Annotated in this window: 45 protein-coding genes, 1 tRNA gene and 2 pseudogenes; 14 read left to right on the forward strand and 34 right to left on the reverse strand. The window is 71.2% G+C overall.

Annotation, left to right across the window (positions count from 1 at the left end; all coding sequences use genetic code 11):
* The 15 genes and pseudogenes from ABZ923_RS25295 to ABZ923_RS25365 form a co-directional block, all read right to left on the reverse strand.
* Window positions 1–252: pseudogene (locus ABZ923_RS25295) on the reverse strand (hypothetical protein); the annotation flags it as partial.
* Entirely contained in the window at window positions 249–797 is a 549-nt protein-coding gene (locus tag ABZ923_RS25300; RefSeq protein ID WP_358640123.1) for a F0F1 ATP synthase subunit B, read from the reverse strand. The gene ABZ923_RS25300 and the pseudogene ABZ923_RS25295, both read right to left, overlap by 4 nt.
* A gap of 39 nt (window positions 798–836) precedes the next feature.
* Window positions 837–1,082 carry an ATP synthase F0 subunit C gene (gene atpE / locus ABZ923_RS25305; protein ID WP_014675009.1) on the reverse strand — a complete coding sequence of 82 codons (246 nt, stop codon included), beginning with the start codon at window positions 1,080–1,082 and terminating at the stop codon, window positions 837–839.
* Window positions 1,083–1,160: 78 nt separating this feature from the next.
* Window positions 1,161–1,931: a F0F1 ATP synthase subunit A gene (atpB, locus tag ABZ923_RS25310; RefSeq protein ID WP_361475702.1), complete on the reverse strand. Its 771-nt coding sequence runs from the start codon at window positions 1,929–1,931 to the stop codon at window positions 1,161–1,163.
* Window positions 1,932–2,204: 273 nt separating this feature from the next.
* The gene (locus tag ABZ923_RS25315) at window positions 2,205–2,642 is read right to left on the reverse strand and encodes a hypothetical protein (RefSeq protein WP_361475704.1); all 438 of its coding nucleotides are present in this window, start codon (window positions 2,640–2,642) and stop codon (window positions 2,205–2,207) included.
* A 300-nt stretch (window positions 2,643–2,942) separates the two neighbouring features.
* Window positions 2,943–4,250 carry an MraY family glycosyltransferase gene (locus tag ABZ923_RS25320; protein WP_361475706.1) on the reverse strand — a complete coding sequence of 436 codons (1,308 nt, stop codon included), beginning with the start codon at window positions 4,248–4,250 and terminating at the stop codon, window positions 2,943–2,945.
* A gap of 128 nt (window positions 4,251–4,378) precedes the next feature.
* Window positions 4,379–5,617: a serine hydroxymethyltransferase gene (glyA, locus tag ABZ923_RS25325; protein ID WP_361475708.1), complete on the reverse strand. Its 1,239-nt coding sequence runs from the start codon at window positions 5,615–5,617 to the stop codon at window positions 4,379–4,381.
* 101 nt (window positions 5,618–5,718) lie between these two features.
* On the reverse strand, window positions 5,719–6,396 hold the full coding sequence (locus ABZ923_RS25330) for a protein-tyrosine-phosphatase (RefSeq protein ID WP_361475710.1): 678 nt from the start codon (window positions 6,394–6,396) through the stop codon (window positions 5,719–5,721).
* Window positions 6,393–7,040: an L-threonylcarbamoyladenylate synthase gene (locus tag ABZ923_RS25335; RefSeq protein WP_361475712.1), complete on the reverse strand. Its 648-nt coding sequence runs from the start codon at window positions 7,038–7,040 to the stop codon at window positions 6,393–6,395. The genes ABZ923_RS25330 and ABZ923_RS25335 overlap by 4 nt, the downstream gene beginning before the upstream one ends.
* Before the next feature lie 52 nt (window positions 7,041–7,092).
* Entirely contained in the window at window positions 7,093–7,938 is an 846-nt protein-coding gene (prmC, locus tag ABZ923_RS25340) for a peptide chain release factor N(5)-glutamine methyltransferase (RefSeq protein ID WP_031029449.1), read from the reverse strand.
* Window positions 7,939–7,973: 35 nt separating this feature from the next.
* Entirely contained in the window at window positions 7,974–9,041 is a 1,068-nt protein-coding gene (prfA, locus tag ABZ923_RS25345) for a peptide chain release factor 1 (RefSeq protein ID WP_361475714.1), read from the reverse strand.
* Window positions 9,042–9,146: 105 nt separating this feature from the next.
* The gene (gene rpmE / locus ABZ923_RS25350; protein WP_015657814.1) at window positions 9,147–9,368 is read right to left on the reverse strand and encodes a 50S ribosomal protein L31; all 222 of its coding nucleotides are present in this window, start codon (window positions 9,366–9,368) and stop codon (window positions 9,147–9,149) included.
* 161 nt (window positions 9,369–9,529) lie between these two features.
* Window positions 9,530–10,660, reverse strand: a complete 1,131-nt coding sequence (locus ABZ923_RS25355; RefSeq protein ID WP_361475716.1) for an LCP family protein — start codon at window positions 10,658–10,660, stop codon at window positions 9,530–9,532.
* 285 nt (window positions 10,661–10,945) lie between these two features.
* Window positions 10,946–13,762: a S8 family serine peptidase gene (locus ABZ923_RS25360; RefSeq protein ID WP_361475718.1), complete on the reverse strand. Its 2,817-nt coding sequence runs from the start codon at window positions 13,760–13,762 to the stop codon at window positions 10,946–10,948.
* A gap of 148 nt (window positions 13,763–13,910) precedes the next feature.
* The gene (locus ABZ923_RS25365) at window positions 13,911–15,524 is read right to left on the reverse strand and encodes a phospholipase A2 (protein ID WP_361475720.1); all 1,614 of its coding nucleotides are present in this window, start codon (window positions 15,522–15,524) and stop codon (window positions 13,911–13,913) included.
* 277 nt (window positions 15,525–15,801) lie between these two features.
* Between ABZ923_RS25365 and ABZ923_RS25370 the strand changes: the two genes are divergently transcribed.
* The gene (locus tag ABZ923_RS25370; protein WP_361475722.1) at window positions 15,802–16,305 is read left to right on the forward strand and encodes a hypothetical protein; all 504 of its coding nucleotides are present in this window, start codon (window positions 15,802–15,804) and stop codon (window positions 16,303–16,305) included.
* 152 nt (window positions 16,306–16,457) lie between these two features.
* Here ABZ923_RS25370 and rho read toward each other — a convergent pair whose 3' ends face one another.
* The 7 genes from rho to ABZ923_RS25405 form a co-directional block, all read right to left on the reverse strand.
* Window positions 16,458–18,464, reverse strand: a complete 2,007-nt coding sequence (rho, locus tag ABZ923_RS25375) for a transcription termination factor Rho (protein ID WP_361475724.1) — start codon at window positions 18,462–18,464, stop codon at window positions 16,458–16,460.
* Window positions 18,465–18,867: 403 nt separating this feature from the next.
* Window positions 18,868–19,785, reverse strand: coding sequence for a homoserine kinase (gene thrB / locus ABZ923_RS25380; protein ID WP_361475726.1), 918 nt, complete (start codon window positions 19,783–19,785; stop codon window positions 18,868–18,870).
* 280 nt (window positions 19,786–20,065) lie between these two features.
* Complete coding sequence (gene thrC, locus ABZ923_RS25385; protein ID WP_361475728.1) at window positions 20,066–21,124, reverse strand: threonine synthase; 1,059 nt, start codon at window positions 21,122–21,124, stop codon at window positions 20,066–20,068.
* 6 nt (window positions 21,125–21,130) lie between these two features.
* Window positions 21,131–22,420 (reverse strand): homoserine dehydrogenase, encoded by a 1,290-nt coding sequence (locus ABZ923_RS25390; protein ID WP_361475769.1) that lies wholly within the window; start codon window positions 22,418–22,420, stop codon window positions 21,131–21,133.
* Between the two features lie 157 nt (window positions 22,421–22,577).
* Window positions 22,578–23,969, reverse strand: a complete 1,392-nt coding sequence (lysA, locus tag ABZ923_RS25395; RefSeq protein WP_361475730.1) for a diaminopimelate decarboxylase — start codon at window positions 23,967–23,969, stop codon at window positions 22,578–22,580.
* A 51-nt stretch (window positions 23,970–24,020) separates the two neighbouring features.
* On the reverse strand, window positions 24,021–25,319 hold the full coding sequence (gene nrtL / locus ABZ923_RS25400) for an ArgS-related anticodon-binding protein NrtL (protein WP_361475732.1): 1,299 nt from the start codon (window positions 25,317–25,319) through the stop codon (window positions 24,021–24,023).
* Window positions 25,320–25,758: 439 nt separating this feature from the next.
* On the reverse strand, window positions 25,759–26,364 hold the full coding sequence (locus ABZ923_RS25405) for a response regulator (RefSeq protein ID WP_361475771.1): 606 nt from the start codon (window positions 26,362–26,364) through the stop codon (window positions 25,759–25,761).
* 118 nt (window positions 26,365–26,482) lie between these two features.
* On the opposite strand from ABZ923_RS25405, the gene ABZ923_RS25410 reads away from it, so the two are divergent.
* Window positions 26,483–26,554, forward strand: a tRNA-Arg gene (locus ABZ923_RS25410).
* Window positions 26,555–27,403: 849 nt separating this feature from the next.
* The gene (locus tag ABZ923_RS25415) at window positions 27,404–27,874 is read left to right on the forward strand and encodes a GNAT family N-acetyltransferase (protein WP_361475734.1); all 471 of its coding nucleotides are present in this window, start codon (window positions 27,404–27,406) and stop codon (window positions 27,872–27,874) included.
* Between the two features lie 90 nt (window positions 27,875–27,964).
* Here the strand turns inward: ABZ923_RS25415 and ABZ923_RS25420 are convergent, their stop codons facing one another.
* Window positions 27,965–28,069 carry a hypothetical protein gene (locus tag ABZ923_RS25420; protein WP_361475773.1) on the reverse strand — a complete coding sequence of 35 codons (105 nt, stop codon included), beginning with the start codon at window positions 28,067–28,069 and terminating at the stop codon, window positions 27,965–27,967.
* A 44-nt stretch (window positions 28,070–28,113) separates the two neighbouring features.
* On the opposite strand from ABZ923_RS25420, the pseudogene ABZ923_RS25425 reads away from it, so the two are divergent.
* Together ABZ923_RS25425 and ABZ923_RS25430 are read left to right on the forward strand one after the other, a co-directional pair.
* A pseudogene (locus tag ABZ923_RS25425) lies at window positions 28,114–28,203 on the forward strand (3'-phosphoesterase); the annotation flags it as partial.
* Between the two features lie 138 nt (window positions 28,204–28,341).
* On the forward strand, window positions 28,342–28,776 hold the full coding sequence (locus tag ABZ923_RS25430; RefSeq protein WP_353601131.1) for a cupin domain-containing protein: 435 nt from the start codon (window positions 28,342–28,344) through the stop codon (window positions 28,774–28,776).
* Window positions 28,777–29,137: 361 nt separating this feature from the next.
* Here the strand turns inward: ABZ923_RS25430 and ABZ923_RS25435 are convergent, their stop codons facing one another.
* The 4 genes from ABZ923_RS25435 to ABZ923_RS25450 all read right to left on the reverse strand — a co-directional run bounded on the left by ABZ923_RS25435 (window position 29,138) and on the right by ABZ923_RS25450 (window position 33,809).
* Complete coding sequence (locus ABZ923_RS25435; RefSeq protein ID WP_361475736.1) at window positions 29,138–29,560, reverse strand: hypothetical protein; 423 nt, start codon at window positions 29,558–29,560, stop codon at window positions 29,138–29,140.
* A gap of 149 nt (window positions 29,561–29,709) precedes the next feature.
* Window positions 29,710–30,564: a nuclease-related domain-containing protein gene (locus ABZ923_RS25440; protein WP_361475738.1), complete on the reverse strand. Its 855-nt coding sequence runs from the start codon at window positions 30,562–30,564 to the stop codon at window positions 29,710–29,712.
* 803 nt (window positions 30,565–31,367) lie between these two features.
* Complete coding sequence (locus ABZ923_RS25445; protein WP_361475740.1) at window positions 31,368–33,149, reverse strand: protein kinase; 1,782 nt, start codon at window positions 33,147–33,149, stop codon at window positions 31,368–31,370.
* A gap of 291 nt (window positions 33,150–33,440) precedes the next feature.
* The gene (locus tag ABZ923_RS25450) at window positions 33,441–33,809 is read right to left on the reverse strand and encodes a hypothetical protein (RefSeq protein WP_361475742.1); all 369 of its coding nucleotides are present in this window, start codon (window positions 33,807–33,809) and stop codon (window positions 33,441–33,443) included.
* Window positions 33,810–34,350: 541 nt separating this feature from the next.
* On the opposite strand from ABZ923_RS25450, the gene ABZ923_RS25455 reads away from it, so the two are divergent.
* On the forward strand, window positions 34,351–34,779 hold the full coding sequence (locus ABZ923_RS25455; protein ID WP_361475744.1) for a hypothetical protein: 429 nt from the start codon (window positions 34,351–34,353) through the stop codon (window positions 34,777–34,779).
* Window positions 34,780–35,026: 247 nt separating this feature from the next.
* Here ABZ923_RS25455 and ABZ923_RS25460 read toward each other — a convergent pair whose 3' ends face one another.
* From ABZ923_RS25460 to ABZ923_RS25470, 3 genes are all read right to left on the reverse strand, one after another.
* Window positions 35,027–35,518 carry an SPW repeat protein gene (locus tag ABZ923_RS25460; protein ID WP_361475746.1) on the reverse strand — a complete coding sequence of 164 codons (492 nt, stop codon included), beginning with the start codon at window positions 35,516–35,518 and terminating at the stop codon, window positions 35,027–35,029.
* 133 nt (window positions 35,519–35,651) lie between these two features.
* Window positions 35,652–36,197, reverse strand: a complete 546-nt coding sequence (locus tag ABZ923_RS25465; protein WP_361475748.1) for a hypothetical protein — start codon at window positions 36,195–36,197, stop codon at window positions 35,652–35,654.
* 63 nt (window positions 36,198–36,260) lie between these two features.
* Complete coding sequence (locus ABZ923_RS25470) at window positions 36,261–36,638, reverse strand: ArsR family transcriptional regulator (RefSeq protein ID WP_361475775.1); 378 nt, start codon at window positions 36,636–36,638, stop codon at window positions 36,261–36,263.
* 183 nt (window positions 36,639–36,821) lie between these two features.
* On the opposite strand from ABZ923_RS25470, the gene ABZ923_RS25475 reads away from it, so the two are divergent.
* A complete protein-coding gene (locus ABZ923_RS25475) occupies window positions 36,822–38,039 on the forward strand; it encodes an MFS transporter (RefSeq protein WP_361475750.1) in 1,218 nt (405 codons plus the stop codon).
* A gap of 303 nt (window positions 38,040–38,342) precedes the next feature.
* Here ABZ923_RS25475 and ABZ923_RS25480 read toward each other — a convergent pair whose 3' ends face one another.
* Entirely contained in the window at window positions 38,343–39,392 is a 1,050-nt protein-coding gene (locus tag ABZ923_RS25480) for a Ku protein (protein ID WP_361475752.1), read from the reverse strand.
* Between the two features lie 44 nt (window positions 39,393–39,436).
* On the opposite strand from ABZ923_RS25480, the gene ligD reads away from it, so the two are divergent.
* Window positions 39,437–40,324 carry a non-homologous end-joining DNA ligase gene (gene ligD, locus ABZ923_RS25485; protein WP_361475754.1) on the forward strand — a complete coding sequence of 296 codons (888 nt, stop codon included), beginning with the start codon at window positions 39,437–39,439 and terminating at the stop codon, window positions 40,322–40,324.
* 7 nt (window positions 40,325–40,331) lie between these two features.
* Here the strand turns inward: ligD and ABZ923_RS25490 are convergent, their stop codons facing one another.
* Window positions 40,332–41,135 carry a nuclease-related domain-containing protein gene (locus ABZ923_RS25490; RefSeq protein ID WP_361475756.1) on the reverse strand — a complete coding sequence of 268 codons (804 nt, stop codon included), beginning with the start codon at window positions 41,133–41,135 and terminating at the stop codon, window positions 40,332–40,334.
* 100 nt (window positions 41,136–41,235) lie between these two features.
* On the opposite strand from ABZ923_RS25490, the gene ABZ923_RS25495 reads away from it, so the two are divergent.
* The 5 genes from ABZ923_RS25495 to ABZ923_RS25515 all read left to right on the forward strand — a co-directional run bounded on the left by ABZ923_RS25495 (window position 41,236) and on the right by ABZ923_RS25515 (window position 47,207).
* The gene (locus tag ABZ923_RS25495; RefSeq protein WP_361475758.1) at window positions 41,236–41,742 is read left to right on the forward strand and encodes a protein phosphatase; all 507 of its coding nucleotides are present in this window, start codon (window positions 41,236–41,238) and stop codon (window positions 41,740–41,742) included.
* A gap of 574 nt (window positions 41,743–42,316) precedes the next feature.
* On the forward strand, window positions 42,317–43,051 hold the full coding sequence (locus ABZ923_RS25500) for a hypothetical protein (RefSeq protein ID WP_361475760.1): 735 nt from the start codon (window positions 42,317–42,319) through the stop codon (window positions 43,049–43,051).
* Complete coding sequence (locus ABZ923_RS25505; RefSeq protein WP_361475762.1) at window positions 43,048–44,304, forward strand: HAMP domain-containing sensor histidine kinase; 1,257 nt, start codon at window positions 43,048–43,050, stop codon at window positions 44,302–44,304. The genes ABZ923_RS25500 and ABZ923_RS25505 overlap by 4 nt, the downstream gene beginning before the upstream one ends.
* A gap of 48 nt (window positions 44,305–44,352) precedes the next feature.
* The gene (locus ABZ923_RS25510) at window positions 44,353–45,714 is read left to right on the forward strand and encodes an FtsW/RodA/SpoVE family cell cycle protein (protein WP_361475764.1); all 1,362 of its coding nucleotides are present in this window, start codon (window positions 44,353–44,355) and stop codon (window positions 45,712–45,714) included.
* Between the two features lie 35 nt (window positions 45,715–45,749).
* Entirely contained in the window at window positions 45,750–47,207 is a 1,458-nt protein-coding gene (locus ABZ923_RS25515; RefSeq protein WP_361475777.1) for a penicillin-binding transpeptidase domain-containing protein, read from the forward strand.
* 3 nt (window positions 47,208–47,210) lie between these two features.
* Here the strand turns inward: ABZ923_RS25515 and ABZ923_RS25520 are convergent, their stop codons facing one another.
* Window positions 47,211–48,050 carry a hypothetical protein gene (locus tag ABZ923_RS25520; protein WP_361475779.1) on the reverse strand — a complete coding sequence of 280 codons (840 nt, stop codon included), beginning with the start codon at window positions 48,048–48,050 and terminating at the stop codon, window positions 47,211–47,213.
* A 59-nt stretch (window positions 48,051–48,109) separates the two neighbouring features.
* The gene (locus ABZ923_RS25525; RefSeq protein ID WP_361475766.1) at window positions 48,110–49,219 is read right to left on the reverse strand and encodes a ferritin-like domain-containing protein; all 1,110 of its coding nucleotides are present in this window, start codon (window positions 49,217–49,219) and stop codon (window positions 48,110–48,112) included.
* A 123-nt stretch (window positions 49,220–49,342) separates the two neighbouring features.
* Between ABZ923_RS25525 and ABZ923_RS25530 the strand changes: the two genes are divergently transcribed.
* Window positions 49,343–50,281, forward strand: coding sequence for a diiron oxygenase (locus ABZ923_RS25530; RefSeq protein WP_361475767.1), 939 nt, complete (start codon window positions 49,343–49,345; stop codon window positions 50,279–50,281).
* Window positions 50,282–50,440 lie beyond the last annotated feature (159 nt).

Consider the following 50,440-nt stretch of genomic DNA (forward strand, 5'->3'; position numbering starts at 1 on the left):
TTCCCCCAACCCCTCTCCCCCTCCCCGCCGCTCTCCCGATCGGCCTTTCGGGCGCGGGACCTGGGGGGCGTGGGCCCCCCGGGGCGGGGCCGGGTCGGTGAGGACCCGGCGCAGGCCGGCCTCGCGGTCGAGCAGCGCGGTGACGGCCGCCAGCTCGTCGGCGAGCTGCACGGCGTCCACGGACGTGGAGTCCGTCAGCGCGTCGAGACGCTCACGTGCGGCTGCCAGGGCCTCGCGGCTCGCTCCGTTCATCGCGTGGCCTCGGCCTTCTCCTCGAGCTCGTCGAGGAAGCGGTCGATCACACGGCTCTGGCGGGCGTGGTCCTCGAGGGACTCGCCGACGAGCTTGCCGGCCAGGTCGGTGGCGAGCTTGCCGACGTCCTGACGCAGCGCGGACGCGGCGGCCTTGCGGTCGGCCTCGATCTGGGCGTGACCGGCGGCGACGATCTCCTCGCGCTGCCGCTGGCCCTCGGCCCGCATCTCGGCGATGAGCGCGGCACCCTGCTCCTGCGCCTCCTGGCGCAGGCGCGCGGCCTCGTGCCGGGCCTCGGCGAGCTGGGCCTTGTACTGCTCAAGGACGCTCTGGGCCTCGACCTTCATGGCGTCGGCCTCTTCGATGCCGCCTTCGATCGCCGCGCGACGCTCCTCCAGAACCTTGTTGATGTTCGGAAGCAGCTTCTTCCAGAAGAAGAAGAACACGATGGCGAAGGCGATGGTGCCGATGAGCAGCTCGGGACCCGGAGGAACGAGCGGGTTCTGCTCCTCCTCGGCCGCGAGTGCAACCAGGTTGGCGATCACATCAGTGCCTTTCGTCGATTCGTGTCAGGTAAGTGCTGATTACTTACCGAACACGAACGGCATAACGATGCCGATGAGGGCGAGCGCCTCACAGAAGGCGAAGCCCAGGATCTGGTTGGCACGGATCAGACCGGCGGCCTCGGGCTGACGGGCAAGGGCCTGGGTGCCGTTACCGAAGATGATGCCGACGCCGATGCCGGGGCCGATCGCGGCGAGGCCGTAACCGATGGAGCCGACGGAGCCGTGGACGCCGGTTTCAGCAGCAAGGGTCTGGAGAGCGGACATGCCGGTTCTTCCTTCTCTTTCATGGACCGGTGGGGGTTGGCCACCGGACGACTGGAGGTTTGGGGGCGGTGGTACGACTCAGTGGTGCTCGGCGAGAGCGCCCTGAATGTAGGAACAGGCGAGGAGCACGAAGACGTACGCCTGGACGGCCTGGACGAAAAGCTCGAAGAGGATCATGGCCATCGTCATCACGAAGGAGACGCCGGCGGCCGGGACCATCCAGCTGTTCAGCAGGTACCAGGAGGCCACGGTGAACATGGCCAGCATCAGGTGACCGGCGAACATGTTGGCGAACAGTCGCACGGCGTGCGTGAACGGGCGGACCAGCAGGTTCGAGAAGAACTCGATGACCATGACGAGCGGCAGCACCGGGCCGAGCGACTTGTCGTAGCCGGTGACGTTCTTGAAGAAGCCGACGAAGCCGTGGCGCTTGAAGGTCAGCGCGACCCAGGTGATGTAGACGATCGCGGCCAGCACCGCCGGGTAGGCGATGATCGAGGAGACCGGGAACTGCGCGAGCGGGACCACGGACCAGACGTTCATGATCCAGATGAAGAAGAAGAGGGAGACCATGAGCGGCACCCACTTCTCACCCTCGCGCTTGCCCAGCGTCTCGTACACGATGCCGCGGCGCACGAAGTCGTAGCCGGCCTCGCCGATCATCTGGAGCTTGCCCGGGACGACCTTGGCCTTGCCGAAGGCGGCCCAGAAGAACGCGATGACGAGCACGGTGGTGATGAGCGCGAGCAGCATCACCTTGTTGAACTCGAAACCCCCGACCGTGCCGATCGGCTTGAACAGGAACGAGTGCAGGCCCGGAGCCGGGAAGCCACACCCGTTGTCGGACATGATCCGACAACTCCAGTCAAAGGCGAGCTGGGTCTGGTCAGCACTCACCGCGGGCTCCTTCGGCGTGACGCATAGGTACGGCAACCTCGTTGTGTCGGCGCGGCGCACGGCCGCGGATCGGCACCGGACTGGTGTTACGGATGTGGGGGCGGCTGGGGGGCATAGAGCCTCGCGATCGAGCAGGCGTCAGCTCGGATGCCCGCGCCCGCGATGCCGCAGTTGGCACCGGACGATAGCAGGAGATCTCACAGGCCTTTATCCCGCCCCTACGCCTCACGGCTTCGGCCCTGTCTTCTCGGCCTTCTCACTCTTCGCGGAGTCCGGGTCGACGTAGAAGATCTTGGCCTTCATGTGCGCGCGCGCCTGCGCGGCCATCCACACGACGGTCGCGACGACGAGCGACAGCGCGAACGTCTTCGCGTTGAAGAGGGAAGTGTCCTTGAAAACGGCGACGAAGATCAGGAGGAGCAGCAGCTGCGCCATGTAGAGCATCAGCCCCATGGCCTGGAACAGCTGCGGGAGCGTTTTTGCCGTCCACTGCAGCACGAGGAGGCCGACTCCCATGAACAGGATGGCCAGCACCGTGCCGACAGCCGCGCCGAGCGCGCCCTTGCCCCCCGCGACCGCGGCGCTCACGGCGACGGCGATCGCGCCTGCGGCCGCTGTGGGCACAGCGATCCGCAGTAGGTTCCGGGCGTCATTGGACGGCATGGCGGCAACTCCGCTTTCACAGGGGGCAGGGTGTCGTCATGGACGAGCGTAGTCCCGGGCTGAGTGATCGAGACCTCACACCTTTGGACCGTCGCACTCAGGTCCTTCGGTTCTATCCGGGGTTCTCGTGAACCGTATCACAAACTATTTGATGAGGTCTTTACCTGCTGGGTGTGCTTGCTGTCACACATGAGAGTGACAACGCCCGTCTGTGCAAAAACCGAGCCGACTTGTCTGGTATTGGGGGTGTTCGCTCCCCCACGACTTGGCAATGCTCTAGTCAGATTCTTACCTTGGCCGTCAACGGCGATCGAGGAATCGTGACCTGGCGCCGATCGCGGTCGCCCCGTTGACGCCCGAGACACCGGCCGCGACCGGGGACCGTTCCTCGCCGCCCGGAGCCTCCGCTTCCGTGGCGGCGACGGCCTCCGGAGCCCGGCGCCGCCGGCGGTACCGCGGCGGCACGAACCGCTGGGCCCACACCGGCACCCGCGGGGTGAAGCGCGGGAGCAGCAGCAGGACCAGGCCGATCGCGCTCAGGAAGACCACACCCAGGACGATCCACATGGACGCCGAGTTGACGGAGTACGCCAGCGCCCCGAACCCGATCAGCGCCGACCAGAAGTACATGATCAGCACGGCCCGGCTGTGCGAGTGGCCGATCTCCAGCAGGCGGTGGTGCAGGTGCCCGCGGTCGGCGGCGAACGGCGACTGGCCGCGCCAGGTGCGGCGGACGATCGCCAGGACCAGGTCGGCGGCCGGCACCGCGATGATCGTCAGCGGCAGCAGCAGCGGGATGTAGACGGGGACCGTCTGGTGGACCGCCGCCTTCTCCGAACCGGTGAACAGTGCGAGGGCGTCCGGGTCCACCTGGCCGGTGATCGAGATCGCGCCGGCCGACAGCACCAGGCCGATCAGCATCGAGCCGGAGTCGCCCATGAAGATCCGCGCGGGGTGCATGTTGTGCGGCAGGAAGCCCAGGCACATGCCCATCAGGATGGCCGCGAACAGCGTGCCGGGGGCGGCGGCCTCGATGCCGTACGAGTACCAGATCCGGTAGGCGTACAGGAAGAACGCGCCCGCCGCGATGCACACCATGCCGGCCGCGAGACCGTCCAGGCCGTCCACGAAGTTCACCGCGTTGATCGTGATGACCACCAGGGCGACCGTCAGCAGGGTGCCCTGCCACTGGGTCAGGGCGACGTTGCCGACGCCCGGGATGGGCAGCCACAGGATCGTCAGACCCTGCATGACCATCACGCCCGCGGCGATCATCTGGCCGCCCAGTTTGATCAGCGCGTCGATCTCGAACTTGTCGTCCAGGACGCCGATCAGCCAGATCAGCGCGGCCCCGGAGAGCAGCGCCCGCGGCTCGTTCGACTTCGCGAAGACCTCGTTGAGGTTGGTCAGGTGGTCCGCGACCAGCAGGCCCGCGCACAGCCCGAAGAACATGGCGATACCGCCGAGGCGCGGGGTGGGTTCCCGGTGCACGTCCCGGGCCCTGATCTCCGGCATCGCCCCGGCCACGATCGCGAACTTGCGTACCGGCCCTGTCAGCAGATACGTCACCGCGGCCGTGATGCAGAGCGTCAGCAGGTATTCACGCACGGGCTTCCCCACAGGTCTCGCTGGCCATCACAGCCCCACACCCTAGCGACGGACGCATATGGATGAGGACTTCCGGGTAGCGACGATGGTTGCACGCCTGGCTGTGCACCCCGGTCGGCTACCCCGGCTCAGCCGGGATACGGCGGGAACCGGCCGGTGAGCGCGCGCACCTCCTCCCGGGCCGCGGCCGGCTCCGTCCCACCCCGCAGCACGTCCGCCAGCAGCGCCGCGATCCGCACCATCTCCGGCTCGCCCATGCCCTGGGTGGTCACCGCCGCCGTCCCCAGGCGCAGGCCGCGGCCGTCGCCGTGCGGCAGCGCACAGCAGTCCAGCACCAGGCCGGCCGCGAGGAGCCGGCCGCGGGCACTGCGGCCGTCCACGCCGAGCGGGGCCGGGTCCGCGGTGATCAGGTGGGTGTCGGTGCCGCCGGTGGTCACGGCCAGCCCCTCCGCGGCCAGGTGACCGGCGAGCACCCGGGCGTTGGCGACCACCTGATGGGCGTACACGCTGAACGCCGGTGTCGCCGCCTCGCCGAAGGCGACGGCCTTGGCGGCGATGGTGTGCATCTGGGCGCCGCCCTGGGTGAAGGGGAACACCGCCCGGTCGACGCGCTCGGCCAGCTCGGCCCCGCACAGGATCATCCCGCCGCGCGGGCCGCGCAGCACCTTGTGGGTGGTCGCGCACACGATGTCCGCGTACGGCACCGGGTTGGGCGCCGCGCCGCCGGCGACCAGCCCGATCGGGTGCGCCGCGTCCGCGATCAGATAGGCCCCGACCTCGTCGGCGACCTCGCGGAAGAAGGCGTAGTCGAGGTGGCGGGGATAGGCGATGGAGCCGCACACGATCGCCTTGGGCCGGTGGTTGCGCGCCAGGTGGCGCACCTGGTCGTGGTCGATCAGCCCGCTCTCGGCATCGACGCCGTAGCCGACGAAGTCGAACCAGCGGCCGGAGAAGTTCGCCGGCGAGCCGTGCGTGAGGTGGCCGCCGTGGGGCAGGCCGAGGGCGAGGACGGTGTCACCGGGGCGCAGCAGGGCCGCGTAGGCGGCCAGCACGGCCGAGGAGCCGGAGTGGGCCTGCACGTTGGCGTGCTGGGCGCCGAACAGCGCCTTGGCCCGGTCGACGGCGGCGCGTTCGGCGACGTCGACGAACTCGCAGCCGCCGTGGTGGCGGGCGCCGGGATAGCCCTCGGCGTACTTGTTGGCGAACGCCGAGCCGAGGGCGGCGAGCACGGCCGGCGAGCAGAAGTTCTCGGCGGCGATCAGCTGCAGGGTGGTCGACTGCCTCTCCAGCTCGGCCAGCAGGAGTTCGGCCATCGCCGGGTCCTGGTGCCGCAGGACGTCGGTCTCGAGGGTGTGGGTGACCGACATGGCGGGCTCCCGGGCGGTCGACGGTGACGTATCCCCAATGTAGGCCCGGGCCGCGGCGCACGCGCGGCCGTCACGCCCGCCGGAGTCCGCCCGCGTCCGCGTTACGCGCGCGCCGGCACGCCCGTCAGCGCCGTCACCACCGGATCCAGCGCGTCCCTTATCTCGTCGCCGATGGAGCGGAAGAAGGTCAGCGGGGCGCCGTACGGGTCGTAGACCTCGTCCGCCTCGGCGGTCGGGGCGAGCAGCCAGCCGCGCAGGGCCGCCGCCGCGCGCACCAGCGCCCGGGCGCGCAGGACCACGCCGTCCTCCAGCGGCGGCAGGGTGGCCGGGTCTATCGCCCGGACCAGCCGGGTGAACTCCTTCAGCGTGAAGGTGCGCAGGCCCGCCGAATGGCCCATGGAGATGACCTGGGCACGGTGGTCGCGGGTGGCGGTCAGCACCAGGTCGGCCTTGATCACGTGCTCGTCCAGCAGCTCCCGGCCGACGAAGCCGGAGGCGTCCGCGCCGAACTCCGCCAGCACGGTCTCCGCATGGGACTCCATGGGCGCGCCCTCGTGACCCCAGGTGCCGGCGCTCTCCACGACCAGCCCGCCGCCGAGTACGCCGAGCCGCTCCGCGACGAAGTGGCGGGTCAGCCGCTCGGTGATGGGTGAGCGGCACACGTTGCCGGTGCTGACGTGGAGGATGCGGAAGGTGTCGCGGGGGAACCCGAACGTCGTCGTCTCCTCCGCGCTGTAGCCCCCGCCGCCTATGCCACGCCCCGCTTCCGGGGCCGTCAATTCGCCACCTCGAGGTCGGGTACGACCTTGCGCAGCTCCTCCGCGGAGAGCGCGCCGGCGCGCAGCAGCACCGGCACCTCGCGCGAGACGTCCACGATGGACGACGGCACGTTGGCCGGGGTGGGGCCGCCGTCGAGGTAGACGGAGACGGAGTCGCCGAGCATCTCCTGGGCGGCGTCGCAGTCCTCCGGCGCGGGGTGGCCGGTGAGGTTCGCCGAGGAGACGGCCATCGGGCCGACCTCGGTGAGCAGCTCGATGGCGACCGGGTGCAGCGGCATGCGCACGGCGACCGTGCCCCGGGTGTCGCCGAGGTCCCACTGCAGGGACGGCTGGTGCTTGGCGACGATCGTCAGGGCGCCCGGCCAGAACGCGTCGACCAGCTCCCAGGCCAGCTCGGAGAAGTCCGTGACCAGGCCGTGCAGGGTGTTCGGGGAGCCGATGAGGACGGGCGTGGGCATGTTGCGGCCCCGGCCCTTGGCCTCCAGCAGGTCGGCGACGGCCTCGGAGGAGAACGCGTCGGCGCCGATGCCGTACACCGTGTCGGTCGGCAGCACCACCAGCTCGCCACGGCGGACGGCGGACGCGGCCTCGCGCAGACCCGTCACGCGGTCGGTCGCGTCGTTGGTGTCGTATCGCCGTGCCATGTCTAGCTGGCCTCCTCGTACACGTACTGCGGGGTCGAAGTCTGCGGGGTGCTCACGGCAGCGCCTTGCGCGCGGTGGCGAACCGGGGGCGGTTGTTGAGGTCGGGGTGGTCCGCCGCGTCGGCCCAGCCACGCTCCTCGGTGAAGATCCACGGCACCTGGCCGCCCTGGGTGTCGGCGTGCTCGATCACCACGACCCCGCCGGGGCGCAGCAGCCGGTGCGCGGTGCGCTCGATCCCGCGGATCAGGTCGAGGCCGTCCTCGCCGGAGAAGAGCGCCATCTCCGGGTCGTAGTCGCGGGCCTCGGGGGCGACGTACTCCCACTCGGTGAGCGGGATGTACGGCGGGTTCGAGATGACCAGGTCGACCTGGCCGTCCAGGTCGGGGAAGGCGGACAGCGCATCGCCCTGCCGCAGGTCGACACGGGAGCCGGCCACGTTCTTCCGGGTCCACACCAGGGCGTCCTCGGACAGCTCCACGGCGTGCACGCGCGAGCGCGGGACCTCCTGGGCGAGGGCGAGCGCGATGGCGCCGGAGCCGGTGCACAGGTCGACGATGCACGGCTCGACCACGTCCATGGCGCGCACGGCGTCTATGGCCCAGCCGACCACCGACTCGGTCTCCGGGCGGGGCACGAACACCCCCGGACCGACCTGGAGTTCCAGGTACCGGAAGTAGGCCCGCCCGGTGATGTGCTGCAGCGGCTCGCGCTGCTCGCGCCGGGCGATGACCTCCCAGTACCGGGCGTCGAAGTCGGCGTCCTTCACGGAGTGCAGTTCGCCGCGCTTCACGCCGTGCACGAACGCGGCCAGCTCCTCCGCGTCGGTGCGCGGCGAGGGCACGCCGGCGTCGGCCAGCCGCTGGGTGGCCTGGGCCACCTCCGCGAGCAGCAGGTTCACGCGAGTCCTCCGTGTCGTACTCGTGCGTACGGGTGTTACGCGGCGGCGAGCTTCGCCGCCGAGTCGGCGTCGACGCAGGCCTGGATGACCGCGTCGAGGTCGCCGTCCAGGACCTGGTCCAGGTTGTACGCCTTGAAGCCGACGCGGTGGTCGGAGATGCGGTTCTCCGGGAAGTTGTAGGTGCGGATCTTCTCGGAGCGGTCCACGGTGCGGACCTGGCTGCGGCGGGCGTCCGCGGCCTCCCGCTCCGCCTCCTCCTGCGCCATGGCGAGCAGCCTGGAGCGCAGGATACGCAGCGCCTGCTCCTTGTTCTGGAGCTGGCTCTTCTCGTTCTGGCAGGAGGCGACGACCCCGGTCGGGAGGTGCGTGATGCGCACCGCGGAGTCGGTGGTGTTGACGGACTGGCCGCCCGGGCCGGAGGACCGGTAGACGTCGATGCGCAGGTCGTTCGGGTTGATCTCGACGTCGACCTCCTCCGCCTCCGGCGTGACCAGCACGCCGGCCGCGGAGGTGTGGATGCGGCCCTGGGACTCGGTGGCCGGGACGCGCTGCACCCGGTGCACCCCGCCCTCGTACTTCAGCCGGGCCCACACGCCCTGGCCGGGCTCGATCTGCCCGCGGGCCTTCACCGCGACCTGGACGTCCTTGTAGCCGCCCAGCTCGGACTCGGTGGAGTCGATGATCTCGGTCTTCCAGCCGACGCGCTCGGCGTAGCGCAGGTACATGCGCAGCAGGTCGCCGGCGAACAGTGCCGACTCGTCGCCGCCCGCGCCCGCCTTGATCTCCAGGATGACGTCCTTGTCGTCGCTGGGGTCGCGCGGGACGAGCAGCAGGCGCAGCTTCTCGGTCAGCTCCTCGCGCTGCTTCTCCAGGTCCTTGACCTCGGCGGCGAAGTCGGGGTCGTCGGCCGCGAACTCGCGCGCGGTCTCGATGTCGTCGCCGGTCTGCTTCCAGGAGCGGTACGTGGCGACGATCGGGGTCAGCTCGGCGTAGCGCTTGTTCAGCTTGCGCGCGTTCGCCTGGTCGGCGTGGACCGACGGATCGGCGAGCTTCTTCTCCAGATCGGCGTGCTCGGCGACGAGTTCCTCGACGGCCTCGAACATCTTGGGCTCCTGTACTGCGGTGAAGGGAAGGGCGGGCGACCAAAAACGCCGGTCCCGGGCACACCCCCGTGAGGGCGTGACCGTGGACCGGCGAAATGGGGCTCGCTACTTCTTGGAGCCGGCAGCCTTGCCGAAGCGGGCCTCGAAGCGGGCCACACGGCCACCGGTGTCGAGGATCTTCTGCTTGCCCGTGTAGAACGGGTGGCACTCGGAGCAGACCTCGGCCCGGATGGTGCCGGACTCGATGGTGCTACGGGTGGTGAACGACGCACCGCAGGTGCAGCTGACCTGCGTCTCGACGTACTCGGGGTGGATGTCGCGCTTCAAGGTGTCTCCTAGGTTCCGGGAGGGCGCCGGGTCGCCGCCGCGGGGTGCGGGAGCGTGAACCGGAGCCGACGTACCAGTCTGCCAGGACTGGTGCCATCCTCCCAAACCGGGGGTGCGGCTGTTCTATTCCGGCCGGGTGAGCGGGGGCCGTCCACGCACCCCTAACCGGCGCTGACCACGCCCTTGGCTTCCCCGGTGGCCGTGCCCTTCGTGGCCGAGGCCGGGATCGGCTCGTCGTTCCTCAGGGCGTTCCAGACCAGCTGGGCCTTGGACTTGGCCAGCAGGACGCGGTTGGGGTTGGCCGGGTCGTACTGGACGGGCATCGTGACCATCTTCATGTGGGAGGAGCTGATGCCCTTGAGGCCGTCGGCGAAGTCGATCAGGGAGTTGACCGAGCCGAGGTCGGAGTCGGTGGTGACGGCCTTGGTCGCGGTGTCGGCGAGGTCGTACAGCTTCTTCGGGTTCGTGAAGACGCCGACGTGCTTGACCTGGTCGATCAGGGCCTTGATGAAGGCCTGCTGGAGCTGGATGCGGCCCAGGTCGGAGCCGTCGCCCACGCCGTGCCGGGTGCGGACCAGGCCGAGGGCCTGCTCGCCGCTGAGGGTGTGGGTGCCGGCCTCGAGGTCCAGGTGGCTCTGCGGGTCCCGGATGTTCTTGGTGGTGGTGACCTCGACGCCGCCGAGGTCGTCGATGAGCTTCTGGAAGCCCTCGAAGTCGACCTCCAGGTAGTGGTCCATGCGGATGCCGGTGATCGACTCCACCGTCTTCACGGCGCAGGCCGCGCCGCCGGTGGAGTAGGCCTCGTTGAACATCACGCCGGACGCGGCGGGGTGGTCGGTGCCCTTGGTGTCGGTGCACCGGGGGCGGTCGACGAGGGTGTCCCGGGGGATGGAGACCACGCTGGCCTTCTTGTGGCCCTCGTAGACGTGGACGATCATCGCCGTGTCCGAGCGGGCGCTGCCGTCGTCCGTGCCGCCGCCCAGCTTCCTGTTCTTGCCGGAGCGGGTGTCCGAGCCCAGGACCAGGATGTTCTCCGAGCCGTTGTCGATCTTCGTGGGCCGGTCGCTGCCGAGCGCCTGGTTGATGTCGACGCTGTGGAGGTTGCCGTTGAGCTTGAAGTAGACGTACCCGGCACCGGCACCGCCCAGGAGGACCACGCCCGCGGCCGTCCACACCATGGCGCGCACCGCCTTGCGGCCGGTGCTGGGTGCCTTGCGGCGGCGCCCCTTGCTCCGGCGGCGCGGGGTCTCGCCCGGCTCGGTTATGGCGGGCTGAGTGCTCTCGGCGGCCACGTCGCTCCTAGGTCTCGGCGGTCGGTTACCCCCTGCGGTCAGGGTCACGCGCGGTCGTCACCGCTCCATCGTCGCTCCGCCAGGTCAGACGGAGAAACTCGGAAAAGGGTTGCACAACGCACAGTGCCCCTCGCGTACAGCGACGGGCACTGTGGGTAGTCACTCGGTCCGCTCGGACCGCGCTCACCTGCGCAGACGGCCCCCGGGGCGGTGCGCCCGGGAACCGGCGGCCGCCGAGATCCCTGTGGCAAAGATCTCGGGGCCGTCCTCTCCGCGGTGCCTCCGTCAGCGGGCCGACATGCCGAACCGCAGTCCGGCGGCCGGGAGGCCGCCCGTTCCGGGCGCGTAGGTGGTGACCGGCTGCACGGCGCCCCCGGTCACGTTCGCCCACGGCATCGAGTACAGGGAGCCGTAGGCCCCCGGCCCGTAGGGCATGCCGATGTAGAGGTTGTACTGCGTGCCGTACAGGCTGGCGCCCACGTTGTGCCCGGCGGTCGGGGTGCCCGGCATGCCGAGACCGTTGCCGGCCTCGACCCATCGGTCGGTGGCCCCCGGAGTGGTGCTGCGCAGGCCGAAGACCTGCACGGCGCCCGCGTCGGCGACCGAGCCGATGTCCTCGCCCGGCACGCCGACGGCCATCACCAGGCTGGTGTCGGTCGCGGACGCCGCCGGGTCGCGGTTGGCGACGGCCACCTGGGCACCCATGCGGTCACCGGCCTCGGGGGCTCCGGAGACGTCGTCCGGCGCCTGCTCGTAGCTGCCGTTGATCTCCGTGATCGGGGGCGAGACCAACCGGTCCACCCTGAGCACGACGGCCCGGCCGGCGTCGGCCTTGGCCTGTCCCGAGTAGGTGATGTCCTCCCCCGGGATGCCGACGGCGATGTACGTGCCCCTCCTGAGCCAGGGGAAGCCCTGCGTGAACATGGCCTGGGTGGCCGAGACCGACGCGCCGAACTGGTCCCCCGCCTCGGCCTCACCGCTGATGTTCGGGGTGGCCTGGTCGACGGATCCCAGATGGGTCGGGACACCGCTGGAGTTCAACTCGTGCGCCATCACGTCGATCTGGCCCGACACCACCTCGGAGCCGTTCGGGGTCGCGGAGGGCACCACGCCCTCGCCCGGGATGCCGACCACCACGCACTCGGGGCTGGCGGCCACCGAGGACCCGTACTTGTCGCCGGCCTCCAGCGTGCCCGCCACACCCGAACTGCCCTGGAGCAGGGTCCGGTTGACGGAACCGCGCAGATAGAAGACGGCGCCGGTGTCCGTCTTGCCGTCGATGTCCTCACCGGGGACCCCGATGACCAGGTACGGCTCCTGGTCGAGGGTGAGGCCGGCGGCGACGGCGGCGCCCATGCGGTCCCCGGCTTCCGAGGACGAGGCGAGGATGGCCTCCGCGCCCGTGCCCTGTTCGAGGTGGAGTGCCGCCTTGCCGGAGCCGAGGCCGCCGGAGGCTCCGTAGAGCACGTCCACGGTGCCGGCGTCCGTCGCGCTGCCGACGTCCTCGCGGGAGGTGCCGACGACCAGGTCGGTGCAGCCGTCCTTGTTGTAGTCGACGGTGGCGAGGGAGTCGCCGAAGTAGTCGTTCGGCTCGGCGTCGCCGGGCACCGCGGCGAGGTCCTGGTTCAGCTCGGCCGTGCCCTTGCCGCCGCCGTAGACGACGCGGACGAGGCCGGCCTTGGCGTCGCCGCCGACGGTCGCCTCGGGGTCGGCGACGGCGATGTCCTCCTTCTTGTCGCAGTTGAAGTCGTTGCCGGCGGCGAGCGGTTGGGCGGTGTCGCCGCCGAGCGCCTGGGCGACGTTGATGCGGGGCGTGTCGGCGCCCGTGTAACTGATGGTCTTCCCGCTGTTCTTCAGCCGCGACTCCAGGTTCGCGATGCTGTCGTTGGGGAACGCCTGCCGCAGGATGGCCAGGGAGCCGGCGATGTGCGGCGCGGCCATGGAGGTGCCGTTCTTCGAGGCGTACCCGCCGCCGGGCACCGAGGAGACGATGCTGGTGCCGGGGGCGAGGAGGTCCAGCAGCGGGCCGCGGTTGGTGAACGCGGAGAGCTGGTCGTCGTCGGTGGTGGCGCCGACCCCGATCGCGGAGGGCACGCAGGCGGGGGCGCTCACCGCGTCGGTGTAGCCGTTGTTGCCGGCCGCGACCACGGTGGCGACGCCGGCGGCGAACAGGTTGTCGATGGCCGCCTTGCGCGGGTCGGTGTCGCAGGCGGTGGCGTACCGGCCGGCGCCCAGGCTGAGGTTCGCGGCCACCAACGGTGTCCCGGACTGGCGCAGTTGGAGCACCTTTTCCAGCCCGGCGAGCTGGGCGCTGGTGAAGCTGAGCACGCAGGGCGCGGCGCCGGGGCCGCAGACGTCCTCGGAGTCGAACTTGCTGAACACCTGGATGGCGACGAGGTTCGCGCCGGGGGCGACACCGCGCTTGGGGGCTCCGGTCAGGCCCGCGCCGTTGCCGGCGACGATGCCGGCCACATGGGTGCCGTGGTCGCACTCGGCGATGGCCGCGCAGGGCCCGGTAGCGGAGTCGGCCGTGCCCGGGCCCTCCTGGTGGTCGGTCCCGTCGGGGCACAGGCTGGTGGCGCCGTAGTCGGGGTCGACCGGTGAGAAGCACGCCTCGCTGATGACCCGGTCCTTCAGGAACGGGTGGCCGGTCGCGACTCCGGTGTCCAGGACGGCCACCACGCTGCCCGCACCGGTCATGCCCTGGGCGGAGGCCTGGTCGGCCCCGATGACGGGGACGCTCTCGTCCAGTGACGGCCGCGCCGGGACGTCCTCGGTGACGCTGACCACGCCCGGCTGGGCGGACAGCTTGTCCAGCCCGCTCCGGTCGACCTTGAGGGTGACGACCGGCATGGTCTGGTACGACTGCACCGTCTCGCCCGCCGACGCCGCGGTGGAGAGGTCGGTGCGGTTCGCGGTGACGACGTTGACACGGACGGTGCCGCCGGCGGAGGTCTCGTCGTACAGCGGCGGGTCGACCGGGTCGCCGGCCGTCGTGGCCGCCGCGGCGGCCCGGGGCGGCGCCGCGGCCTGGGCCGGCACGGCGCCGAGGGTCACGGCCGTCACCGCGGTGACGACCGTGGTCCAGAGGGGTTTGTTCACTGTCGCTCCGGTGGGAAGCGGGCATGGCTGGGCCCGCTGGTGCGTGTGCGGGAAGGGAACCGAGCGTGCAAAGGCCGGACGGCGAAAGGTTTCCGCCGTCCGGCCGGTTCGCTCGCCTGTGTGATCCGTCAGAGGGCCGTGCCGCGGATCAGGTGGCGTTGGCGCCGTTCTTCGGGTTGCCGTACCGCTGGACGAACTTCAGGTACGTGTACGCGATGCTGCGGCACACGCTCTTGAACCGGTAGGCGGAGCAGGTGTAGTCGCGGAGCGTGGTGTGGAAGGCGTAGTCCACGTTCGACTTCTTGCTGCGGTCGAGGTAGTACTTGTAGCCCTTGTAGGTGTTGCCGATCAGGCCGTAGCCGTAGTCGTGCATGTCACAGGCGGACCGGAAATCGTAGCCGGACGGCTTGTCCGGGGACTGGGTGCAGTGGTCGTGGTTGATGCCGACCACCCAGTAGCCGCTGGGCAGCTTCTTCCAGTACGGGGCGTGCCAGCCGTAGTGCGCGACCCAGGCGGCGCAGCCGGCCTTCGTGTACCACAGCCAGGAGGTGGCGGTGTTGCACTGGCGCGGGTAGGACTGCGGGTCGGAGATCTCACCGGTGGTGAAGTCGGTGGCCGGCGGGCCGGAGGCGTTGGGGTCGGTGATACCGGCCGCGCCCTGGAACACGGACTGCGAGGCCGGGCGCGCCAGGCCGGTGGACTCGACGTTCGGGGCGGCCGAGTCGGCCGGGAAGGTGAGGTCCCAGGCGCCGTTGGCGGGCGAGCTGATCGCGGAGACGCGTCCGGTCGTGTCGTAGGAGTACGACGCCACCGGCTCGGCGCTCTCGACCGGGTTGGTCATGGTCCGCAGCCGGCCCGAGGTGTCGTAGGCGTACCGGGCGACCGTCTGCGTCGTGCTGCCGGCGGTGAGGGTGATCTCCTTGGCACGGCCCTGGTAGTCGCCGTACGTCGAGCCGGAGGCCGTCGTGTTCGACGCGTAGGTCACCGTCAGCGACTGCTGCGGGGTCTCCCCGGCGGCCGGCTCGGTGATCGTGGACACGCGCCCCTGGGTGTCGTAGCCGACCGTGGAGGTGCCGTTGGACGTGCTGCCCACGCCGGTGACCCGCCACTTGTCGGTGCCGGGAGCGGCCTGCTTCCACGTGTAGGTGGGCTTGAGGTCCGCGGACGGCACCGCGTTGCCGGAGGCGTCGGTGAAGGTGTCGTCCCCGGCCTCCGTCGCGGACAGGTCCGCGCCGAGGCTCTCGACGACGGTCGTGACCAGGGCGCCGGCCGAGGCGTCCCACTTCGTGGTCTCGGTGATCTTGGAGCCGTCGGTGGCCTGGTACTTGTTGACGCCGCCGCCGCTCGGATAGGCGATGCTGCTGGTCAGGCTGTAGCGGAACGATTCACCGACCTCCAGGTCGGTGACCACGATGTCGCTGCCCTGCTGTTCCAGCTTGCGGTTGAGCGTGCCGCCGAGGAATTCCGCTTCCCAGCCGGGGCCGAAGGCGCCGATGTCGGCGCGGGACGCGGGCGCCGACTCCGGCTGCGCGGCTCCGCCCGCCTGGGCGACGACGCTGTGCCGGCGGCCGATGGCGCCGACGGCCACGTCACCTTCGGCGATCTGGAAGGACTGGGTCTCGCTGAAGTACAGGCCGGGGCCTATCTGCTGGATCTCGCCCGTGGCCAGCGGCGGATCGACAGTGGCGGCCGACGCGTGCTGCATCGGAAGCAGCAGTGACAAAGAGAGTGCCGTGATGACCGGCACAACTGCCTTGCGCACAAATCCCCCCTCGAATTGATCAACTCGGTTGAACGCCAGACCATAAAGAGCTGATCAACACAGCCACAAGATCCCGTACAGGGAATCAAGAAGTCCGTTTCTTTGCGCCGGTGAAGCGCCGGAGAAAGGGCGGCAGACTGTCCCCGTGCGACGAATCCCCGTATGTCTCCGCAGAGTTGTGCGCGCCCTGAAGAGGCCTGCCGAAGGCCCCCAAAAGACCCCCGCCGGCGCCGTTCCGGAAGGCGAACCACCCGCCCCGGACCCGCAGGTCGCTTTCATGGACATGCTCAACTCGGTGGGGCGGCCGTGCGCACCGGACGCGCCCCCGCCGGAACCGGTCGCGGCGGACGGGAGGCCGCCGACCGCCCCGGTGGAGCCGCTCCCCGTCGACGGGACCGCGCCCGGCGGCACCGGGCCGGCGCCGGATCCGTCCGCGCCGTCGCGGGAGCCCGGACTGAGCGCGGTCGAGAGGTGCGAGGGCCGCCTCCACGCCGAGCGCATCACCGAGGCACTCCGCCGACTGGCCGATCCCGCCCCCGACCGGGTCAGGGCGGTCCTGCACGAGCTGGGCTACCTCGACGAACGCGTCCACGGCCTGCGCCGGACCGGCGCGACCACGCGGTTCCTCCTCGATCTGCGGGTCCTGGGAGGCGCCCTGTGCCTGGACGGTTCGGTGACCCGGACGGGGGCGGTCGTCACGGCCTTCGCGGCCCCTCCGACCGGCCCCTTCACACCGCCTTCACCTGGGCAAAGCGGAGGCAAGGACCCCGGGTTGATGTGACCGAGGTCACAAAATCGAGGGGAACCTCATTCGCCTCACGGACATCGCGTGTTCGCTGACCGGACGCGGGCGGACAGCGCGAAGGGCCGCCCCCGTGGTGGGAGCGGCCCTTGGCTACGGCGTGCGACTGCCTACGGCGTGCGGCGTGGACGTCAGTCGTTGCCCGGCGTCGGCGTCGTCTTCTGGATCTGCATCAGGAACTCGACGTTCGACTTGGTCTGCTTCATCTTGTCGAGAAGCAGCTCGATCGCCTGCTGCTGGTCCAGCGCGTGCAGGACCCGGCGGAGCTTCCAGACGACGGCCAGCTCCTCGTTGCCGAGCAGGATCTCCTCCTTGCGGGTACCGGACGCGTCCACGTCCACCGCCGGGAAGATGCGCTTGTCGGCGAGCTTCCGGTCGAGCTTGAGCTCCATGTTGCCGGTGCCCTTGAACTCCTCGAAGATCACCTCGTCCATGCGGGACCCGGTGTCCACGAGCGCCGTTGCCAGGATGGTCAGTGAGCCGCCGTCCTCGATGTTGCGCGCCGCACCGAAGAACCGCTTCGGCGGGTAGAGCGCGGTCGAGTCGACACCGCCGGACAGGATGCGGCCGGAGGCGGGCGCCGCCAGGTTGTAGGCACGGCCCAGACGCGTGATCGAGTCGAGCAGCACGACTACGTCGTGGCCCAGCTCCACCAGACGCTTGGCGCGCTCGATGGCCAGCTCGGCGACCGTGGTGTGGTCCTCGGCCGGGCGGTCGAAGGTCGAGGAGATGACCTCGCCCTTGACCGACCGCTGCATGTCGGTGACCTCTTCCGGACGCTCGTCGACCAGGACGACCATCAGGTGGCACTCGGGGTTGTTGTGCGTGATCGCGTTGGCGATCGCCTGCATGATCATGGTCTTACCGGTCTTCGGCGGGGCCACGATCAGACCGCGCTGGCCCTTACCGATCGGCGAGACCAGGTCGATGATGCGGGTGGTGAGCACGCCCGGGTCGGTCTCCAGACGGAGCCGGTCCTGCGGGTAGAGCGGGGTCAGCTTGTTGAACTCCGGGCGGCCGCGGCCGTGTTCGGGCGCCATGCCGTTGACGGAGTCCAGCCGGACCAGCGCGTTGAACTTCTCGCGGCGCTCGCCCTCCTTGGGCTGCCGGACCGCACCGGTGACGTGGTCGCCCTTGCGCAGGCCGTTCTTGCGGACCTGGGCGAGGGAGACGTACACGTCGTTCGGGCCGGGCAGGTAGCCGGAGGTCCGGATGAAGGCGTAGTTGTCGAGGATGTCCAGGATGCCCGCGACCGGGATCAGGACGTCGTCCTCGGCGAGCTGCGGCTCGGCGATCTCGTCGCGGCCCCGGCGGCCCCGGCGGTCGCGGTAGCGGCCGCGACGGCCGCGGCGGCCGCCCTCGAAGTCGTCGTCGTCCTGCGGACCGGCGTTGCGGTCCTGACGGCCGCCGCCCTGCTGCTGGCCCTGCTGCTGCCGGTCCTGGCGGTCCTGCCGGTCCTGGCGGCCGCCGCCCTGGCCCTGCTGGTCGTCGCCCTTGTTGCGGCGGTCCCGGTCCCGGCCGCGCTCGCGGCGGTCCCGGCGGCCACGGCCCTCGCCGTCACCGGCGTCGCCCTTGGCCTCGCCCTGCTGCTGCGACTGCTGCTGCGCGGGCGCCTCGGCCTTGGACTCGCCCTTGGCCTCGGCGGCGACGGTCTCGGCGCCGCCCTGGGCCGGGCTGCCCGCCTCGGCGGTGGCGCGGCGGCGACGGCGCTCGCTCGGGGCGTCGTCGGAGGCCGGCTGTCCGGGGATCTCGATCTGCTGCTGGGCCACGGCCTTCTCGGCGGGCGCCTCGGTCTTGGCCGCCGCCTTCTTCTCGGCCTCCTCACCGGTGCGGGCCTTGGAGGTGGCCCGGCGCTTCGGCTTGGTCTCGGTGGCGGTGTCGGCCTTGGCGGCGGGGGCGCCCCCGGCGGCCTGCGCCTCCTTGATGACCTCGATCAGCTGGCTCTTGCGCATCCGCGCGGTGCCCCTGATCCCGAGGCCCGAGGCGACCTGCTGCAGCTCGGCCAGCACCATGCCCTCGAGGCCGGTACCGCGGCGCCGCCGGGAGCCGGCACCGGTGGCAGGCGCGGAGGCGTCCGTGGCGGGCGCGGCAGCGGTCTCCTCGACACGTGCGCCCATCAGATCGGTGGTGTCGCTCACGAAGGGTCCTTCCCTGGAGCGGACGTCGGCCTGTCTGGCTCGGCGACCGGTTGTGCTGTCCGACTACGGTCCTGTCTTCTGTGAACCGTGCCGGGGCGGTGGTCCGCCAAAGCGGCGGAGGAATGTGCGGTGATCGGCGCTTCCGCGAGCCGTGACACCCAGTGTCACGTGGCGTGGTAGCACCGACTCCGGTGCGTGCCCGGCGGCCCGCTCAATGCCCGCATACGACGTACTGCCCAGGTACGGCGCAAGGAACACGGAGTGGCGCGGGAGGCTCCCGGAAGAATGTCTGTCCCGGACGGGGACACGAGGCACCTCGCCATGGTGGGGTCGGGTGCAGACTTGAGGTTAACACTACCGGATCCAACAAACATTCCCCCTCTCCAAATCCGGCAACCGTGTGTCAGGTCGCGAGCGGCAGCACGCTCGCGCCCTGGACATCCAGGTCCAGCCGGTTGGCGGCCCAGCCCTCACCCGCGAGGTGAGAGACCTTGTCGGCGCTGTCGGCGTCGGCGAGGGCCATGACGGTGGGCCCGGCGCCCGAGATCACGGCCGGGATGCCGTCGGCCCGCAGCCGCTCCACCAGCGCGGCGCTCTCCGGCATGGCCGGGGCGCGGTACTCCTGGTGGAGGCGGTCCTCGGTGGCGGGCAGCAGCAGCTCGGGGCGCCTGGTCAGGGCCTCGACGAGCAGGGCGGCCCGGCCCGCGTTGGCGGCGGCGTCGACGTGCGGCACGGTGCGCGGGAGCAGACCGCGCGCGGTCTCGGTCAGGACCGGCTTTCCGGGCACGAAAACCACCGGAACGATGGAATCGTGCGGCTCCATCCTGATGGCCCGGGCGGTGCCGCCCTCCATCCAGGACAGGGTGAAGCCGCCGAGCAGACAGGCGGCCACGTTGTCCGGGTGGCCCTCGATCTCGGTGGCCAGCTCCAGCAGCGCGGCGTCGTCCAGCCGGGCCTCGCCGCCTATGGTCACCGCGCGGGCGGCGACGATGCCGGCACAGATGGCGGCGGAGGAGGAGCCGAGGCCCCGGCCGTGCGGGATCCGGTTGGCGCACACGATCTCCAGGCCGCGGGGCTGTCCGCCCAGCAGATCGAAGGCCGTGCGCAGGGAACGGACGAGAAGGTGGCTCTCGTCCCGCGGGAGGGTCTCGCTGCCCTCACCCGCGATGTCGATATGCAGCCCGGAGTCGGCCACCCGGACGACCACGTCGTCGTAGAGCCCCAGCCCGAGGCCCAGGGCGTCGAAGCCCGGACCGAGATTGGCGCTGGTGGCTGGGACGCGCACCCGGACGGCGGCGGCGCGGAACGCTGGACCGGCCATCGCTCGAAGACACTCCTTGAGCTGCGTGGCGGTCGAATGGCATCGAGGGACTCGGTGGACATTCGACCGATGTTCGGTGGACATCCGATGACGTACGACGGACCCGTCGGGCCGCGGAGACGCCGCGGCGCCGTGCCATGCGCGAGGGCATGTGCGAAGGCGGGTTCGGTACAGCCTATCGAAGGAAGGTTCTGTGGCGACATAGGGCGCACAGGAGGCGCACGATGCGTGTCGTAAGCCCCCTGTGCACCCTGTCAGGGATTTCCCGGATCCGGGGCGCTCAGGCGAGGCCGAGGCGCTCGGCCGCGGTGGCCGCGTCGACCGGGACGGTGACCGGCTGCGGGGCACCGGCGACGGCCCAGTCCGGGTCCTTCAGACCGTTGCCGGTGACGGTGCACACGATGCGCTGGCCCGGGTCGACCTTGCCCTGCTCGGCGGCCTTGAGCAGACCGGCCACGGAGGCGGCGGAGGCGGGCTCCACGAAGACGCCCTCCTGCGCGGCCAACAGACGGTAGGCGCGCAGGATTTCACGGTCCGTCACCTCGTCGATGACGCCGCCGGACTCGTCGCGGGCGGCCAGCGCGTACTGCCAGGAGGCCGGGTTGCCGATGCGGATGGCGGTGGCGATGGTCGACGGGTCCTTGACGACCTCGCCGCGCACGATCGGAGCACTGCCGGACGCCTGGAAACCCCACATTCGAGGGGTTTTGCCGGCGATGCCGTCGGCGGCGTACTCCGTGTAGCCCTTCCAGTAGGCGGTGATGTTGCCCGCGTTGCCGACCGGGAGGACGTGGATGTCGGGCGCGTCGCCGAGCATGTCCACGATCTCGAAGGCGGCCGTCTTCTGGCCCTCGATACGCACCGGATTGACCGAATTCACCAGCGCGACGGGGTAGTTCTCGCTCAGGCCCCGCGCCAGGGTGAGGCAGTCGTCGAAGTTGCCGTCGACCTGGAGGATCTTCGCGCCGTGCACGAGGGCCTGGCCCATCTTGCCGAGGGCGATCTTGCCCTGCGGCACCAGGACCGCCGACACCATGCCGGCCCGCACCGCGTACGCGGCGGCGGAGGCGGAGGTGTTGCCGGTGGAGGCGCAGATGACGGCCTTCGCCCCCTCCTCCTTGGCCTTGCTGATGGCCATGGTCATGCCGCGGTCCTTGAAGGACCCGGTGGGGTTGGCGCCCTCCACCTTGAGGTGGACCTCACAGCCCGTGCGCTCGGAGAGCACCTGCGCGGGCACGAGGGGCGTGCCGCCCTCGCGGAGCGTCACGACCGGCGTGGTGTCGGATACCGGCAGCCTGTCCCGGTACTCCTCGATGATTCCGCGCCACTGGTGGGTCATTGCTGGTTACTCTCCTTCAACCCGCATGATGCTGGCGACACCCCGCACGGTGTCGAGCTTGCGCAGTGCCTCGACGGTCCCGGACAGGGAGGCGTCGGAGGCCCGGTGGGTGACGACGACGAGGGAGGCCTCGCCGTCCTTGCCCTGCTGCCGAACGGTGTCGATCGACACGCCGTGTTCGGCGAAGACGGTGGCGACCTGGGCGAGCACACCCGGTTTGTCGGCCACGTCGAGGCTGATGTGGTACCGGGTGACGACCTGGCCCATCGGGGAGACGGTCAGGTCGGCGTACGCCGACTCGCCCGGCCCGGTGGTCCCGCTCAGCCGGTTCCGGCAGACCGCGACCAGGTCGCCCAGCACGGCCGAGGCGGTGGGCGAACCGCCGGCGCCGGGGCCGTAGAACATCAGCTGCCCGGCCGCGTCGGACTCCACGAAGACGGCGTTGTACGCGCCGCGGACGGAGGCGAGCGGGTGGGTGAGCGGGATCATCGCGGGGTGCACGCGCGCGGTGACGGACGTACCGTCCGCGGAGCGCTCGCAGATGGCGAGCAGCTTGATGGTGCAGCCCATCTCCTTGGCGGAGCGGAAGTCGGCGGCGGTGACCTCGGTCATGCCCTCGCGGTAGACGTCGTCCAGGCGCACGCGCGTGTGGAAGGCGATGCCGGCGAGGATGGCGGCCTTGGCGGCGGCGTCGAAGCCCTCCACGTCGGCGGTCGGGTCGGCCTCGGCGTACCCCAGGGCGGTGGCCTCGTCGAGCGCCTCCTGGTAGCCGGCGCCGGTCGAGTCCATCTTGTCGAGGATGAAGTTGGTGGTGCCGTTGACGATGCCGAGCACCCGGTTGACCTTGTCGCCGGCGAGCGACTCGCGCAGCGGGCGGATCAGCGGGATGGCACCGGCGACGGCGGCCTCGTAGTAGAGGTCCCGGCCGTGCTCCCCGGCGGCGGCGTGCAGGGCGGCCCCGTCCTGGGCGAGCAGGGCCTTGTTGGCGGAGACGACGGACGCGCCGTGCTCGAGGGCGGCGGTGATGAGCGTCCGGGCCGGCTCGATCCCGCCGATGACCTCCACCACCACGTCGATGTCGCCGCGTTTGACGAGGGCGGTGGCGTCGGTGGTGACCAGGGCGGGGTCGATGCCCTCGCGGACCTTGGAGGGGCGGCGCACGGCGACACCCGCCAGTTCCACGGGGGCGCCGATCCTGGCGGCGAGGTCGTCGGCGTGCGTCGTCATGATGCGCGCCACCTCTGAGCCGACAACCCCACAGCCCAGCAGCGCCACCTTCAGCGGACGCGTACGCATCATCCGACCTCGTTTCCTCATACCGTCTACGGTTGGACCAGTCTCACTCACCGGACGGCAGTTTCTACCCTTGGTCCGGATCGTGAGACATCTATTTCATTTGTACGGGGGCGGAAGACCGTAGATCTTCCGCCACCGCGTTCTTGCGGCGCGCCGGTCAGCCGACGTCGAGACGCAGGAGGTCCTCTTCGGTCTCCCGCCGGACGATCACCCGGGCCGCGCCGTCCTGTACGGCGACCACGGGCGGCCGCAGCACGTGGTTGTAGTTGCTGGCCATGGACCGGCAGTACGCGCCGGTGGCCGGTACGGCGATGAGATCACCGGGCGCCAGGTCGGCCGGCAGGAACGCGTCCTTGACCACGATGTCCCCGCTCTCGCAGTGCTTGCCGACGACCCGGGCGAGCATCGGCTCGGCGTCGGAGGCGCGGGAGACGAGCGCGACGCTGTACTCGGCGTCGTAGAGCGCGGTCCGGATGTTGTCCGACATGCCGCCGTCCACGGAGACGTACGTGCGCAGTCCGTCGAGCGGCTTGACCGTGCCGACCTCGTAGAGGGTGAAGGCGGTGGGACCGACGATGGCGCGCCCCGGCTCGACGGAGATCCGCGGCGTCCGCAGCCGGGCGCTCTCGCACTCCCGGGTGACGATCTCGGTGAGCGCCTTGGCGATCTCGTGCGGCTCGCGCGGGTCGTCGCCGCTGGTGTAGGCGATGCCGAGGCCGCCGCCGAGGTCGATCTCGGGCAGCTCGACCCCGTGCTCGTCCCGGATGTCCTTCAGCAGCCCGACGACCCGGTGGGCGGCGACCTCGAACCCGGACATGTCGAAGATCTGCGACCCGATGTGCGAGTGGATCCCGATCAGCTCCAGCCCGTCGAGCTGCAGGGCCCGCCGTACGGCCTCGGCGGCCTGCCCGCCGGCGAGCGGGATCCCGAACTTCTGGTCCTCGTGGGCGGTGGCGATGAACTCGTGGGTGTGCGCCTCCACGCCCACGGTGATCCGGATCTGGACCCTCTGCCGCTTCCCCAGCTCCTGCGCGGTGTGCGCGACCCGCACGATCTCCTGGAAGGAGTCGAGCACGATCCGCCCGACACCCGCCTCGATGGCCCGGCGGATCTCCGCGACCGACTTGTTGTTGCCGTGGAAGGCGATGCGCTCGGCGGGCATCCCGGCGGAGAGCGCGGTGGCCAGCTCGCCGCCGGAGCACACGTCCAGGTTGAGCCCCTCCTCGTTCAGCCACCGCACGACGGCCCGGGAGAGGAAGGCCTTCCCGGCGTAGAAGACGTCGGCGTCCGGGCCGAACGCGGTGCGCCAGGCCCGCGCGCGTGCCCGGAAGTCGGTCTCGTCGAGGACGTAGGCCGGGGTGCCGAACTCCTCGGCGAGCCGGGTGACGGGGACACCGCCGACGCTGACCACACCGTCGTCGCCGCGCGCGACGGTCTGGGCCCACACCTTCTGGTCCAGGACGTTGAGGTCGGCGGGCGGCGCGGAGTAGTGCCCCTCGGGCAGGACGTCGGCGTGGCGGGGCCCGGCGGGATGGGCGGAACGGCTCATGACGTGGCTCTCAGACTCTCTGTCTCTCCGGGGCTCATCGCTCGGGGGCCCTCAGAGGTGTTCGGGTGCGTCGATGCCGAGCAGGGACAGGCCACCGGCCAGCACCGTCCCGGCGGCTTCGGCGAGGGCCAGCCGGGCACGGTGGGCGGCCGAGGGTTTCTCCTCGCCGACCGGAAGCACACAGGGCAGCAGAGGCAGCACGGCATCGGCGACGGTGACGAGATGCCGGGCAAGCCGGTCCGGGGCACGGTGAATGGCGGCCGCGGAGAGGATGCGGGGGTGATCGGCGAGGGGGGTGAGAAGACGGCGGGGGTCGAAGCCGAGGGGGGTGGGGAGACGCCGGGTGTCGTCGGCGAGGGGGGTGGGGAGGCCCCGGGTGTCGTCGGCGAGCGGGGAGTGGAGACTCCGGGCGTCGGTCAGGGGGTTGGGTTCCGCGTCGGTCAGGGGGGCGGGCTCGGCATCCGTCAGGGGGGCGGGCTCGGCGTCGAATCCGAGGGGGGCGGCGTTGCGGCCGAGGGCGCGGGGGTGGCCGGCGAGCGGAGTGGGAAGACCCCGGGCGTCGGCCAGGGGGCCTGGTTCGGCGTCCAATCCGAGGGGGGCGGCGTTGCGGCCGAGGGCGGTGGGAAGCCCCGGGGCGTCGGTCACGGGGCCGGGCTCGGCGTCAAACCCGAGGCGGGCGGCGTTGCGGCCGAGGGCACGGACGCGGGCGTGGGCGTACCGCACCCGGAACAGCGGATTGGCTTCCCGCTGGACGAGGTGATCGGCGGTGATCCGGGGCCGGTCGTGCGCGGCGGGGTGCAGCAGGGCCCACCGGGCGGCGTCGGGTCCGAGCGGGGCGGGGTCCTCCGGGGCGGGCACGGGCCGCAGGTTGACGGGCTCGCCGTGCTCCACGGTGGCCCGGCCGCCCTGGGTCCCCACGAGCCGTACGACGACGTCGGCGACGACCTCGGCCCGCACCTCGTACGGCACCCGCAGCGCGACGACCTCCCCGGCGAGGGCGTCGCCGTACCCGTACCGGGCGCCCTGCCGCCGGATCTCCCGCACCAGCTCGGCGACGGGGTCGACCCGCGTGTCGAGGCTGATGTTGAGGAACCCCGGCCCGGTGACGACGACGTCCCGGATCCCGTCGGCAACGGCGAGGCGGTCCCGCACGATCTCGGCCACCCGCCGCGCCGGCTGCCCGGCCGGCCGGGCGAGCTGCAACGCGATCGTGGTGGCGAAGTCCCCGCACCCCCCGGGCCCGGGCTCACTCACCACGGCCCGCTCGGGCACGGTCACGCTCAGCTCCCCGTCATCGACAGCACGACGCACCGCGCGCAGCACGGTGCGGGACAGCTCGACGGGGGTCACGGGACAAGCGTAGGGGAGGAGGGGGGTGGGGGTGCGAGCCGGTTATGGGTGCGGCTCGGCGGGGGTTGCGCGGGGCGGCTCGGCTGCGGGGTGGCGCGGGGCCGGGCGGGGGTGCGAGCCGGCTAGACGGGGGCGGCTTACCGAGGGTTGCGCGGGGCGGGGGCGGGGCTGCGGTCAAGTGCGGCGTTGTGCCTGGGCCCGTGCTTGGGTGGCGGGTCGCGCCTGGAGGCTACGTCGGGGCTCATTGGCTGGGGGAACTCTGTGGCCAGGCGAGGCCCGGACCCCGGGACCGGGAGCGGGGAAGACTACGGGGCCATGATCCGGACGGGCCCCGGACTCCGTGACCGGGGGAGACTCTGTGACCGGAACCGGAACCGGAGGAGACTACGGCTCCATGACTGGGCTGGCCCCATGGCTGGCCGAGCGAGCCCCCTCCCGCTCAGTGACCGGGAGAGACTCCATGGCCGTGGCCGGGCGAGACGCCGACTCCGTGACCGGGGGAACCCCCGTCACCGTCGATCTCCCCGTCACCACCCCCACCCTGCTCTCCCCCACCGGGCTCGCCCCCACCGACGCCACCCTCTCCCCCGCGCCCCTCTCCCTCACGCCCCTCGTGCCCGGTGCGCCGCTCGATGAGGTGCTTCACGAGCTGGACCAGTTCGGCCGGCTCGAAGGGCTTGGCGAGAAACGCGTCCACGCCGACATCGAGACCGGTCTCGACCTCGTACTGCGTACAGGCGCTGATGATGGCGAGGGGCAGGTGGTGCGTACGGGGATCGGCCCGAAGCCGGGCGGCGGTGCGGAGCCCGTCCAGCCGGGGCATGACGACGTCCAGCGTCACGAGGTCGGGCCGCACCTGGTGCACCACGTCCAGACACTCGGCACCATCGGCCGCGGTCACGACCTCTAGCCCTTCCAGCTCGAGGTTGACCCTGATCAGCTGCCGGATGACCTTGTTGTCGTCCACAACAAGCACCCGGCCCGGAGCGCCTGGCACAAGTCGAGAGTAGGTCGGGCCCGGCCACCGCGTCCGGGTTTTCCCCACTTCCACCCCCTCCAGGGGACCCACCACCCCCCACCCGGGGAAACGGGTTCCTGATCACCCCGCAGGACCTGCTAGTGTTCTACCCGTCGCCGCGAGCGAAGAGCTCCGCAGCCGACACGCCCCCGTAGCTCAGGGGATAGAGCAACGGCCTCCGGAGCCGTGTGCGCAGGTTCGAATCCTGCCGGGGGCACCCAGCATGAGGTGCCCAAAGACCCCGTCACCAGCGGAAACGCTGAGGCCGGGGTCTTCGCGTATGTGCAGCCGTATGCGGCCCGGAGCGGCCGTACGCCGGGGTCTGTGGACGAGGCGTGGACGGGATCTTGAGGCGTCTGCCCAGGTCAGCTCCGGCAGACGGCAGGGCCCCCGGACGAGTCCAGGGGCCTGAGGGTCGGTTCATCGGCGGTGCACCGCAGTAGCCGATCTCGGTCGGCTGACCGTCGCGGTAGAGCACAGTGCATTGGCCGCGCCCTGAGGGCAAAAAAACAGTCCCCGGTAGTACTGCTCGTGTCCTGAAACTTCAGTCGTCACTGTCGCCTCGGTATCGCGCCGGCTTGCCGGGGGCCTGGACCACATCCTGTCCAGGTCACTACGCCGACTAGACGTCCTGATCGACTTAGCAACTCTTTCGGTGTTATGGCCTACTAATCACGATGCGCACCAGATGACATAAGTCAATAGCTTTTCAATAAGTTTCGAAGGAAACCTCCCGCGATCACCTTCGACTGCGGCATCCGGCTCGTCCGCGGGTCGACGGGGAGCCGGTCGCGGCCGAGCGATTACCCAGGTCAGCCCATCCAACTGACGAAGGGGCCTGCCCATGCGCATCGCCGCGTCAGGCCAGGTTGCTCTCCTAGGAGCTGCCTCTGGGCGCGGTCACGGCCCGGCGTGCCAGTCCCGCTCCAGATCGCCTGAGCCGAATACGCTGCGAAGACGTCCGACCTGGCGGCCACGACAACGCGGATGCGCGGGAATGCCGCCCGGTAGCGGCTTTTCACGTAGGCCGGGACGGCGCAGTTGCCGGATGCGGAAGGGGTGTGGCATGAGATCCCCGAGCGTGCACCTACGGGAGATCACCGACGACAACCGGGATGCCGTCCGTGCCCTCCGGGTCCGACGTGACCAGAAGCAATTCGTCGCCTCCGTGTCCTACTCCCTCAAGGAGGCGGCGAAGAAACCGGAGGCCAATCCCTGGTACCGCGCCGTGTACCGCGGCGATGAGCCAGTCGGTTTCGTGATGCTGTCGTGGAAACCGCCGGCCGGTCCTTGGAAAGGGCGACACTTCCTCTGGCGCCTCCTGGTCGACAAGCGGTACCAGGGCCGAGGGATCGGCCGAGAGGCGCTCACGCAGGTCGCCACCCTGGTGCGCGCGGACGGTGCCACCGAGCTGCTGACCAGCTACGAGCCCGGCGACGGCGAGCCGTGGCCCTTCTACCAGAAGTTCGGGTTCGAACCCACCGGGGAGATCGACGACGGCGAGATCGTTCTGCGGCTCGTCTTCCCCGCTCGGTGAGCTGTTTAACGGAAGCGCGGACAGTTCTGACCCGAGGTGGTCACACGACGAGAGGCTGATGGCCACCTGGAAGTCGATGCCCTGGTCCGCCTACCACTGGCGCTCCGTGTGTCGCCCGTTCTCCCCTCGCAGCATCGTCAACCACGGCCAAAGGTCCGGTAGCCGTTGTGCCGAGCAGGCCAGCCGGTGCTCGATACGGCACCCGGGCCTTGCCGAAGAAGGACAGCGGACGGGCGAGCGGGCACGGTACGCCCGACCCGCGCCGGGCCCGCTCGGTCCGCACCGGCGGCACACTCGACCAGGTTGCCGAGGAGAGCGGCGAGGAGTGACGGACCGGGCAATCCTCCTCCCTCATGAGGCGCCACCGCCCGAGGTCGGCTGCGGAAGAGTGGGTTCCGGCCCCAACAGGTCCCGTCTCGCCTTATGTTCACGGCGGTATCGGCTCTCGTACCTGCAGGAGGCCCCGCATGCGCCACGCTCTCCGTACCGCCATAACAGGGGTGGTGACCGCTGCCACCGTCCTGGTCTGCGGCACCGCCCAGGCCACGCCTCCGGGACCGGGGGTCACCGCCCGCGTGATCCGTCAGACCACCGTGAACGGCACCGACTACACCCTGCGGGAGATCACCGTCCCGCCCGGGCAGAGCACAGGCTGGCACTACCACGACGGCCCGCTGTACGGCATCGTCAAGCAGGGCACCCTCAGCCACTTCGATTCCACCTGCGCCTCCGACGGCGTGTACCCCACAGGCAGTGCCATTCAGGAACCGGCCGGAGCCGGCCACGTCCACATCGGCCGCAACATGGGTGACACACCCCTCGTCTTGGACGTGCTCTACGTCCTGCCGCACGGCGCCCCGTTCTCGGAGGATGCGCCGAACCCCGGCTGCCCCTTCCAGTGATCACTGCGTCAGCGGCTGCTGGGGGCACCCGCGGCGGGTTTGCGGGATGAGACTGGCTACCGCAAGGCGCAGAACGCTCTAACCAACCGAATCTCACAACATGCAAGGGGCCTCCGGAGGTTCGAATCCTGCCGGGGCACCCAGCATGAGGTGCCCAAAGACCCCGTCACCAGCGGAAACGCTGAGGCCGGGGTCTTCGCGTATGTGCAGGCGTGTGCGGCGCGGAGCGGCCCCATGACGCGGTCTGTGGACGAGGCGTGGACGGGAGCTTGAAGCGTTCTCCCAGGTGAGCCCCGCAAAACGATGTGGCCCCGGACCCGGGACAGGTGTGGGGCCACAGCGCAAGGCGGTACCGACTCCCCTAGTCGGCGGTGACCCCCCAGTAGGCGATCTGCGCGGGCCTACCGTCGCGGTAGAGCACCGTGCAGTTCCCCCGGGCGCGGCGTGGGAAGTCCAACTGCTCGGAGTCGAGCGCGGCCTCCCACTCCTCGTAGGTGGGCCGACCGTGAGGAGCCCACGCTCGCACCTCGTCATCGGTCAGCGGCCGCATGAACGGACCGTCGTCGGTGTCCGCGGCCTCGATCATGAGAGGGAAGTCCAACACGGAGCCCGTGCCGCCGGTGAAGATGTACTCGTGCCACTCCGGGTCGCGCCACAGTTCCTCGACGGACCGCCCCTCGAAGCCGTGGTTGTCCCGCGCCAGCTCGTCTTCCTGCTCCTGCCGGAACGCGGCCGCCAGGTCACGCTGATACGGGCCCGTATGAGTCCATGCGTTGCCACCCATACCCGTCCCCTCTCCACTCGAACTGCATGTTCAAGAGCGGAGCGTAAGAGACGGCACTGACAGGGCACCCCGCCCCGACGACGGTCAGGCCCTGGAAACCACCCACAGGCCCCGCAGGGAAGGCCGGCGCCTCGCTGAGACGCACCGGCTCAGGCCCGACTCCAAGCCTGGCGATGGCGAGCGACGCCGTACACCTGCTCCACCTGGTCGGCCGTGAGAACTCCTGAGAGGGGAGCGAGTGCCGATACCTGGCGCTCCTGGTACACCCGGACATCGAGCTGCGTAGCGACCACCTTCAGCTCGGTGACACCCACGAAGACGAGCACCGGCTCCACCGGTACCGGGAAGTCGCAAAAGCGCTCAAGAACTCGGGCGACCCGCTTGGCCTCCGCCCGACTCTTGCGTGCGTAGGGCGCCGGCTTCCCGTGATCGACTTTCACGGAATCGTCGCCGACCCATACGGCCCGCTTGTGGTGGTGCTTCGTATTGATGCTGAACACTCCACCTGGCCCGATCAGTAAGTGATCGATATCCACCTTGTTGGCCAAGGGAACGGAGTGCAGGACCCGCCAGCCGTGGCGCCCCAAGCGGTTCAACTCGGCTCCCACTCGCCGCTCCCCCGCCAATCCCTTTCGCCAGGGGTCCCATTCCGAGGGCCGCCGCAGAAGCCGTGAGACGACTCGCTCCATCAGCCCCGGGCCGGATTCGTCGAGCAGATCACGTATGGACTTCCCGGGAGGGTTGACGGCCAGGTCGTCGGCCGGCGTCAGAGGCGGCAGCATCGGACGCGCCTGAACCTCCGGCGCCCTGTCTGGCGGGACAGGCTCGGTGAGGTTCTGTAAGTGCTTCGTGAGCACGGCGATCACGTCGTCACGACACTCGGCCCGCAAAACCGTGATGTCCCCCGTCGTGACGTCCGCCCAACCGACCGCGGTGCCATCAGGCAGGTTGGCGTACAGACGATCATGCCCGTACCGCTTCCAGCGCGTGACGTGCAGTTCCACAAAGCCCCCTGTGCTCCCGCGTTGCCGTTACAGATATGCCAGCAGCAAGCGAGACGAGGCCACAAGACCGCAGGGTACGCCGCTCGACTCAGCTCGGGAGGAGTACGACCACGACTCGGACGCTGAGTTGATCATCGATGCCCTCACCGACTGGCAGTCGAGCGAAAAGGGCGACGTGGGCATCTCCGTCTACAACGCGGACGGTCACGAGGAGAACAGCGGCGAACTGTGAGTGTCAGAAGCACTTCCTGAGCGGTCGGCGTCCATAGAGGGCCGGCGACTCAGTGGACGTAGCCCCGCCTCAGACCACGTAGGAGTCGCCGCAGCGAAGCGCCGCCAGAGCGGCCACAGACGCCTCATCGCTACCGACCAGCGCGCGTTCGAGTAGTTCCCGCTCCATACCCGACACCCACCCCCACCGGATCATGCTGTACCGCAGCCGGATTCATCACCGGCGTCCCCCTGAGGCCGGAACGCAACCTCTATGACCGTCTCCGACCCATCCAGTCTCAGTTTCCGTCTCATTCAGCGCCGTTCATAGCCGTTCAGACGGAGCTGCAGCAGGTGGCCGCTCTTACGACCGACCGCTCATGAATGCAGGTGAACCGCCACGTCCGGGGGTCCGAGGAGCACCACCACAGTTGGAAGTGAGCCCAGCCTGTGTGAGGTGACGTCCATGGCTGACATCAGCGACAGCGGACAGCAGCGGCGCGGTGCGGTCTGACACGGCCACGGCCGTCCCGCGCAGCACGGGGGGACAGGCGGTCAGACCGAACTCCTAGAGTGGGTTTGGTCCTCGGCCTCTAATGCGTCGGGCTTGGGCTGGGCGGTGCACCGGTAGACGTGCCGCCCTTCGAGGGACTTGGTGATGGGGGCGTCGTGCCAGCGGTTGGCGCCGTCGCAGATGTCGTCCGGCTCGGGCCAGCGGTCCCGGCTGCGGTCGGCACGGGTCGTGGCGGCGGTGACGCCGATCCGGGCGGCCTCGAGCTCCCGGGCGGTGCAGAGGCGCTGCGGCTCGAGCTCGGGGCAGCCGCCGGATAAGAAGCGCCGAGTGTCCTGGAGACGGGCTGGGCATGAGATCCGGTTGCCGCAGCCGCAGGGTGGGACGCACCGAATGCCCTGGAGGGGGACTGAGCGCCGTGAGATCCGGTGGGTGGGAGGGCACCGGGCCCGCTCTTGGCAGTCGCCGTACCGGAGGGCGGGTGCGAGGAGGTTTCGGCGGGCGTCGCTGCTGCCCGGTCGTCGCTTCCGCCAGTGCTCGATGTGACGGCAAGAGTCGCGCCTAGGGCCACGGAGAGGGCCAGGGCCGTCCCCGCTGCCAGGCGACGGCTGTGGCGAGTGCCGCCGGGGAGGTTGCGTCGGGTGACTGCCGCCTCCTGAGAGCGTATGTGCTCTTCCGTTCCGGGGTCGGCGGCCGGCGGCATCGGACGGCCCGCCTCGGAGGGCGCCGAGAGCGGCAGGGGGTATGGATCAGGTCCGGTGTTCCGGGAGGCGAGGGCTTGCGCGCACTGCTCGGCGTCCGGACGGGCCTCGGGGTCCTGGGCGGTCATGGCCCGCAGCAGGGCCGCGAGGTCCGAGGGGAGCCAGGTGGGGACTTCGGGTGGGCGGTGCAGGCGGGCGACTGTCGCTTCCAACGGCGTGCCCTGGTACTCCAGTTCGCCTTTCAAGCACTCCAGCAGGACCAGGCCGAGCGCGTAGACGTCGGCGGCCGGCCCGATCCGCCTGCCCTCAACCTGTTCCGGTGCCATATAGGCGGCGGTGCCTATCAGCACGTCCGGCGCCGTATGGCGGGTGGCGTTGGCCAGGCGCGCGATGCCGAAATCAGCCAGGTGAGGAGCACCCGCCGCGTCGAGGAGGATGTTCGACGGTTTGATGTCCCGGTGCACGACGCCGGCGCGGTGGACATAGGCCAGCACCCGCGCGAGGGCGGCGCCCACATCTACCACACGCCGCTCCGACAGCGCTCCACACGCCAAAAGGCTGCGCAGCGTGGTGCCCTTGATCAGTTGCATGACCAGGTAGGGGCGGTCGTCGTGGCGGCCGGCGTCGTAGACGGTGACCAGTCCCGGGTGCTGCAGGCGGGCCAGAAGGACGGCCTCCGCGGTGAGACGGTCCTCCGTCTGCGGGTCCGGGCCCGGTCGGAACACCTTGACGGCCACGGGCCTCCGAAGGCGCGTGTCAACGCCCTCGTACACGTCGGCCATGCCTCCCGATCCGATTCTCGCGCCCAACCGGTAGCGGCCGGAGAGGACTTCGGCGGGCTGCACATCCGCTGGAACCGGCGCTGGCGTCGGCGGGGCTGCTGATTGGCGGGCCTTCATCTGGTTCTCCGTTGCTGTCACCGCGTACCGGACTCGGCCATGGGCCATGCTGAGAGGCGGGTACCCCCAGCCTGTGTCAGATATCCGGACCAAGTCGGCGCAGCGACGAAAACGGCCCCACTTTCCCCTGGCTGGCGCGTTGCGGCAGGTCGGGCAAGCTGTCAGCCGGACAACTGCCGTCGTCGCCAAGCTCCGCCGCGCCGTCAGCCGCTTCCCCGGCAGGTCACTGACCGGTAGCCGACAGCCGGTACCGCGGGCAACCATGAAACTGGCTCGCGAGACGCCGATAACCCTCCGCCGCAGGTCATTACCACAGCGAGCCCTGACTCACCTCAGCTTCCCAAGCTGATGTCACGCGTCGGCCTGCCGCTTCGTCCGGGCTGCGGCGCTGGGGTGACAACACCTCACCGAGGACGCCGTGGAACCCGCGTTCTGACTGTGCGAGACACGCTGGACTTTCGACTTCGGCTCTCGGGGAAGGGAAAAGGCCCGCACCTGGAAAGGTGCGGGCCTTCTGGCTTGGAAGCGGGCGAACCCGTCTCCCCGTTGCCGGGGTCAGTACTTGATGACCCACATCATCTTCGGGGAGTAACTGCGGCCATGGTTGATCAGGATGCGCTTGCCGCACATCACCTTGCCGCTGACGACCTTGAAGTAGCCGCACTGCAGGGCGCCGATGGTGGTCTTCGCGTTCGGGTTCAGGCTGGAGAAGAAGAGCTGGGGAGCGTCGTGGTAGCTCCGGCCGTAGACGGGCTTCTCGCGGCCGTCCTGGCCGAGGCAGTAATCGCCGCCCGCGGAGACGTAGTTACACAGCTTCGCGGACTTGTTGTTCCACCACTGCCACTGCGTCCTCTTGCACTTCTCCTGGGTGATCTTCTTGTTGTAACCGTTCCATTCCAGGCACTTGCCCGTGGCCTTGTTCACGATGTAGAAGGTGTGGCCCGGGGCAGCCTGGGCCGACGTGGCCGGGCCGAGGAACGAGAAGGCAAACGCCAGAATGGCTAGGACGAGCCCCGATTTCTTGATGTGCTTCACAGATATACCCCCAACTCTCTGTGGCTGGTCAACCACTGCGCATGCGATCTTGCCGTCATGTAGGGGCGGGGTAAAGAGAGTTGAGTAAGAATTGAGGCATGTGATCATCGTGTGACAAGCGCTTCCAGCGGGCGAGGAAGGCCGTATCCAGGGGCTTCAGGACAGGGGCATGGCGTGAGGTGGCTGGGCGCCTGGGCGGTCATCAGTGGGGCGCGAGGAGTTGGGTCACCTGCCGCACTCGGTACCACGTGTGCCAGCGGTGCCAGGTGAGTGTCCGGCTGCGCGGCCACGCCGACGAGTAGTGCTGACGAGCGCCGGGGGCTGGCGGACCTGTTCAAGTTGAGCTGGTGGCACGCGCGTTGGGGCGCGAGGAGGGTTTGCCGACCCCTGGACTGCGTTTGCAGGGGGCGTGAGCGGTAACGCGAAGGCCATGAGTCAATCGGACAGCGACACGAATCGGAGTTCCGCGTCCAAGCGGAGTACGTCCGCCAAGGCACAGCAGACCGCGGCGAAGGCGACTGCTCCCGCGTCGCGGGCGGCGGACAAGGCGGCCGAGAAGGCCCGGGAAGGGGCGTCGGCGGCAGGGGAGGGTGCCGAGCGGGCGGCCGGGGCGGGCGCCGCGGTCGTGCGCGGTGCGGCCGACCGGGTTCATGCCGGGCGCAGGGCCGTCGTCGCCGCCTCGGGGCAGGTCGCGGCCTTCGCCAAGACGGCGGGGACGTTGATCGCCCATCGGAAGCTGCTCGCCGCCGGAGTGAGTGCGGGGTTGTCGGCGGTGAGTGCCACTTCCTACCTGGCGGGTCGCCGGGCGGGGCGTCGGACGCTCGGCCCCATCACCCGTCTGACCGGCGGGCGGATCTAAGGGGTCTCGGGCCTCCTGGAGGCCGCGGCCGACGGCAGGCAGTGGTGCGAGCGCACCTCACCGGAGGCCGTCCGCATCTTCCAAGCGCCCCCGCCTGCATCGCGAGGCCGCGCAGACCCGTGCCGGCCGCCGAACGGAATTCACAGGTATCCGAAGACCCCGGTACCAGCGGAAGCGCTGGGGCCGGGGTCTTCGTGTCTGTACGGCCGTAGGCATGTGAGGCCGGGGCGTTTCCCCCGCGCCCGGTTCAGGTCCGGCCGCCCGCGTACGGCCCGGCCATGCGGCCGGTGGTTCCGCTTTCCCGGTCGGCCGGGCGGCCGATCGCGGCGGCGGTCAGGGCCAGCAGCAGGCCCACGATGCCGACGATGACGTTGTTGACGATGGTCTTCGTGGTGGAGACGTCGCCGGCCACGACCCACGGCGAGATGATCGTCCACACGCTCAGCGCGCAGGCGGCCCACGCCATGCTGTGCACACGGTCGTAGGCCCGGCCGAAACCGCCGCTCATGAGGAGTGCGTAGGCGATGCCGGTGATCAGATTGTTGACCGCCAGGGTGGAGAACCCGTTGAAGCCCGTGATCCAGGGTGAGGCCGCGAGGTAGAGGCCGGTGAGGAGGGCCACGCTCTCGATGGCCTGCGCCTGCGGTGTGCTCGTGGTGCGCTCGGCCATTTCGTGGCGCTCGCGCATGGCGATGATGTCGGGGTGGGTCGCCATGTCGGACCGAGGAGAGGTCGCCATGTCATTTACCTCCGAAGTGTGACTTTCGTACCCTTTTGCGGGCGGGTACCCAGGAGGCGTGCAGTCACCGCTGCGGATCGAGGTGACGGGGAGGAGGCGGACGGCGACCCGCTGTACGGGGTGAAGGGCGGGGTCAGGAGCACTTCTCGTCGTTGTGGACCGCCTCGAACAGGACGTCCTCGTCGATCGTCTCGCCGGCGGCGGGGACCGTGGTGCAGACCCGCCAGTCGTTCTCGTTGTCCGTACTGCGCCCCGCGCCCGTGGCGTCGACCGCCTTGACCTCGCCGGTCAGTGCCGCCATCTGGTCCATCGCGTCCATGAGGCTGCGTCCGCTGTAGCTGGGCATGGCGTCGCCGGGCATGGCGAGGTAGCCGTCCGTCGAGGCGGGGCAGGACTCGCCCTGCTTGACGACCTGGAAGACCACCAGGGTGTCGGGGTCGGCGGCGCCGGGCTCGGGGTCCTGGGAGCAGACGCGCCAGTTGCGGTCCCAGACCTGGGCCCGGCCCCGGCCGGTGGCGTCCTCGGAGCTGAGGTTGGTGAAACCGGCGCTCTGGGCACGGTCCTGGGCCGCCTGGAGCTGGGAGCCGGTCATGTTCGGCAGTTCCTTCTGCGAGGAACATCCGCTGGTCGCCGTCAGCATCAGTGCCGCCGTCGCGGCGGCGTACGCGGATCTGCGCACGCGTCGGCTCATCGTCATCGTCACCAGGGCCCCCGTGATCTTGGTACGTGCAGGAGCGCGATCTTAGCTCGAACCCTCTTCCGGGAGGTCCGGCGTGCCCTCGGGGGTCCACGCGGCGACGAGGTCCAGGAGGCCGGGGAAGCGGGCGTTCAGGTCGGCCACCCGGACGTGGCTGCGGCGCTCCAGGCCGTACTGGCGCTGCCGGGTGACGCCCGCCTCGCGCAGGGCCCGGAAGTGGTGGGTGAGCGAGGACTTGGGGCGGTCCAGGCCGAACCAGCCGCAGGTGTGGTCGAACTCCTCCGACTCCAGGAGCAGTTTGCGGACGATCCGCAGCCGCAGCGGGTCGCTGAGCGCGCCCAGCACCGTCTCCAGCCGGAGGTCGGCGACGGCCGGCTCGGGCAGCGGGTCGGGCAGGCCGGGGGGCTCCGGCAGCACCTTGATCTCCGCCGTTCGCGGCGCATTCGCGGTTCGCGGCACCTCCGCCGTTCGCGGCGCATCCGTCGTTCGCTGCGTCCCCTCGCTTCTCTGCACGGTCAACTGCGGCTCCTTGCGCCTCGGTTCTCCCCGGTTCTCCGCCCGGCTTTCTGTACGAGTCCGATCGTACTACGTGCTAAGTTCGACTCCATGCGTACTAGTACGAGTCAAGTAGTACTGACGGAGACGACGGCCGGGGTCCGCTGGGTCTGGCTCGCCGCCTGGCCCGTGACGGCGGTGTTCGTGCTGTCCAACGCGGCCACCCCGCTGTACGTGCTGTGGCAGCGCGAGATGGGGTTCAGCAAGGGCACCTTGACCGTCGTCTTCGCCTGCTACATCGCGGGCCTGCTCGGTTCGCTCCTGGTGTCCGGCGTCGTCTCCGACCGCCTCGGCCGCAAGCCCGTGCTGCTGCCCGCGCTGGGGCTCGCCCTCGTGGCCTGCCTGGTGTTCGCGACCGCCGGGAGTGTGGCCGCGCTGATCGTCGCCCGGCTGTGCACCGGCGTCGCGGTCGGGGCCGTGGTCTCGGCGGGGATGGCCGCGGTGACCGATGTGGCCGGGCCCGCCCGGCGCCGGCTCGCGGCGCTGGTCGCCTCCTGCGCGATGGTGTTCGGGGCGGGGGTGGGGCCGTTGCTCGCGGGCGTGCTGTCCGAGACGCTGCCCGCGCCGACGGTCACGGTGTTCGTCGTGGAGGCGGTGCTGCTCTGGTCGGCCGTCGTGGTGGTGCTGCGGATGCCGGTACGGCGTCCGGGCGGGGCCGGTGACGGTGCGTGGGTGCGGGTGCCGGGTGTGCCGCGGGGGGCGGGTTGGCAGCTGGCCCTGGGGATCGCCGTGTTCGCGCCCGGCATCACCGCCACGTCGTTCGTGCTGTCGCTGGGGCCCTCGCTGCTGTCGGGGCTGCTGGGGACGGGCAGCCGGATCGTGTCCGGGGCGTTGGCCTTCGCGATGTTCCTGTGCGCCACGGGGGTGCAGTTCGCGGTACGGCGGCTGCGGCGCCGTACCGTCCTGGTCGCCGGGGCCGGCGCCACCGCCCTCGGGATGCTCACGCTGGTCGTCGCCGTGCACAGCGGGTCGGTGGCGGCCCTCGGCGGCGCCGCGGTGCTGGCGGGGGCCGGGCAGGGGATGGGGCAGTTGGGTGGGCTGTCGCTGTTGAACTCCACCGTGCCGGGGGCGCGGCTCGCCGAGGCCAACGCGGCGCTGAACGTGGGGGGGTACCTGCCGGCCGGGGTGCTTCCGGTCAGCGCGGGGTACTTGAGCGACGCGGTCGGGCTGACGGCGGGGGCGACGGTCTTCGGTACGGCGTTGGCCGCTCTGGCCGTGGCCGGGGGCGGGCTGGTGCTGTGGCGGCGGCGCGTGGAGCCCGTCGAGTAGCCGCACCGTACCGGTGCCGGCCGGGGGCGGGGGCGCTCACCGGCGCCCGGCGGGTACGGCACCCTGCCGGCTCGGCCGGCACGCGGTCCCCCGGGGGCGCGGGGAACGGCGCGACCAGCCACGGACGCGCCCGGGGCCCGCGCACCATCCGCACCACCGCACCACCCACGTCCTCACGGGGAGTACCGGCCCCCGGTCACGGCAGACCCCCCGCAGGCCCGACCCGGCCGGTGCCGCGACAGCACCGCACGCCACAGCAAGGCACGCCACAGCACCGCACCGCACGACACAGCACCGCAGGCCTCACGCCGAGCGTTTGCGAGACGTGGTCTTCTTCGCCGGACTCTTCTTCGCCGCCGTGCCCTTCGCCGCCGTGCTCTTCGCCGCCCCGGCCCCCGTCTTCTTCGCCCCCTCCCCCGCCTTGGAGGTCGACTTGCGCGCGGGCGTGGCCTTCTTCGCGGTGGCCGTCTTCTTCGTGGCCGTGGAGGTCGACTTCTTGCCGGCCGGCTCCTTGGGCGCGGCCCGCTCCTGCCGCAGGGGTGTGACCTCGGCCTCCGCGCCGGCGGCCGCGCGGGACTCCCGGGCCGCGCGCACGCTGTTCTCCAGGGCGGCCATCAGGTCGAGCACCTTGCCGCCGGCGGCGGGGGCCGGGGCCTCGGGCGGGGTCTCGCCGGAGGTCTTCGCGGCGATGACCTCCTCCAGTGCCTCCCGGTACTCGTCGTGCAGGTCCTCCAGGTCGACCTCGCCGAGGGTGTCCATCAGGGCGTCCGCGAGGTCGAGTTCCTTGTCCCGGATGGTGACGTCGACGTCGGGGGCGACGCCCTCCGGGGCCCGGACCTCGTCCGGCCACAGCAGCCCGTGCATGGCGATGGCGTCGCCGACGACCCGGAGCATGCCGAGGCGTTCCCGGCCGCGCAGCGCGTACTTGGCGATGGCGACCTTGTTGCTGCGTTTCAGCGCTTCACGCAGGAGGGTGTACGGCTTGGCGGCGGGGGCCCCACTGGCGGCCAGGTAGTAGGCCGCGTCCATCTGGAGCGGGTCGATGCGGTCGGCCGGGACGAACGCCACGATCTCGATCGTGCGGGCGGTGGGGATGGGCAGGTGGGAGAGGTCCTCGTCGGTGATCGGGATGATCGAGCCGTCGGCGTCCTCGTACCCCTTGCCGATCTCGGACTGCGTGACCTCGCGCTCCTCCAGTTCGCACACCTTGCGGTAGCGGATGCGGCCGTTGTCCTCGGTGTGGATCTGCCGGAAGGAGATGGCGTGGTTCTCCGTGGCGTTGACCAGCTTGATCGGGATGCTGACGAGACCGAAGGAGATGGCGCCGTTCCATATCGATCGCACGTGCCGCACCCTTCCTTTGCCGTTTTCTCCTGTTTGTCTGGGATTGTCATCCTATGACGCCTATCACAGAGGTGGAGGGGCGCCGGGTCGCGCTCAGCAACCTGGAGAAGGTGCTGTATCCGGAGACCGGCTTCACCAAAGGGGAGCTGCTGCACTACTACGCGACCACCGCCGCGGCCCTGCTGCCGCATCTGCGGTACCGGGCGGTGTCCTTCCTGCGCTATCCGGACGGCCCCGACGGGCAGCTGTTCTTCGCCAAGAACGTGCCGCCGGGTACGCCCGACTGGGTCACCACCGCCGAGGTGCCGCGGTCGTCGGCGGACAGCCCGGCCCGGATGGTGGTGGTGCAGGACCTGCCGAGCCTGGTCTGGGCGGCGAACCTGGTCGCGGAGTTCCACACGCACCAGTGGCTGGTGCAGTCCCCGCAGGAGGCGGACCGGCTGGTCCTCGACCTCGACCCGGGCGCGCCCGCGACGATCGTGCACTGCTGCGAGGTCGCCCTGTGGCTGCGCGAGCGGCTCGCGGCGGACGGGGTCGAGGCGTACGCGAAGACCGCCGGCTCCAAGGGGCTGCACCTGCTGGCGGCGGTGCGGGGCAGCTCTTCCGAGCGGACGTCGGAGTACGCGAAGGCGCTGGCGGTGGAGGCCGAGCGGGAGATGCCCCGGCTGGTGGTGCACCGGATGACGAAGAGTCTCAGGCCGGGGAAGGTGTTCGTCGACTGGAGCCAGAACGCGGCCCGCAAGACCACGGCCACCCCGTACACCGTGCGCGCCCGCCGGGTGCCGCTGGTGTCGGCGCCGGTGACCTGGGAGGAGGTCGCCGACTGCCGCAGCCCCGCGCAGCTGGAGTTCCGGGCGGAGGACATCGCCCCGCGGCTGCAGGACCTCGGCGACCTGATGGCCGCGCTGACGGACCGGGGGCGGGCCGTACCCCTGCCCTAGCCCCCCGCTACACCCTGCCCCAGGTGTTCCGGTCCCGGGCCATCCCGTGCAGGGCCTCCACGTCCGCCGGTTTGAGCACCCCGCCCAGCCGGGCCAGGCCCGTCAGCCCGGCGTCCGTCAGGATCCGCACCCCGCGCGGCTGCGCCGTCACGGTCACCTCGGCCGGGCCGACCAGGGCCAGCAGCGGGCGGACCTCGGCGGTCAGCGCGTAGGAGGCGCGGTCGGCGTCGGCGCGCAGCCGGCGCAGCAGCGGCTCGGCCTCGCGGCGGCCCAGGGTGACCATCGGGTCGGCGACCAGGACCCGGCTCTTACGGGCGTACAGGGCGTGCACGGCGAACAGGCCGCCGGGGCCGATCACCAGGTGGTGGATGCGGTCGCCACCGGGCAGCGGGACGGAGTGCAGGGTGTGCCAGCCGGCGCCCTCCAGCCCGTCCAGGGCGCCGCCCACGGTCTGCTCTGCGGTCAGGGCGCGCCGGCGCGGGTCGGGGCGCAGCCGGTGGGCGGGGCCGGGGTCGCGGTCGAGGGCGACGAGGAGGGCCTCGCCGGGGCGGTTGGGGGCGAGGTCGTCGTCCGGGTGCAGGGTGAGCCGGGCGAGTTCCGCGGGGGTGGGCACCGGGGGCGGGCCCACGGTGACGGGGCCGGTCAGGAAGGGTTGCAGGGCGTGGAGCACGTCGTCCCTGCTGTCCTCGCCCAGCAGGTTGACCCGGCCTGTCTCACGGTCGTACCAGGCGACGTTGGATCCGTCCTCGCGGCAGACGTACAGCCGCTCCCGGCCGTGCCGGAAGGCCGGCACCACGCGCAGTCCGCTCATGCGCCATCACCCCTCGACCATGGGAACAGGCGGGGTGCTCCCGGGGCAAGACCGGTTACCGTGGAGGACGGCCCTGCGAGGGGGAGTTGGGGAGGCGCCGTTGCGTACCCGCGGAAAGCAGCCCGACGTACCGGCTCCGGAGAGCCCGTGGAGCGAGATCGTGCCCGGCCTGTGGATGGGCGGGCACCAGTTCCGGGGCGGTTCGGGCCGGCTGGAGTCCGTCGTCGTACGGGACGAGTTCGATCTGGTGCAGTCGCTGCTGCGGCTGCCGGGGTACGGGCCCGACGTGGGCGTGGAGCACCATGTGTGGCCGATTCCGGACGGGCCGCTGGACGGGACGCAGCTCGCCGGGGTGATCCGGCTGGCGCGGGCGGTGAACGAGGCGCTGGACGCGGGCCGCCGGGTGCTCGTGCGCTGTTACCACGGGTACAACCGCTCGGGGCTGGTCATCGCGCACGCCCTGGTCCAGCGGGGTGACTCGGCCGACCAGGCGGTCCAGCTGATCCGGGCCCGGCGCTCGGCGTGGGCGCTGCACAACGAGCTGTTCGTGGAGTACCTGCGGGCGGGCCTGGCGACGGTACGGCTGCTGGAGGAGCTGACCGAGTAGCCGCGCACGGGCCGCTGCCCCGCCGCTCCGCCGCTCTGCCGGCCTTCCCGTCTTCCGGCCTACCGGTCTGCCGGTCTGCCGCTCGCCGGCCTTCCGGCCTCCCCGCCTTCCGGCCTTCCCGCCTTCCGGCCTTCCGGCCTTCCCGCCTCCCCGCCTTCCGGCCTCCCCGCCTTCCGGTCGACCGCTCGCCGGCCTCCCGCCTTCCGGCCTCCCCGCCTTCCGGCCTTCCCGCCTCCCCGCCTTCCCGCCTCCCCGCCTTCCGGCCTCCCCGCCTTCCGGTCTGCCGCTCGCCGGCCTCCCGCCTTACGGCCTTCCCGTCTGCCACCCTGCCGGCATTCCGGCCTGCTGGTCTGCCGGCCTGCTGGTCTGCCGGCCTTCCGGTCTCCCAGACTCCCCGCCTACCGCCCTACCGGCCCGCCCCCTGCCAACCTCCCCGCCCACCGGCCCACCGCCCTGCCAGCCTCCCCGCCCACCGCCCTACCGGCCCACCCCCCTGCCAGCCTTCCGCAGGCTCCCCCCGCGTCACCCCCCACACCCGAAGCCGTACAAAGCAGGCTTCCGTCAGAATGTAGGGATGCCAGCCCGTCCCGTGCGTGCCGCCCTCGCCGCCGTCGCCGTCGCCCTGCTGTCGGCGACGGCGGCGGCCTGCGGTGACACCGGCGGGCTGCGCGGCGCCGGGCCGACCCCGACCGCCGCCAGCCCCGCCAGGCTCTGGCCCGATCTGCGGCCGGCGTCCAGCCCGGCCTACCCCTACGACGTGGCGACCCGGGAGGTCGTCAAGGGCGTCACGGTCCCCGGTGACGACCTCCGCAGGGTCGATCCGGTGGACGTCGTCGAGGCGGAGCTGAAGGCGCACCCCTCCGACTACGGGTCGAAGGGGGCGTACCACGCGACGGTGGACCGGATGCGGCAGTGCCGGCCGGGCGGTGACCGGGCCCGGTGCCCGCTGCTGAAGCCGTACTACCGGGACCTCACGGGGGACGGCCGGGCGGATCTGACGCTCGGCTTCCGGCTGTACCCGACCAACCAGACGGCGGTGCGGGTGTACACCGTCGAGCGGCACCGGCTGGTGCAGGTGCTGGCCGACAACGACGCGATCGTCGGGGTGGAGCTGGCCGGCCGGTCGCTGATCGAGCGTTCGCCGGCCGACATCTCGGGCTACGAGTACCGCACCACCTGGGAGTGGGACCCGGGCCAGCGCGCGATGGTCTTCTCCCGCGACGAGTACCTGCACGTCGGCGACGGCCGCACGAGCAGGACCCCGTCCCCGTCGGCCTCCCCCGCGGCGACCTCGGCGAGCCCGCGATGAGGCTCGCGCTGCCGCCCTGGGCCGGGGCCCTCGCCGTGAAGGCCGCCGCGTTCATCACGGTGATGTGCTGCGCGCTGGCCGCGCTGCTCGGCGTGCTCGTCCACGTCTCGGTGACCAACCAGACCGTCGGCCAGGCCCGCGATCTGGCGCTGGCCCGGCTCGCGGACGCCACCCGGGCGTACGAGGCCGGGGACACGCTGCTGCCGGGTGCCGGGGTGGACCCGCGGGGGCTGCCGGCGCCGCTGCGGACGCTGGCGGTAACCGGGCAGCGCGGCACGATGGTCGCCACCCACCAGGGCCGGCCGACCATGTGGGCGGCGGGGCCGGTGGCCGGGCACCGGGCGCTGGCCGTGGAGGTCGACTACTCGCAGCAGTCCCGCACCATCGCCGGTCTCGACCAGTCGATCCTGTGGTCGTCGGGGCTGGCGATCGGCGCGACCGTGCTGGTCGGCGTGTTCGCGGTGACCCGGGTGACCCGGCGGCTGCACGGCACCGCGCGGGTGGCCCGGCGGATCAGCGCCGGCGACCTGGACGCCCGGGTGAACGACCCCCGGACGCAGGATCCGACCCGCCCGCAGGACGAGGTCGCCGTGGTGGCCGCGGCCCTGGACACGATGGCGTCGACCCTGCAGAGCAAGCTGCTGAGCGAACAGCGGTTCACCGCGGACGTCGCGCACGAGCTGCGCACTCCGCTGACCGGGCTGCACGCGGCGGCCGAGCTGCTGCCGCCCGGTCGGCCGACGGAGCTGGTGCGTGACCGGGTGGCGGCGCTGCGCACGCTCACCGAGGACCTGCTGGAGATCTCCCGGCTGGACACCGGGCGGGAGCGGCTGGAGGTCGGCACGGAGCAGCTGGGCGCGCTGGCCGAGCGGGTGGTACGGGCCTCGGGCACCGACACCGAGGTGCGGATCCTGCGGGACGTCCGGGTGGACACCGACCGGCGGCGGCTGGAGCGGGTGCTGGGGAACCTGGTGGCCAACGCGCACAAGCACGGGGCGCCGCCGGTGGTGCTGACGGTGGACGGGCCGGTGGTGACCGTGCGGGACCACGGGGGCGGGTATCCGCGGTACCTGGTGGCGCACGGGCCGCAGCGGTTCCGTACCGAGGGCGGGGCCACGGGGCACGGGCTCGGGCTGACCATCGCGGTGGGGCAGGCGGAGGTGCTGGGCGCGGGCCTGACCTTCGCCAATGCGGTGGACGGGGGCGCGGTGGCGACGCTGACGCTGCCGCCGGCGAAACCGGCGGCTCCCTGAGAGGCCCTCCTCCCGGAACAAGACGCCCCATTTGGATAGGTTCCGGGCATGACGAACGCCGGAACCACCACGGCGGCGGTCCCCGCTCCCGCGCGCGCCGCACGCCTCCCCCGGCGCCGGGGCGTCGAACTCTCCCTGCTGGTGCTGGCCGTCCTGCTGTCCGTGTACGGCTACTGCGCGGTGGGGCTGGCCCGGACCGGAACCGTCCCGCCCGGCGCCGCCGGTTACGGGGCCGGTCTCGGGGTGCTCGCCCTGTTCGCGCACATCGCGGTCCGTATCCGGGCGCCGTACGCCGATCCCCTGCCGCTGCCCATCGGCGTGCTGCTCAACGGGCTGGGGCTGGTGCTCATCTACCGGCTGGACCTGGAGACCCCGGGCGATCAGGCGGCCCCCACCCAACTGGTGTGGTCGACGCTGGGGGTGGGCCTGTTCATCGCCGTCGTCCTGGTGCTGCGCGACCACCGGGTGCTCCAGCGGTACTCGTACGTGTGCGTGGTGGCCGCCCTCGCCCTGCTGGCGCTGCCGATCCTGTTCCCGGCGGTCAACGGCGCCCGGATCTGGATCCGGATCGCCGGGTTCTCCATCCAGCCGGGCGAGTTCGCGAAGGTGCTGCTCGCGGTGTTCTTCGCCGCCTATCTGGCCGCCAACCGCAGCGCGCTCGCGTACACCGGCCGGCGGCTGTGGCGGTTGCAGTTCCCGACCGGGCGGGTGCTCGGGCCGATCCTGACGATCTGGCTGGTGAGCGTGGGCGTGCTGGTGCTGGAGCGGGACCTGGGGACCTCGCTGCTGTTCTTCGGGCTGTTCGTGGTGCTGCTGTACGTCGCCACCGGGCGCACCGGCTGGATCGCGGTGGGGCTGCTGCTGGCCGTGGTCGGCGCGTTCGCCGTGGGGCGTCTGGAGCCGCACGTGGGCGGCCGGATCGAGGACTGGCTGCACCCGTTCGCCACCATCGAGGCCGGGCAGGGCCCCAACCAGCTCTCCCAGTCGTTGTTCGCCTTCGCCGCCGGCGGGGTCCTCGGTACCGGGCTCGGGCTCGGGCACTCGATCCTGATCGGCTTCGCCGTCAAGTCGGACTTCATCCTGGCGACCGCCGGGGAGGAGCTGGGGCTCGGGGGCCTCGCGGCGATCGTGCTGCTGTACGCGCTGCTGGTGGAGCGCGGTTACCGGGCGGGCCTGGCGCTGCGCGAGCCGTTCGGCCGGCTCCTCGCGGTCGGGCTGGCCTCGATCGTGGCGCTGCAGGTGTTCGTGATCGCGGGCGGGGTGACGGGGCTGATCCCGCTGACCGGCATGGCGATGCCGTTCCTCGCCCAGGGGGGCTCCTCGGTGGTCACCAACTGGGCGATCGTGGCGCTGCTGGTCCGGGTGAGCGATTCGGCGCGCAGCCAGTACGACGGCCGGGAGGCACCGTGAGCGACTACGACCGGCTCCCCGAGGGCGGGCGGCCGATGGGGAGGTACATCCGGCACGCCTGCGGCTTCTGCGCCCTGCTGCTGGCGGCCCTGCTGGCCAACGCGGCCCGCGTGCAGGTCGTGCAGTCACGGGAGTACGACGGCAATCCGGCCAACCGCCGCGCCACCATCGCCCGTTACCAGCAGCCGCGCGGGAACATCCTGGTGGGCGGCGAGCCGGTCACCGGGTCGGTGGACACCGGCGAACAGCTGCGCTACGAACGCACGTACGGCAACGGCCCGCTGTACGCGCCGGTCACCGGGTTCTCCTCGCAGACGTACGGCACCACGTTCCTGGAGCACACCGAGGACGGGGTGCTCTCCGGCACCGATCCGATGCTGGCGCCGCTGCCGCTGTGGGGCGACGTGTCCCGGGCGCCGAACCGCGGCGGGGACGTGGTGACGACCCTCAGCCGGCGGGCGCAGGAGGCCGCGTACCGGGGGCTCGCCGGGCGCAAGGGCGCGGTGGCCGCGGTCGAGCCGGCCACGGGCCGCGTCCTGGCGCTGGTGACCAGCCCGTCGTACGACCCGTCGGAGCTGTCGGGCAACAACGAGGCGGTGTCGGCGGCGTGGGCCCGGCTCAACCACGACCCGGAGAAGCCGATGCTCAACCGGGCGGTACGGCAGACCTATCCGCCGGGGTCGACGTTCAAGGTGGTCACCGCGGCGGCGGCGCTGGACGCGGGCGTGGTCACGGACCTGGACGCGCCCACCGACTCCCCCGACCCCTACCGGCTGCCCGGCACCACCACCCGGCTGACCAACGAGGGCGACGGCTGTCGGAACGCCTCGGTGCGGGACGCCTTCGAGTGGTCCTGCAACACGGTGTTCGCGAAGCTGGGCGTGGACGTGGGGGTGCGGGACATGGCGACGACGGCCCAGGCGTTCGGGTTCAACGACACGGGCGTGCGCATCCCCTTCACCGTGTCGCCGAGCACCTTCGACACCAGGGTGGACCGGGCACAGCTGGCGCTGTCCTCGATCGGGCAGTACAACACCCGGGCCACCCCGCTGCAGATGGCGATGGTCGCGGCGGCGGTCGCGGACGGCGGCCGGCTGCGTCCGCCGTACCTGGTGGAGCGGACCACCCGGCACGGCGGCGAGACGGTCACCGGCAGCGCGGCCGGGCCGGGGCGGCAGGTGATGCGGCCGGACACCGCGGCCCGGCTGAAGGAGCTGATGGCCGGCGTGGTCGAGGAGGGCACCGGGACCAACGCGGCGATCCCCGGCGCGCTGGTCGGCGGCAAGACCGGCACCGCCCAGCACGGGGTCGGCAACGCCGGGGTGCCCTACGCCTGGTTCGTCTCCTGGGCGCAGCGCGAGGGCGCGCCGGAGCCGCAGGTGGCGGTCGCGGTGGTGGTGGAGGACGCCTCGGCGGACCGGGGCGAGATCAGCGGCGGCGGGGACGCGGCGCCGATCGCGCGGGACGTGATGCGGGCCGTGCTCGGGCGGTGAGGGTCAGCCGGCCGGCCGGAGCATCTCGGAGCGGATCCGGAGGGTGTTGCGGGCGGCCTTGTCGAGGTCGACCTCGGCGGCGTCCTTCACGGTGGGGTCGACCTCGCCGACGACGGCCGCCGTGTTGCCGTCCGCCCAGGCGCAGACCGGGTAGGTGATCGTCACCCCGGAGCTGCGCTGGGTGAGGACCTGGCAGCTGACCGGGGTGTCCGCGCCGGGCGGGGTGACGTCGCGCGCGGGCTCCTCGACCGTCACGCCGGTGGACTCGGCGGCACCCTTGAGCATGCTGCGGCGCACCGTGGTCTCGTTCTTGAACCGGCCGTACATGCCGGACACGAGCAGCATGGCCTGGGAGTCGTCGCCGGGCGAGTAGCGGCCCACGGCGGCGTGGATGTCCCTGGCGTCCCAGGCGCCGTCGGCCTCCTTCTCGATCTTCTTGCCCTCGGTGCCGGAGAGGTCCTCGGCGAGGGTGTACTTCGCGTCGAGCAGGCTGTGGGGCAGGGTCAGTTCGTGCTCCGCCGCGGGGAAGCCGCTCTCGGCCACGGCGCCGATCAGCACGAGGGCGACGATCACGAGCGTGACGGCACCGCCCACGATCCCGAGCACCAGCCCGGTCCGGCGCTTCTTCGGCGGCGGGGCCATGGGCGGCACGCCCCAGCCGGGGTACGGCTGCTGCGGGTAGGGCGGCTGCGGGGGGTACGGCTGCTGCTGCGGGTACGGCTGCTGCTGCGGGTGCGGCTGCTGCTGGGGGTACGGGGAGCCGTACGGCCCCGGGGCCGGCTGGCCGTAGGGGTACGGCTGCTGGGGCTGCTGCGGATACGGCGGCTGGTGCGGCGGAGGCATGGACACGCCAGCACGCTACTGCACCCGGGTGACAGCCCCGGCACCGTGCCCGCGTCCGGTCAGTCCTCGGCCGCCCCCGACTCGATCGCCTCCTCCACCTCGGCCACCCGGGCCCGCTCCTCGGCGGCGAAGCGCTCGGCGTCCAGTCGCTCGGCGAGTTCCTCGTCCTGCGCCATCAGCAGGTCCAGGTCGGAGTCGCCCAGCTCCAGGACGCCCATGTCCACGTAGGCCTGCTGGAGCCGCTTGCCCCACAGCCCGATGTCCTTGACGCACGGGACGATGCGGCTGAAGAGCAGCTTCCGGAAGAGCCGGAGGAACTCGGACCGTTCGCTCAGCGCCTCCGCCTCGGCCTTCGGGATGCCGAAGTTCTCCAGCACCTCCACCCCGCGCAGCCGGTCGCGCATCAGATAGCAGCCCTCGATCACGAACTCCTCGCGCTCGCGCAGTTCGGCGTCGGTGAGCTGCTTGTAGTAGTCGCGCAGCGCCATCCGGCCGAAGGCGACGTGCCGGGCCTCGTCCTGCATGACGTAGGTGAGGATCTGCTGGGGCAGCGGCTTGTTCGTGGTGTCCCGGATCATGCCGAAGGCGGCCAGCGCCAGGCCCTCGATCAGTACCTGCATGCCGAGGTAGGGCATGTCCCAGCGGCTGTCGCGCAGGGTGTCGCCGAGCAGCGACTGGAGGTTGTCGTTGACCGGGTAGACGAGGCCGATCTTCTCGTGCAGGAACCGGCCGTAGATCTCGGCGTGCCGGGCCTCGTCCATGGTCTGGGTCGCGGAGAAGAACTTGGCGTCGAGGTCGGGCACCGACTCCACGATCCGCGCGGCGCAGATCATCGCGCCCTGCTCGCCGTGCAGGAACTGGCTGAACTGCCAGGAGGCGTAGTGCCGGCGCAGCTCGCCCCTGTCCTTCTCCGACAACTTGGCCCAGTACGGGGTGCCGTACAGGGACATGGCCTCCTCGGGCGTGCCCAGGGCGTCGTACGGGTCGACCTCCAGGTCCCAGTCGATGCGCGTCCGCCCGTCCCACTGCTTGTCCTTGCCCTTCTGGTACAGGGCGAGCAGGCGGTCGCGGCCGTCGTCGTACTCCCAGCTGAACCGGGCCGCGCCGGTGGCGGGCACCTGCCAGGGGGAGTCTCCCGGGTGGTTGGCGTAGAGGTCGTGCGTCGGCATACCCGGCAGGCTCACACGCGGACGCGGCGGCAACAAGTTGCGCGCGAGGGATTGACGGGCCTTGCTGACAAGCAGTCTCATAAGAGCACGACGACTACCCCCGGGTAACGAGGTGAGGGAGCCATGACGACCCTGACGGAAGCGGACGCGCTGGACGGGCTGCGCGACGCGCTCGGCCTGCTCAAGGACCGGGAACAGGTGGCCGAACGGCTGCTCGCCTCTTCCGCCAAGCACTCCTTCGACCCGGACGAGGAGCTGGACTGGGACGCGCCCTTCGAGGAGGGCAAGTGGTTCTGGCCGCCGGAGCTGGTCTCGCTGTACGACACCCCGATGTGGCAGCGGATGAGCGAGGAACAGCGGATCCTGCTCTCGCAGCACGAGGCCGCCGCGCTCGCCTCGCTCGGCATCTGGTTCGAGATCATCCTGATGCAGCTGCTGGTCCGGCACATCTACGACAAGGCGGCGACGAGCGCCCACGTGCGCTACGCGCTCACCGAGATCGAGGACGAGTGCCGGCACTCGAAGATGTTCGCGCGGCTGATCTCGCACGGCGGCACGCCCTGGTACCCGGTGAGCCGCGCCCACCAGAACCTCGGCCGCCTGTTCAAGACGATCTCCACCACGCCCGGGTCCTTCACCGCCACGCTGCTCGGCGAGGAGGTGCTGGACTGGATGCAGCGGCTGACGTTCCCCGACGAGCGGGTGCAGCCGCTGATCCGGGGTGTCACGCGGATCCACGTGGTGGAGGAGGCCCGGCACGTCCGGTACGCCCGTGAGGAGCTGCGGCGTCAGATGGTGACCGCACCCAAGTGGTCCCAGGAGTTCACCCGGGTCACCTCGGGCGAGTTCGCCCGCGTCTTCTCGGTCGCCTTCGTCAACCCGGACGTCTACACCAACGTCGGCCTGGACAAGCGGGAGGCGATGGCGCAGGTGAAGGCGAGCGGGCACCGCCGGGAGGTCATGCAGTCGGGCGCGAAGCGGCTGACGGACTTCCTGGACGACATCGGGGTGCTGCGGGGTGTGGGGCGGCGCCTGTGGAGGTCGTCGGGCCTGCTGGCGTAGGCGCGGGGCCGTACCGGCATGCGGCCGCGCCGCGTGGGCGCGGGTGACCCGTCGCCGGCCTCGGCGGCCCCGCGTCCGCTTCACGCGCGAGGTGGAGGCTGCCCGCGCGGTCTCCGGCTTCTACACCGCGGCCGTGGTCGACGCCGACCCGCGCGCCGC

The sequence above is a fragment of the Streptomyces sp. NPDC046881 genome, from assembly GCF_040645015.1.
Classification (GTDB): Bacteria; Actinomycetota; Actinomycetes; order Streptomycetales; family Streptomycetaceae; genus Streptomyces.

Bases quoted from the DNA above. Each gene is read 5' to 3' on its own strand.
- atpE (WP_014675009.1), bottom strand. From the start codon at position 1,082: ATGTCCGCTCTCCAGACCCTTGCTGCTGAAACCGGCGTCCACGGCTCC.
- atpB (WP_361475702.1), bottom strand. From the start codon at position 1,931: ATGTCCGACAACGGGTGTGGCTTCCCGGCTCCGGGCCTGCACTCGTTC.
- ABZ923_RS25315 (WP_361475704.1), bottom strand. From the start codon at position 2,642: ATGCCGTCCAATGACGCCCGGAACCTACTGCGGATCGCTGTGCCCACA.
- glyA (WP_361475708.1), bottom strand. From the start codon at position 5,617: ATGTCGGTCACCCACACCCTCGAGACCGACGTCCTGCGGCACCAGGAC.
- ABZ923_RS25335 (WP_361475712.1), bottom strand. From the start codon at position 7,040: ATGGCACGGCGATACGACACCAACGACGCGACCGACCGCGTGACGGGT.
- prfA (WP_361475714.1), bottom strand. From the start codon at position 9,041: ATGTTCGAGGCCGTCGAGGAACTCGTCGCCGAGCACGCCGATCTGGAG.
- ABZ923_RS25370 (WP_361475722.1), top strand. From the start codon at position 15,802: ATGGACATGCTCAACTCGGTGGGGCGGCCGTGCGCACCGGACGCGCCC.
- thrB (WP_361475726.1), bottom strand. From the start codon at position 19,785: ATGGCCGGTCCAGCGTTCCGCGCCGCCGCCGTCCGGGTGCGCGTCCCA.
- thrC (WP_361475728.1), bottom strand. From the start codon at position 21,124: ATGACCCACCAGTGGCGCGGAATCATCGAGGAGTACCGGGACAGGCTG.
- ABZ923_RS25390 (WP_361475769.1), bottom strand. From the start codon at position 22,420: ATGCGTACGCGTCCGCTGAAGGTGGCGCTGCTGGGCTGTGGGGTTGTC.
- lysA (WP_361475730.1), bottom strand. From the start codon at position 23,969: ATGAGCCGTTCCGCCCATCCCGCCGGGCCCCGCCACGCCGACGTCCTG.
- ABZ923_RS25415 (WP_361475734.1), top strand. From the start codon at position 27,404: ATGAGATCCCCGAGCGTGCACCTACGGGAGATCACCGACGACAACCGG.
- ABZ923_RS25430 (WP_353601131.1), top strand. From the start codon at position 28,342: ATGCGCCACGCTCTCCGTACCGCCATAACAGGGGTGGTGACCGCTGCC.
- ABZ923_RS25435 (WP_361475736.1), bottom strand. From the start codon at position 29,560: ATGGGTGGCAACGCATGGACTCATACGGGCCCGTATCAGCGTGACCTG.
- ABZ923_RS25445 (WP_361475740.1), bottom strand. From the start codon at position 33,149: ATGGTTGCCCGCGGTACCGGCTGTCGGCTACCGGTCAGTGACCTGCCG.
- ABZ923_RS25455 (WP_361475744.1), top strand. From the start codon at position 34,351: ATGAGTCAATCGGACAGCGACACGAATCGGAGTTCCGCGTCCAAGCGG.
- ABZ923_RS25460 (WP_361475746.1), bottom strand. From the start codon at position 35,518: ATGGCGACCTCTCCTCGGTCCGACATGGCGACCCACCCCGACATCATC.
- ABZ923_RS25475 (WP_361475750.1), top strand. From the start codon at position 36,822: ATGCGTACTAGTACGAGTCAAGTAGTACTGACGGAGACGACGGCCGGG.
- ligD (WP_361475754.1), top strand. From the start codon at position 39,437: ATGACGCCTATCACAGAGGTGGAGGGGCGCCGGGTCGCGCTCAGCAAC.
- ABZ923_RS25490 (WP_361475756.1), bottom strand. From the start codon at position 41,135: ATGAGCGGACTGCGCGTGGTGCCGGCCTTCCGGCACGGCCGGGAGCGG.
- ABZ923_RS25500 (WP_361475760.1), top strand. From the start codon at position 42,317: ATGCCAGCCCGTCCCGTGCGTGCCGCCCTCGCCGCCGTCGCCGTCGCC.
- ABZ923_RS25505 (WP_361475762.1), top strand. From the start codon at position 43,048: ATGAGGCTCGCGCTGCCGCCCTGGGCCGGGGCCCTCGCCGTGAAGGCC.
- ABZ923_RS25510 (WP_361475764.1), top strand. From the start codon at position 44,353: ATGACGAACGCCGGAACCACCACGGCGGCGGTCCCCGCTCCCGCGCGC.
- ABZ923_RS25515 (WP_361475777.1), top strand. From the start codon at position 45,750: ATGGGGAGGTACATCCGGCACGCCTGCGGCTTCTGCGCCCTGCTGCTG.
- ABZ923_RS25520 (WP_361475779.1), bottom strand. From the start codon at position 48,050: ATGCCTCCGCCGCACCAGCCGCCGTATCCGCAGCAGCCCCAGCAGCCG.
- ABZ923_RS25525 (WP_361475766.1), bottom strand. From the start codon at position 49,219: ATGCCGACGCACGACCTCTACGCCAACCACCCGGGAGACTCCCCCTGG.
- ABZ923_RS25530 (WP_361475767.1), top strand. From the start codon at position 49,343: ATGACGACCCTGACGGAAGCGGACGCGCTGGACGGGCTGCGCGACGCG.